The 55,182-nt window shown below is 64.3% G+C and carries 57 protein-coding genes and 1 other RNA gene (1 of these 58 cut by a window edge); 42 read left to right on the forward strand and 16 right to left on the reverse strand.

The window, feature by feature from the left end:
* Window positions 1-136 precede the first annotated feature (136 nt).
* From lptB to UB43_RS06270, 5 genes are read right to left on the reverse strand one after another with little or no spacing between them, the layout of a single operon-like run.
* Window positions 137-862, reverse strand: coding sequence for an LPS export ABC transporter ATP-binding protein (gene lptB / locus UB43_RS06250; protein WP_037009811.1), 726 nt, complete (start codon window positions 860-862; stop codon window positions 137-139).
* Entirely contained in the window at window positions 862-1,398 is a 537-nt protein-coding gene (gene lptA, locus UB43_RS06255) for a lipopolysaccharide transport periplasmic protein LptA (RefSeq protein ID WP_017518148.1), read from the reverse strand. Before lptA ends, lptB begins: the two co-directional genes overlap by 1 nt.
* Complete coding sequence (lptC, locus tag UB43_RS06260) at window positions 1,385-1,957, reverse strand: LPS export ABC transporter periplasmic protein LptC (RefSeq protein WP_045209586.1); 573 nt, start codon at window positions 1,955-1,957, stop codon at window positions 1,385-1,387. The genes lptA and lptC overlap by 14 nt, the downstream gene beginning before the upstream one ends.
* An 8-nt stretch (window positions 1,958-1,965) precedes the next feature.
* Window positions 1,966-2,490 (reverse strand): HAD family hydrolase, encoded by a 525-nt coding sequence (locus tag UB43_RS06265; RefSeq protein WP_045209587.1) that lies wholly within the window; start codon window positions 2,488-2,490, stop codon window positions 1,966-1,968.
* Window positions 2,491-3,465, reverse strand: a complete 975-nt coding sequence (locus UB43_RS06270; RefSeq protein WP_045209588.1) for a KpsF/GutQ family sugar-phosphate isomerase — start codon at window positions 3,463-3,465, stop codon at window positions 2,491-2,493. It lies immediately after the preceding gene.
* Between the two features lie 238 nt (window positions 3,466-3,703).
* On the opposite strand from UB43_RS06270, the gene UB43_RS06275 reads away from it, so the two are divergent.
* The 10 genes from UB43_RS06275 (at window position 3,704) to hisC (ending at window position 11,539) form a co-directional block, all read left to right on the forward strand.
* Window positions 3,704-4,513 (forward strand): ATP-binding cassette domain-containing protein, encoded by an 810-nt coding sequence (locus UB43_RS06275; protein ID WP_024766540.1) that lies wholly within the window; start codon window positions 3,704-3,706, stop codon window positions 4,511-4,513.
* Window positions 4,513-5,310: a lipid asymmetry maintenance ABC transporter permease subunit MlaE gene (mlaE, locus tag UB43_RS06280; RefSeq protein ID WP_045209589.1), complete on the forward strand. Its 798-nt coding sequence runs from the start codon at window positions 4,513-4,515 to the stop codon at window positions 5,308-5,310. The genes UB43_RS06275 and mlaE overlap by 1 nt, the downstream gene beginning before the upstream one ends.
* Window positions 5,310-5,783 (forward strand): outer membrane lipid asymmetry maintenance protein MlaD, encoded by a 474-nt coding sequence (gene mlaD, locus UB43_RS06285; RefSeq protein WP_045209590.1) that lies wholly within the window; start codon window positions 5,310-5,312, stop codon window positions 5,781-5,783. Before mlaE ends, mlaD begins: the two co-directional genes overlap by 1 nt.
* Before the next feature lie 11 nt (window positions 5,784-5,794).
* Complete coding sequence (locus UB43_RS06290) at window positions 5,795-6,442, forward strand: ABC transporter substrate-binding protein (RefSeq protein WP_045209591.1); 648 nt, start codon at window positions 5,795-5,797, stop codon at window positions 6,440-6,442.
* Complete coding sequence (locus UB43_RS06295; RefSeq protein WP_045209592.1) at window positions 6,439-6,747, forward strand: lipid asymmetry maintenance protein MlaB; 309 nt, start codon at window positions 6,439-6,441, stop codon at window positions 6,745-6,747. The genes UB43_RS06290 and UB43_RS06295 overlap by 4 nt, the downstream gene beginning before the upstream one ends.
* A gap of 110 nt (window positions 6,748-6,857) precedes the next feature.
* A complete protein-coding gene (locus tag UB43_RS06300) occupies window positions 6,858-7,097 on the forward strand; it encodes a BolA family protein (protein ID WP_017518139.1) in 240 nt (79 codons plus the stop codon).
* Window positions 7,098-7,116: 19 nt separating this feature from the next.
* Window positions 7,117-8,385, forward strand: a complete 1,269-nt coding sequence (murA, locus tag UB43_RS06305) for a UDP-N-acetylglucosamine 1-carboxyvinyltransferase (RefSeq protein WP_045209593.1) — start codon at window positions 7,117-7,119, stop codon at window positions 8,383-8,385.
* A gap of 14 nt (window positions 8,386-8,399) precedes the next feature.
* Entirely contained in the window at window positions 8,400-9,035 is a 636-nt protein-coding gene (gene hisG, locus UB43_RS06310) for an ATP phosphoribosyltransferase (RefSeq protein ID WP_045209594.1), read from the forward strand.
* Between the two features lie 122 nt (window positions 9,036-9,157).
* A complete protein-coding gene (hisD, locus tag UB43_RS06315; RefSeq protein WP_045209595.1) occupies window positions 9,158-10,480 on the forward strand; it encodes a histidinol dehydrogenase in 1,323 nt (440 codons plus the stop codon).
* Between the two features lie 3 nt (window positions 10,481-10,483).
* The gene (gene hisC, locus UB43_RS06320) at window positions 10,484-11,539 is read left to right on the forward strand and encodes a histidinol-phosphate transaminase (RefSeq protein WP_045209596.1); all 1,056 of its coding nucleotides are present in this window, start codon (window positions 10,484-10,486) and stop codon (window positions 11,537-11,539) included.
* Between the two features lie 55 nt (window positions 11,540-11,594).
* Here hisC and algW read toward each other — a convergent pair whose 3' ends face one another.
* Window positions 11,595-12,743 (reverse strand): Do family serine endopeptidase AlgW, encoded by a 1,149-nt coding sequence (gene algW, locus UB43_RS06325; protein WP_045209597.1) that lies wholly within the window; start codon window positions 12,741-12,743, stop codon window positions 11,595-11,597.
* Between the two features lie 113 nt (window positions 12,744-12,856).
* Between algW and UB43_RS06330 the strand changes: the two genes are divergently transcribed.
* Window positions 12,857-13,615 carry a Nif3-like dinuclear metal center hexameric protein gene (locus UB43_RS06330; protein WP_045209598.1) on the forward strand — a complete coding sequence of 253 codons (759 nt, stop codon included), beginning with the start codon at window positions 12,857-12,859 and terminating at the stop codon, window positions 13,613-13,615.
* 228 nt (window positions 13,616-13,843) lie between these two features.
* On the opposite strand, the gene mltB is transcribed toward UB43_RS06330, so the two are convergent.
* Complete coding sequence (gene mltB, locus UB43_RS06335; protein WP_045209599.1) at window positions 13,844-14,941, reverse strand: lytic murein transglycosylase B; 1,098 nt, start codon at window positions 14,939-14,941, stop codon at window positions 13,844-13,846.
* Between the two features lie 336 nt (window positions 14,942-15,277).
* Here mltB and cysD point away from each other — a divergent pair, with 336 nt between their 5' ends.
* Window positions 15,278-16,195, forward strand: a complete 918-nt coding sequence (gene cysD, locus UB43_RS06340; RefSeq protein ID WP_045209600.1) for a sulfate adenylyltransferase subunit CysD — start codon at window positions 15,278-15,280, stop codon at window positions 16,193-16,195.
* 12 nt (window positions 16,196-16,207) lie between these two features.
* Window positions 16,208-18,109 carry a sulfate adenylyltransferase subunit CysN gene (cysN, locus tag UB43_RS06345; RefSeq protein ID WP_045209601.1) on the forward strand — a complete coding sequence of 634 codons (1,902 nt, stop codon included), beginning with the start codon at window positions 16,208-16,210 and terminating at the stop codon, window positions 18,107-18,109.
* 198 nt (window positions 18,110-18,307) lie between these two features.
* Here the strand turns inward: cysN and UB43_RS06350 are convergent, their stop codons facing one another.
* Complete coding sequence (locus UB43_RS06350; RefSeq protein WP_045209602.1) at window positions 18,308-18,748, reverse strand: YhcB family protein; 441 nt, start codon at window positions 18,746-18,748, stop codon at window positions 18,308-18,310.
* A gap of 139 nt (window positions 18,749-18,887) precedes the next feature.
* Between UB43_RS06350 and UB43_RS06355 the strand changes: the two genes are divergently transcribed.
* The 3 genes from UB43_RS06355 (at window position 18,888) to zapE (ending at window position 22,104) form a co-directional block, all read left to right on the forward strand.
* On the forward strand, window positions 18,888-19,514 hold the full coding sequence (locus tag UB43_RS06355; RefSeq protein ID WP_045209603.1) for an alpha/beta hydrolase: 627 nt from the start codon (window positions 18,888-18,890) through the stop codon (window positions 19,512-19,514).
* Between the two features lie 60 nt (window positions 19,515-19,574).
* On the forward strand, window positions 19,575-20,915 hold the full coding sequence (locus UB43_RS06360) for a tryptophan--tRNA ligase (RefSeq protein WP_045209604.1): 1,341 nt from the start codon (window positions 19,575-19,577) through the stop codon (window positions 20,913-20,915).
* 94 nt (window positions 20,916-21,009) lie between these two features.
* Window positions 21,010-22,104, forward strand: a complete 1,095-nt coding sequence (gene zapE, locus UB43_RS06365) for a cell division protein ZapE (protein ID WP_045209605.1) — start codon at window positions 21,010-21,012, stop codon at window positions 22,102-22,104.
* 143 nt (window positions 22,105-22,247) lie between these two features.
* On the opposite strand, the gene UB43_RS06370 is transcribed toward zapE, so the two are convergent.
* Together UB43_RS06370 and UB43_RS06375 are read right to left on the reverse strand one after the other, a co-directional pair.
* Window positions 22,248-23,213, reverse strand: coding sequence for a hypothetical protein (locus tag UB43_RS06370; protein ID WP_045209606.1), 966 nt, complete (start codon window positions 23,211-23,213; stop codon window positions 22,248-22,250).
* A 104-nt stretch (window positions 23,214-23,317) separates the two neighbouring features.
* Complete coding sequence (locus UB43_RS06375) at window positions 23,318-24,217, reverse strand: GlxA family transcriptional regulator (RefSeq protein WP_177329784.1); 900 nt, start codon at window positions 24,215-24,217, stop codon at window positions 23,318-23,320.
* A gap of 253 nt (window positions 24,218-24,470) precedes the next feature.
* Here UB43_RS06375 and UB43_RS06380 point away from each other — a divergent pair, with 253 nt between their 5' ends.
* Entirely contained in the window at window positions 24,471-25,616 is a 1,146-nt protein-coding gene (locus UB43_RS06380) for an acyl-CoA dehydrogenase family protein (protein WP_177329777.1), read from the forward strand.
* 103 nt (window positions 25,617-25,719) lie between these two features.
* Here the strand turns inward: UB43_RS06380 and UB43_RS06385 are convergent, their stop codons facing one another.
* On the reverse strand, window positions 25,720-26,757 hold the full coding sequence (locus tag UB43_RS06385; protein WP_045209609.1) for an NADP(H)-dependent aldo-keto reductase: 1,038 nt from the start codon (window positions 26,755-26,757) through the stop codon (window positions 25,720-25,722).
* Between the two features lie 246 nt (window positions 26,758-27,003).
* On the opposite strand from UB43_RS06385, the gene rplM reads away from it, so the two are divergent.
* The 7 genes from rplM (at window position 27,004) to UB43_RS06420 (ending at window position 31,799) form a co-directional block, all read left to right on the forward strand.
* The gene (rplM, locus tag UB43_RS06390; RefSeq protein ID WP_015475857.1) at window positions 27,004-27,432 is read left to right on the forward strand and encodes a 50S ribosomal protein L13; all 429 of its coding nucleotides are present in this window, start codon (window positions 27,004-27,006) and stop codon (window positions 27,430-27,432) included.
* Between the two features lie 14 nt (window positions 27,433-27,446).
* The gene (rpsI, locus tag UB43_RS06395) at window positions 27,447-27,839 is read left to right on the forward strand and encodes a 30S ribosomal protein S9 (RefSeq protein WP_015475858.1); all 393 of its coding nucleotides are present in this window, start codon (window positions 27,447-27,449) and stop codon (window positions 27,837-27,839) included.
* A gap of 249 nt (window positions 27,840-28,088) precedes the next feature.
* Window positions 28,089-28,679, forward strand: coding sequence for a ubiquinol-cytochrome c reductase iron-sulfur subunit (gene petA, locus UB43_RS06400; protein WP_045209610.1), 591 nt, complete (start codon window positions 28,089-28,091; stop codon window positions 28,677-28,679).
* Window positions 28,679-29,890, forward strand: coding sequence for a cytochrome bc complex cytochrome b subunit (locus tag UB43_RS06405; RefSeq protein WP_045209611.1), 1,212 nt, complete (start codon window positions 28,679-28,681; stop codon window positions 29,888-29,890). The genes petA and UB43_RS06405 overlap by 1 nt, the downstream gene beginning before the upstream one ends.
* Complete coding sequence (locus UB43_RS06410; RefSeq protein ID WP_045209612.1) at window positions 29,890-30,672, forward strand: cytochrome c1; 783 nt, start codon at window positions 29,890-29,892, stop codon at window positions 30,670-30,672. Before UB43_RS06405 ends, UB43_RS06410 begins: the two co-directional genes overlap by 1 nt.
* A gap of 93 nt (window positions 30,673-30,765) precedes the next feature.
* Window positions 30,766-31,383 carry a glutathione S-transferase N-terminal domain-containing protein gene (locus UB43_RS06415; protein WP_045209613.1) on the forward strand — a complete coding sequence of 206 codons (618 nt, stop codon included), beginning with the start codon at window positions 30,766-30,768 and terminating at the stop codon, window positions 31,381-31,383.
* An 11-nt stretch (window positions 31,384-31,394) separates the two neighbouring features.
* Window positions 31,395-31,799 (forward strand): ClpXP protease specificity-enhancing factor, encoded by a 405-nt coding sequence (locus tag UB43_RS06420; protein ID WP_045209614.1) that lies wholly within the window; start codon window positions 31,395-31,397, stop codon window positions 31,797-31,799.
* Window positions 31,800-31,848: 49 nt separating this feature from the next.
* Here UB43_RS06420 and UB43_RS06425 read toward each other — a convergent pair whose 3' ends face one another.
* From UB43_RS06425 to UB43_RS06440, 4 genes are read right to left on the reverse strand one after another with little or no spacing between them, the layout of a single operon-like run.
* Complete coding sequence (locus UB43_RS06425; RefSeq protein ID WP_045209615.1) at window positions 31,849-32,427, reverse strand: BON domain-containing protein; 579 nt, start codon at window positions 32,425-32,427, stop codon at window positions 31,849-31,851.
* Complete coding sequence (locus UB43_RS06430) at window positions 32,424-33,017, reverse strand: phosphoheptose isomerase (RefSeq protein WP_017518113.1); 594 nt, start codon at window positions 33,015-33,017, stop codon at window positions 32,424-32,426. Before UB43_RS06430 ends, UB43_RS06425 begins: the two co-directional genes overlap by 4 nt.
* 28 nt (window positions 33,018-33,045) lie before the next feature.
* Complete coding sequence (locus tag UB43_RS06435; RefSeq protein WP_045209616.1) at window positions 33,046-33,423, reverse strand: YraN family protein; 378 nt, start codon at window positions 33,421-33,423, stop codon at window positions 33,046-33,048.
* The gene (locus tag UB43_RS06440) at window positions 33,420-35,234 is read right to left on the reverse strand and encodes a penicillin-binding protein activator (RefSeq protein ID WP_045209617.1); all 1,815 of its coding nucleotides are present in this window, start codon (window positions 35,232-35,234) and stop codon (window positions 33,420-33,422) included. The genes UB43_RS06435 and UB43_RS06440 overlap by 4 nt, the downstream gene beginning before the upstream one ends.
* Before the next feature lie 127 nt (window positions 35,235-35,361).
* Between UB43_RS06440 and rsmI the strand changes: the two genes are divergently transcribed.
* The 18 genes from rsmI to lpxC all read left to right on the forward strand — a co-directional run bounded on the left by rsmI (window position 35,362) and on the right by lpxC (window position 54,672).
* Window positions 35,362-36,210: a 16S rRNA (cytidine(1402)-2'-O)-methyltransferase gene (gene rsmI, locus UB43_RS06445; protein WP_177329778.1), complete on the forward strand. Its 849-nt coding sequence runs from the start codon at window positions 35,362-35,364 to the stop codon at window positions 36,208-36,210.
* 40 nt (window positions 36,211-36,250) lie between these two features.
* Window positions 36,251-36,607: RNase P RNA component class A (gene rnpB, locus UB43_RS28810), an RNA gene on the forward strand.
* 307 nt (window positions 36,608-36,914) lie between these two features.
* Window positions 36,915-37,370: a division/cell wall cluster transcriptional repressor MraZ gene (mraZ, locus tag UB43_RS06450; protein ID WP_024764056.1), complete on the forward strand. Its 456-nt coding sequence runs from the start codon at window positions 36,915-36,917 to the stop codon at window positions 37,368-37,370.
* 8 nt (window positions 37,371-37,378) lie between these two features.
* A complete protein-coding gene (gene rsmH, locus UB43_RS06455) occupies window positions 37,379-38,320 on the forward strand; it encodes a 16S rRNA (cytosine(1402)-N(4))-methyltransferase RsmH (protein WP_156160362.1) in 942 nt (313 codons plus the stop codon).
* Window positions 38,317-38,610 carry a cell division protein FtsL gene (gene ftsL, locus UB43_RS06460; RefSeq protein WP_045209619.1) on the forward strand — a complete coding sequence of 98 codons (294 nt, stop codon included), beginning with the start codon at window positions 38,317-38,319 and terminating at the stop codon, window positions 38,608-38,610. The genes rsmH and ftsL overlap by 4 nt, the downstream gene beginning before the upstream one ends.
* Window positions 38,607-40,355 carry a penicillin-binding protein 2 gene (locus UB43_RS06465; RefSeq protein WP_045209620.1) on the forward strand — a complete coding sequence of 583 codons (1,749 nt, stop codon included), beginning with the start codon at window positions 38,607-38,609 and terminating at the stop codon, window positions 40,353-40,355. Before ftsL ends, UB43_RS06465 begins: the two co-directional genes overlap by 4 nt.
* A complete protein-coding gene (locus UB43_RS06470; protein ID WP_045209621.1) occupies window positions 40,355-41,818 on the forward strand; it encodes a UDP-N-acetylmuramoyl-L-alanyl-D-glutamate--2,6-diaminopimelate ligase in 1,464 nt (487 codons plus the stop codon). The genes UB43_RS06465 and UB43_RS06470 overlap by 1 nt, the downstream gene beginning before the upstream one ends.
* Window positions 41,811-43,175 (forward strand): UDP-N-acetylmuramoyl-tripeptide--D-alanyl-D-alanine ligase, encoded by a 1,365-nt coding sequence (murF, locus tag UB43_RS06475; RefSeq protein WP_045209622.1) that lies wholly within the window; start codon window positions 41,811-41,813, stop codon window positions 43,173-43,175. Before UB43_RS06470 ends, murF begins: the two co-directional genes overlap by 8 nt.
* Window positions 43,176-44,258 (forward strand): phospho-N-acetylmuramoyl-pentapeptide-transferase, encoded by a 1,083-nt coding sequence (mraY, locus tag UB43_RS06480; protein ID WP_045209623.1) that lies wholly within the window; start codon window positions 43,176-43,178, stop codon window positions 44,256-44,258.
* Window positions 44,259-44,271: 13 nt separating this feature from the next.
* Window positions 44,272-45,618, forward strand: coding sequence for a UDP-N-acetylmuramoyl-L-alanine--D-glutamate ligase (gene murD / locus UB43_RS06485; protein WP_045209624.1), 1,347 nt, complete (start codon window positions 44,272-44,274; stop codon window positions 45,616-45,618).
* A complete protein-coding gene (gene ftsW, locus UB43_RS06490; protein WP_045209625.1) occupies window positions 45,618-46,817 on the forward strand; it encodes a putative lipid II flippase FtsW in 1,200 nt (399 codons plus the stop codon). Before murD ends, ftsW begins: the two co-directional genes overlap by 1 nt.
* Window positions 46,807-47,880: an undecaprenyldiphospho-muramoylpentapeptide beta-N-acetylglucosaminyltransferase gene (murG, locus tag UB43_RS06495; RefSeq protein WP_045209626.1), complete on the forward strand. Its 1,074-nt coding sequence runs from the start codon at window positions 46,807-46,809 to the stop codon at window positions 47,878-47,880. Before ftsW ends, murG begins: the two co-directional genes overlap by 11 nt.
* Entirely contained in the window at window positions 47,873-49,330 is a 1,458-nt protein-coding gene (gene murC / locus UB43_RS06500) for a UDP-N-acetylmuramate--L-alanine ligase (protein ID WP_045209627.1), read from the forward strand. The genes murG and murC overlap by 8 nt, the downstream gene beginning before the upstream one ends.
* Window positions 49,327-50,274, forward strand: a complete 948-nt coding sequence (locus tag UB43_RS06505) for a D-alanine--D-alanine ligase (protein WP_045209628.1) — start codon at window positions 49,327-49,329, stop codon at window positions 50,272-50,274. Before murC ends, UB43_RS06505 begins: the two co-directional genes overlap by 4 nt.
* A gap of 3 nt (window positions 50,275-50,277) precedes the next feature.
* Window positions 50,278-51,141 (forward strand): cell division protein FtsQ/DivIB, encoded by an 864-nt coding sequence (locus tag UB43_RS06510; RefSeq protein ID WP_045209629.1) that lies wholly within the window; start codon window positions 50,278-50,280, stop codon window positions 51,139-51,141.
* 21 nt (window positions 51,142-51,162) lie between these two features.
* Window positions 51,163-52,410, forward strand: coding sequence for a cell division protein FtsA (ftsA, locus tag UB43_RS06515; protein WP_045209630.1), 1,248 nt, complete (start codon window positions 51,163-51,165; stop codon window positions 52,408-52,410).
* A gap of 53 nt (window positions 52,411-52,463) precedes the next feature.
* Window positions 52,464-53,648 carry a cell division protein FtsZ gene (gene ftsZ, locus UB43_RS06520; protein ID WP_045209631.1) on the forward strand — a complete coding sequence of 395 codons (1,185 nt, stop codon included), beginning with the start codon at window positions 52,464-52,466 and terminating at the stop codon, window positions 53,646-53,648.
* A 112-nt stretch (window positions 53,649-53,760) separates the two neighbouring features.
* A complete protein-coding gene (gene lpxC, locus UB43_RS06525; RefSeq protein ID WP_045209632.1) occupies window positions 53,761-54,672 on the forward strand; it encodes a UDP-3-O-acyl-N-acetylglucosamine deacetylase in 912 nt (303 codons plus the stop codon).
* A gap of 69 nt (window positions 54,673-54,741) precedes the next feature.
* Here lpxC and UB43_RS06530 read toward each other — a convergent pair whose 3' ends face one another.
* Window positions 54,742-55,182 carry the 3' portion of a DUF721 domain-containing protein gene (locus UB43_RS06530; protein ID WP_045209633.1) on the reverse strand. Its footprint extends 27 nt past the window's final position, so only the last 441 of its 468 coding nucleotides appear in the window; its start codon lies beyond the right edge, outside the window — the gene reads right to left on this strand; it ends in the stop codon at window positions 54,742-54,744.

The following is a 55,182-nucleotide window of genomic DNA, read 5'->3' on the forward strand; positions in this document are numbered from 1 at the left end:
GTCGACCTTTCGTTACAACCCGGTTGCGCCGGCGCAGGACAGGCAGCCGGGTACGTCGCGGAGCGGCCGACGAGCCGCGCCACGCTTGGGGCAGAGGTGGAGCTGCCGCGCCCTGGCAAGGGCGCGGTACAGGGCCTTAGAGGCGGAACTCGTGGCCCAGGTAGACTTCCTTCACCAGGTCGTTGGCGAGGATGCTCTCGGCGCTGCCTTCGGCGATCAGCTGACCGTCGTTGACGATGTACGCCGTTTCGCAGATGTCCAGGGTTTCGCGGACGTTGTGGTCGGTGATCAGGACACCGATGCCCTTGGCCTTGAGGTGATGGATGATCTGCTTGATGTCGCCCACGGAGATGGGGTCGACGCCGGCGAAGGGTTCGTCCAGCAGAATGAACTTCGGCGAACTGGCCAGCGCGCGGGCGATTTCCACGCGGCGACGCTCACCACCGGACAGGCTCATGCCGAGGTTGTCGCGGATGTGGTGGATGTGGAACTCCTCGAGCAGGCCTTCCAGGGCTTCCTGGCGGCCGGCGCGATCGAGGTCGCTGCGGGTCTCGAGGATCGCTCCGATGTTGTCCGCCACCGACAGCTTGCGGAAGATCGAGGCTTCCTGCGGCAGGTAGCCGATGCCGGCGCGGGCGCGGCCGTGCATGGGCAGGTGGGTGACATCCTGCTCGTCGATGCGCACGACGCCCTGATCGGCACGGACCAGGCCGACGATCATGTAGAAGCAGGTGGTCTTGCCCGCTCCGTTGGGGCCGAGCAGGCCGACGATCTGCCCGCTCTCGATGCTCATGCTGACGTCGCGGACGACTTGCCGGCTCTTGTAGCTCTTGGCGAGGTGCTGGGCGGTTAGCGTAGCCATTACTGCGCTTGATCCTGCTTTTTCTTGGGCTGGATGACCATGTCGATACGCGGGCGCGGCGTGGTCACCTGGGAGCCGGTGGCGCGGCCTGCGTTGACGATCTGGCGCTGGGTGTCATAGACGATCTTCTCGCCTTCGAAGGTGTTGCCTTCCTGGATCACCTTGGCCTGGTCGATCAGGACGACGCGGTTCTGCGAGACGAAGTACTGGATGGTCAGGCCGTAGGCCTGGGTGATCTGCTTGTCCGGCGCCGGCTTCTGTTCGAAGTACGCGGGTTTGCCGACCGAGGTGACGACCTCGATCTCGCCGTCCTTGTTCTGCTTGAGCGTAACGGTGTTGCCAGTCAGCTTCATGCTGCCCTGGGTTACCACCACGTCGCCGCGATACACGGCCACGCCCTGCTTGTCATCCAGTTCGGCGCTGTCGGCCTGGACGCGGATCGGCTGTTCCCGGTCGGTGGGAAGAGCCCAGGCGGCAGAGCTGCCGATAGCGGCGGCGAGGCTGAAAAGAAGGGGGAGGGTGTTAACGAGCCTCATGCTGACCTCTTACGTTGGACAGCAGGAGCATCCGGCTGTCTTTCAGATACGCTTTCATGCCAACTGCCGTGGTCACACCATTGGGTTCGGTGATCTTCACGGGCTGGTCAGTCTGCGCATAGTCCTTGTCTGGGAACACCGTCATGCGCGAGGTGTTGAGCAGGAGCGTGCGCTGCTGCGCGTCGGTGCGCGCGACGCGCACGTCGTCGATCAGCTCGACCTGCTTGCCTTCGGGGGCCACTTCGGCGCGAACGCTCTGGACATGCCACGGCTGAGGCTCATTCTCCCGGTGGAAGTAGAGGTCGGGCGTGGTGACCAGGGTCACGTCGCTTGCTTTCAGGTGTTCGAGTTTGTCGGCGGTCATCTCGTAGGCGAGGGAGCCGTCGACGCGGTACTGAACGCTCTTGGCATTCACCACATAGAAATCGATGGCGTCGCTGGTCTGCGACTTGAGTTGCCGCTCGTTGAAGTCCAGGCGCACGTTCCAGTAATAGCCGAGGGCGATCAGCCCGATGGCGATCAGGGCGAACAGCAGCTTCTGTTGGAATGTCTTGGGCATGTTCGGCTCTAGAGATACGCGTTCTGGGCAGCTTCGAGGTTGCCCTGGGCGCGCAGGATCAGTTCGCAGAACTCGCGGGCGGCGCCTTCGCCGCCACGGGCCTGGGTCACACCGTCGGCGTGCTGACGGACGAAAGCGTCGCCGCTGGCGACTGCCATGCCGAGGCCAGCACGGCGAATGGCCGGCAGGTCGGGCAGATCGTCGCCCAGATAGGCGACTTCTTCATAGCCTAGACCCAGTTCGGCGAGCAGTTCGTCGAGGGCGACCAGCTTGTCCTCGCGGCCCTGGAACAGGTGGTTGATGCCCAGGTTCTTCGCCCGGCGCTCGACCACCGGGCTCGAACGGCCGGTGATGATCGCGGTGCGCACGCCAGCGTTCATCAGCATCTTGATGCCCTGGCCGTCCAGGGTGTTGAAGGTCTTGAACTCGCCGCCGTCGGGGAGGAAGTAGAGCTTGCCGTCGGTGAGCACGCCATCGACGTCGAATACCGCCAGGCGGACCGCTTTCGCGCGTTGCAGCAGGTCGGAGGTCATTCAGATGACTCCAGCACGGGTCAGGTCGTGGACGTGCAGGACGCCGACCGGGTGGTCCTTGTCGTCGACCACCACCAGTACGTTGATCTTGTAGTCGTCCATGATCTTCAGCGCTTCGGCGGCGAGCATGTCCGGGCGGGCGGTCTTGCCGTGCACGGTCATCACCTGGTCGATGGTCACCTGGCGGAAGTCCAGCCCCTTGTCCAGGGTGCGGCGCAGGTCGCCGTCGGTGAAGACCCCGGCCAGGCGGCCGTCTTCGCCGAGGATGACGGTCATGCCCAGGCCCTTGCGGGTCATTTCCAGCAGGGCGCCGCTGAGCGAGGTGCCGGGGGAAACCTGCGGCAATGCTTCACCCACGTGCATGATGTTTTCCACTTTCAGCAACAATCGACGGCCCAGTGCGCCGCCCGGATGCGAGAAAGCGAAGTCTTCGGCGGTGAAGCCGCGGGCCTCCAGCAGGGCGATGGCAAGCGCGTCGCCGATCACCAGGGAGACCGTGGTGGAGGAGGTCGGTGCCAGGTTCAGCGAACAGGCTTCGTGCTCGACGCTGGCGTCCAGGTTGACTGCGGCGGCCTTGGCCAGCGGCGATTCGGCGTTGCCGGTCATGCTGATCAGGGTGATGCCCAGGCGCTTGATCAGCGGCAGCAGGGTAACGATTTCGGCGGTGGAGCCGGAGTTGGACAGGGCCAGGACGACGTCGTCCTTGGTGATCATGCCCATGTCGCCGTGGCTGGCCTCGGCCGGGTGCACGAAGAAGGACGGAGTGCCGGTGCTGGCCAGGGTGGCGGCGATCTTGCGGGCGATGTGCCCGGACTTGCCCATGCCGACCACGACCACGCGGCCCTTGCAGGCCAGCAGCAGCTCGCAGGCCTGGGAGAAATCGGCGCCAATGCGCGGCAGCAGAGCGTCCACCGAGTCACGCTCGAGGCGGATGGTGCGTTGTGCCGACTGGATGAAATCGTGTTTCTGGCTCATGTTCGAAAGGCGCGGGGCAAAATGAAGTGCGAGATTATAACGGGAAAGCGGCAAAGGCTTCATCACTGGCATCTCAATGTTGAGCGCATTTTGCTGAACTGTCCCTTAACAGTGGCTTAGCAGCGCTTGGGGCGTGGCTTCGCGGGGTGTTATAGTTCGCGGCCGTTCGGCCTGCCGCGCCGTGTTTCTGCCGTGTGACAGACGGGGCAACGGACAGCGCCGTGATGAAAGGAGTTCTATGAGCACCAATGACCAATACGCGGTCGAGCTGAAGGGCCTGAGCTTCAAGCGTGGCACGCGTAAGATTTTCGATAACGTGGACATCCGCATTCCACGCGGCAAGGTCACCGGGATCATGGGGCCGTCGGGGTGTGGCAAGACCACCCTGTTGCGACTGATCGCCGCCCAGCTGCGACCGGCGAGCGGTGAAGTGTGGGTCAATGGCCAGAACCTTCCCACGCTGGGCCGCAGCGATCTGTTCGACATGCGCAAGCAGTTCGGTGTGCTGTTCCAGAGCGGCGCGCTGTTCACCGACCTCGATGTCTTCGAGAACGTGGCCTTCCCGCTGCGCGTGCACACTGAGCTGCCCGAGGACATGATCCGCGACATCGTGCTGATGAAGCTGCAGGCCGTGGGCCTGCGCGGAGCGGTCGAGCTGATGCCGGATGAGCTGTCCGGCGGCATGAAGCGTCGCGTGGCGCTGGCCCGCGCCATCGCGCTGGACCCGCAGATACTGATGTACGACGAGCCTTTCGTGGGCCAGGATCCGATCGCCATGGGCGTGCTGGTGCGCCTGATCCGCCTGCTCAACGATGCCCTGGGGATCACCAGCATCGTGGTGTCCCACGACCTCGCGGAAACCGCGAGCATCGCCGACTACATCTATATCGTCGGCGACGGCCGCGTGCTCGGTCACGGAACGCCGGCCGACCTGCAGGGTCTCGATGATCCGCGGGTTCGCCAGTTCATGAAGGGCATCCCGGATGGTCCGGTGCCGTTCCACTATCCTGCTCGCGATTACCGCGCCGACCTGCTGGGAGAACGTTGATGCGCAAGACTTCACCGCTCGAGCGAGTTCGCCTGCTCGGGCGCGCGGGCCTCGATGTCCTCGAGTCTCTGGGGCGTTCGACCCTGTTCCTGGTGCACGCCATCTTCGGTCGCCGCGTGCACAGCGGCGCCTTCCAGTTGCTGATCAAGCAGCTGTATTCGGTGGGCGTGCTGTCGCTGGCGATCATCGTGGTCTCCGGCCTGTTCATCGGTATGGTGCTGGCCCTGCAGGGCTATAACATCCTGGCGAGCTACGGCTCCGAGCAGGCAGTCGGCCAGATGGTCGCGCTGACGCTGCTGCGTGAACTGGGGCCGGTAGTGACCGGTCTGTTGTTCGCCGGGCGTGCGGGCTCCGCGCTGACCGCCGAGATCGGCAACATGAAATCCACTGAGCAGCTGTCCAGCCTGGAGATGATCGGCGTCGACCCGCTCAAGTACATCATCGCCCCGCGCCTGTGGGCGGGCTTCATCTCGATGCCGCTGCTGGCAGCTATCTTCAGTGTCGTCGGCATCTGGGGCGGAGCCCTGGTCGCCGTGGACTGGCTGGGTGTGTATGACGGTTCGTACTGGTCGAACATGCAGAACAGCGTGCAGTTCACCAAGGACATTCTCAATGGCGTGATCAAGAGTGTGGTGTTCGCCTTCGTCGTGACCTGGATCGCCGTGTTCCAGGGTTATGACTGCGAACCCACCTCCGAGGGGATCAGCCGCGCCACCACCCGTACCGTTGTGTATGCCTCCCTGGCCGTGCTGGGGCTGGACTTCATCCTGACCGCCTTGATGTTTGGAGACTTCTGATGCAAACCCGCACCCTGGAAATCGGTGTAGGCCTGTTCATTCTGGCCGGCCTGCTGGCCCTGCTGCTGCTGGCCCTGCGTGTCAGCGGACTGACCATCGGCAATTCGGGCGATACCTACAAGCTGTATGCCTACTTCGACAACATTGCCGGCGTCACCGTGCGTGGCAAGGTCACCATGGCTGGCGTCACCATCGGCAAGGTCACGGCGGTGGACCTGGACCATGACAGCTATCGTGGTCGTGTGACCATGGAGATCAATCGCCAGGTCAACAACCTGCCGGACGACTCCACCGCTTCCATCCTGACCGCCGGCCTGCTGGGCGAGAAGTACATCGGCATCAGCGTTGGTGGCGATGAAGAGCTGCTGAAGGAAGGCGATACCATCAAGGACACCCAGTCGGCACTCGTGCTGGAAGACCTGATCGGCAAGTTCCTGCTGAATTCGGTCAACAAAGACGACTCGAAGAAATGAGGACTCACTCCATGTTGAAAACCTTGCGCCGTGGCTTCCTGGTTCTGCTCGCGATCCTGCCGCTGTTCGCCCAGGCCGAACAGACCGCCCAGCAGGTCGTGCAGCAGACCGTCGACAGTCTGCTGTCGGACCTTAAGACCAACAAGGCCAGCTACAAGGCCAATCCCCAGGCGTTCTACGACACCCTGAACCGCATCCTCGGCCCGGTCGTGGACTCCGAGGGCATTGCCAGGGGCGTGATGACCGTCAAGTACTCCCGCCAGGCGAGTCCGGAGCAGGTCAAGCGCTTCGAGGAAACCTTCAAGAACAGCCTGTTCCAGTTCTACGGCAATGCGCTGCTGGAGTACGACAACCAGGACATTCGCGTGCTGAACACCGGCAAGCAGGAGCAGGACCGCGCTTCGGTGAACATGGAAGTGGTCGGTGGCAGTGGTGCCGTCTATCCGGTGCAGTACACCATGGTCAAGCAGGGCAGCGACTGGCGCCTGCGTAACGTGATCATCAACGGCATCAACATCGGCAAGCTGTTCCGTGACCAGTTCGCCGATTCCATGCAGAAGAACCGCAACGACCTGGAAGCCACCATCGCCGGTTGGGGCCAGGTGGTCGCCAAGGCCAAGGACGCTGCCAAGGGCCAGCCGGAAGGCGGCGCAGAATGAGTCAGGGCAGTATCACGGAGCGTAGCGAGGGCGAACTGTCCCTCGCTGGCGTGCTGGACTACAGCACCGGCCCCGCGCTGCGTCAGCAGGGCGCCCGGCTGATTGCATCCAGCAAGGCCGGCGCGCTGCGCCTGGACTGCTCGGCAGTGGAGCGCTCCAGCAGCGTCGGATTGTCGCTGCTGCTGTCCTATACCCGTGATGCGCGCAAGGCCGGCAAGACGCTGCAGATCTCCGGCCTGCCCAAGGACATGCAGGAGATCGCCACGGTCGGCGAGCTCCTGGAGATCCTGCCGTTACAGCATTGAAACACTGAAAAGGCCCTCCGTCCGCGACTTCCCCTGCCGGGGTTCGCAGGCGGGGGGCTTTTTTGTATCATGGCCGACCCGCGCGCGTAGGGCGCCGAACGAGGTTGAGCATGCAGGCCGTAGAAGTCAAAAACTTCCTGGAATCGAAACTCCCAGGTACCCAGATCGAAGTGGAAGGCGAAGGCTGCAATTTCCAGCTGAACCTGATCAGCGACGAGCTCGCCGGCCTGAGCCCGGTCAAGCGCCAGCAACAGATCTATGCCCACCTGAACGAGTGGATCGCCTCCGGCGCCATCCATGCCGTCACCATGAAATTCTTCAGCCGCGCCGCCTGGGCCGAGCGTTCCTGAGCCCACGGGGAAAATAGCAATGGATAAACTGATCATTACCGGCGGTACTCGTCTCGATGGCGAGATCCGCATCTCGGGCGCGAAGAACTCTGCGCTGCCGATCCTCGCCGCGACCCTGCTGGCGGACACCCCGGTGACCGTCTGCAACCTTCCGCACCTGCACGACATCACCACCATGATCGAGCTGTTCGGTCGCATGGGCGTGCAGCCGATCATCGACGAGAAGCTCAACGTCGAAGTCGATGCCAGCACCATCAAGACCCTGGTGGCACCGTACGAGCTGGTGAAAACCATGCGTGCGTCGATCCTCGTGCTCGGCCCGATGGTTGCCCGCTTCGGTGAAGCCGAAGTCGCGCTGCCCGGCGGCTGCGCCATCGGCTCGCGTCCGGTGGACCTGCACATCCGCGGCCTCGAGGCCATGGGCGCAGAGATCACCGTCGAAGGCGGCTACATCAAGGCCAAGGCCCCGGCCGGCGGCCTGAAGGGCGCGCACTTCTTCTTCGATACCGTGTCCGTGACCGGTACCGAGAACATCATGATGGCCGCAGCCCTTGCCAATGGCCGCTCCGTGCTGGAAAACGCCGCACGCGAGCCCGAGGTCGTCGACCTGGCGAACTTCATCAACGCCATGGGCGGTGATGTGCAGGGCGCCGGCACCGATACCATCGTGATCAACGGTGTGAAAAGCCTGGGTGGCGGCGCCAAGTACAGCGTCATGCCCGACCGCATCGAGACCGGCACCTACCTGGTCGCCGCGGCGGCCACCGGCGGCCGTGTCAAACTCAAGGACACCGATCCGACCATCCTCGAGGCCGTGCTGGCCAAGCTGGTCGAAGCCGGCGCGCACATCACCACCGGCAGCAACTGGATCGAGCTGGACATGAAGGGCAACCGGCCCAAGGCGGTGAACATCCGCACTGCGCCGTACCCGGCATTCCCGACCGACATGCAGGCCCAGTTCATCTCCCTGAACGCCATCGGCGAAGGCACCGGCGCGGTCATCGAGACCGTGTTCGAGAACCGCTTCATGCACGTCTACGAGATGAACCGCATGGGCGCGCAGATCCTGGTCGAGGGCAACACTGCCATCGTCACCGGCGTTCCGCAGCTCAAGGGTGCGCCGGTCATGGCCACCGACCTGCGTGCTTCCGCCAGCCTGGTGATCGCAGCCCTGGTGGCCGACGGCGATACCATGATCGACCGCATCTACCACATCGACCGTGGTTACGAGTGCATCGAAGAGAAACTGCAACTGCTCGGGGCGAAGATTCGCCGCGTGCCGGGCTAGGGCTGAGCCAGACAATGCTGACGATTGCCCTGTCCAAGGGCCGTATCCTCGACGACACCCTGCCGCTGCTTGCAGCGGCGGGCATCGTGCCGACCGAGAATCCGGACAAGAGCCGCAAGCTGATCATCCCCACCACCCTCGATGACGTGCGCCTGCTGATCGTGCGCGCCACCGACGTGCCGACCTATGTCGAGCACGGCGCCGCCGACCTTGGCGTCGCGGGCAAGGACGTGCTCATGGAGTACGGTGGCCAGGGCCTCTACGAGCCGCTGGACCTGAAGATTGCCAACTGCAAGCTGATGACCGCCGGTGCGGTCGGCGCGCCGGAGCCCAAGGGCCGCCTGCGCGTGGCCACCAAGTTCGTCAACGTCGCCAAGCGCTACTACGCCGAACAGGGCCGCCAGGTCGACGTGATCAAGCTGTACGGCTCCATGGAGCTGGCGCCGCTGGTCGGCCTCGCCGACAAGATCATCGACGTGGTGGATACCGGCAACACCCTGCGTGCGAACGGCCTGGAGCCCCAGGAACTGATCGCGCACATCAGCTCGCGCCTGGTGGTGAACAAAGCTTCGATGAAGATGCAGCATGCTCGCATCCAGGCCCTGATCGACACCCTGCGCGAAGCCGTCGAAGCTCGACACCGTCACTGATACTCACCGCGACCCCGGTCGCGGCAGCCTATCCGTGTCATAGCCAAATTTTCTCGGGTGCCCGCACGGAAGGCTTGATAGTCTTGCGGCGCCCGAGATCATGCCAATTAAAGAGGCCAGCTATGACCGCACCCTTCGCTATCCGTCGACTCAACGCCGCCGATCCGGACTTCGCGCGTCATCTGGACCATCTGCTCTCCTGGGAAAGCGTGTCCGACGAGTCGGTGAACCAGCGCGTGCTGGACATCATCGCCGACGTGCGCAGCCGTGGTGACGCCGCCGTGGTGGAGTTCACCCAGCGCTTCGATGGCGTCGATGCCAAGACCATGGCCGACCTGATCCTGCCGCGCGAGCGCCTGGAACTGGCCCTGACCCGCATCACCCCGGCCCAGCGCGAAGCCCTGGAAACCGCCGCCGAGCGCGTGCGCAGCTACCACGAGAAGCAGAAGCAGGACTCCTGGCGCTACACCGAAGCCGACGGCACCGTACTCGGCCAGCAGGTCACCCCGCTGGATCGCGCCGGCCTGTACGTGCCGGGCGGCAAGGCATCCTACCCGTCTTCCGTGCTGATGAACGCCATTCCGGCCAAGGTTGCCGGCGTCACCGAAGTGGTGATGGTGGTGCCGACCCCGCGCGGCGAGATCAACGAGATCGTCCTGGCCGCCGCCTGCATCGCCGGCGTTGACCGCGTCTTCACCATCGGCGGCGCCCAGGCCGTGGCCGCGCTGGCCTATGGCACCGAGAGCGTGCCGCAGGTGGACAAGATCGTCGGCCCGGGCAACATCTACGTCGCCACCGCCAAGCGCCACGTGTTCGGCCAGGTCGGCATCGACATGATCGCCGGCCCGTCGGAAATCCTCGTGGTCTGCGATGGCGGCACCGATCCGGACTGGATCGCCATGGACCTGTTCTCCCAGGCCGAGCACGACGAGGACGCCCAGTCGATCCTGGTCAGCCCGGACGCCGCTTTCCTGGATCAAGTCGCCGCCAGCATCGAGAAGCTGCTGCCGACCATGGAGCGCGCCGAGATCATCCGCACTTCGCTGACCAACCGCGGCGCGCTGATCCTCGTCGCTGACCAGGAGCAGGCCTGCCAGGTCGCCAACCGCATCGCCCCGGAGCACCTGGAACTGTCCGTGGCCGATCCGGAAAGCTGGCTGCCGAAGATCCGTCACGCCGGCGCCATCTTCATGGGCCGCTACACCGCCGAGGCGCTGGGCGATTACTGCGCCGGCCCGAACCACGTGCTGCCGACCTCCGGCACCGCGCGCTTCTCCTCGCCGCTGGGCGTGTACGACTTCCAGAAGCGCTCCTCGATCATCTTCTGCTCCGCGCCGGGCGCTTCCGAGCTGGGCAAGACCGCATCGATCCTGGCCCGAGGCGAGTCGCTGACCGCCCACGCGCGCAGCGCCGAATTCCGCATCCTTGACGGCAAGAGTGAGTAACCCATGAGCAAGTTCTGGAGTCCCTTCGTCAAGGAGCTGGTGCCCTACGTTCCGGGCGAACAGCCGAAGCTGGCCAAGCTGGTCAAGCTGAACACCAACGAGAACCCCTATGGCCCGTCGCCGAAGGTGGTTGCCGCAATCCAGGCCGAGCTGAACGACACGCTGCGCCTGTATCCGGACCCGAATGCCGACCGCCTGAAGCAGACCATCGCCGAGTACCACGGGGTGAAGACCTCACAGGTCTTCGTCGGCAACGGTTCGGACGAGGTCCTGGCCCATGCCTTCCACGCGCTGTTCCAGCACGGCAAGCCGCTGCTGTTCCCCGACGTGACCTACAGCTTCTACCCGGTCTACTGCGGTCTCTACGGCATCGACTTCGAAGCGCTGCCGCTGGACGAGCAGTTCCAGATTCGTGTCGAGGATTACGCGCGCCCGAACGGCGGAATCATCTTCCCCAACCCCAACGCGCCCACCGGTTGCCTGCTGCCGCTCGAAGCCGTCGAGCGCCTGCTGCAGGCGAGCCCGGACAGCGTGGTGCTGGTGGACGAGGCCTACGTCGACTTCGGTGGCGAGACCGCGATTTCCCTGGTCAACCGCTACCCGAACCTGCTGGTGGCGCAAACCCTGTCCAAGTCGCGCTCCCTGGCGGGCCTGCGGGTCGGCTTCGCGGTTGGCCATGAAGACCTGATCGAGGCGCTGGAGCGGGTGAAGAACAGCTTCAACTCCTACCCGCTGGACCGCCTCGCGCTGGCCGGCGCGGTGGCGTCCTTCGCGGACCAGGCTTACTTCGAGCAGACCTGCAACGCGGTTATCCACAGCCGCGAGAAGCTAGTGGCCGAGCTCGAGACCCTGGGCTTCGACGTACTGCCGTCGGCGGCGAACTTCATCTTCGCCCGCCACCCGCAGCGTGACGGCGCCGAACTGGCCGCGGCCCTGCGCGAGGAGGGCGTGATCGTGCGTCACTTCAAGCAGCAGCGCATCAACCAGTTCCTGCGCATCAGCATTGGCACCGAGGAGCAGAACCAGGCTCTGATCGATGCCTTGCGGCTGAAGCTGTAAGGCAATCGCTGCCCATGAAAAACGGCGCCTTCGGGCGCCGTTTTTCATTGCGGTATCAGTTGCCGTTGGGCGCAGGCGGTGGGCGCAGGCCGACTTCGGCGTTGAGCGTTACCGGCTTGCCGTTGCGCAGTACTTCGATGGTGATCTTCTCGCCCGGCTTGGCGCGCGCCACCTGGTTCATCGAGCGGCGGCCATCGCTGGCGGCCTCGCCATCGATGTTCAGGATGATGTCGCCCGGCAGCAGCCCGGCCTTGGCGGCAGGGCCGTCGCGGTAGACGCCGGCGACGACGATGCCGGCCTTGTCCTTGAGGTCGAAGGACTCGGCCAGTTCCGGGGTCAGCGGCTGCACTTCGACGCCGAGCCAGCCGCGGATCACCTGGCCGTGCTCGATGATCGACTGCATGATCTCCAGGGCCAGCTTGGTCGGGATGGCGAAGCCGATGCCCTGGGAGCCGCCGGATTTGGAGAAGATCGCGGTGTTGATGCCGATCAGGTTGCCGTTGGCATCCACCAGCGCGCCGCCGGAGTTGCCGGGGTTGATCGCTGCGTCGGTCTGGATGAAGTCTTCGTAGGTGTTCAGGCCCAGCTGGTTGCGGCCGGTGGCGCTGATGATGCCCATGGTGACGGTCTGGCCGACGCCGAACGGGTTGCCGATGGCCAGGCAGACATCGCCGGTGCGGATGCCGTCGGAGCGGCCGAGCATGATCGAGGGCAGGTCCTTGAGGTCGATCTTCAGGACCGCAAGGTCGGTCTCCGGATCACTGCCCACCAGGCGGGCGATGGTCTCGCGGCCGTCACGCAGGGCCACGACGATCTGGTCGGCGCCGGAGGTCACGTGGTTGTTGGTCAGCAGGTAGCCTTCGGGGCTCATGATTACCGCCGAACCCAGGCTCGACTCCATGCGCTTCTGCTGCGGCAGGTTATCGCCGAAGAAGCGCCGGAACAGCGGGTCGTCGAGCATCGAGTTGTTCGGCTTGCTGACCATCTTGGTGGTGTACAGGTTGGCCACGGCCGGTGAAGAGCGGGTCACGGCGTCGGCGTAGCTGACCGGGCCCTGCTGCAGGCGGCTGAGCAGCGGGGCCTGTTGCAGGTGCACTTCCTGCTGCGGAAGGCCGACCCATTGCGGGTTATGCTGGATGATCAGCAGCGCCAACAAGACGCCAACCAGCACGGGCCAGCCGAGGAAACGCAGGGCCTTCAGCATCGAAGAAAATCCTTGGGGTTGCTTGGCCGGGGGATGGCCGATAGGGTGGCGGCCATTATACGGGCGGCGAGCCAAGAAAATAGACGCTCGCAGCCGATGTTGGAGGAATTTCGATGGCAATCGCACTGAGCACGCTGGTCGAGGAAGCCGACCGTTTTCTGGACGCGGCGAAGATCCAGGATTACTGCCCCAACGGCCTGCAGGTCGAGGGCCGCCCGCAGGTGCGGCGCATCGTTTCCGGTGTCACCGCCAGCCAGGCGCTGCTGGATGCCGCCGTGGAAGCGGATGCCGATGTCGTGCTGGTGCACCACGGCTATTTCTGGAAGGGCGAGGATGCCCGCGTGGTCGGCATGAAGCAGCGTCGACTGAAGACCCTGCTGAGCCATGACATCAGCCTGCTGGCCTATCACCTGCCGCTGGACCTGCATGCCGAGGTGGGCAACAACGTGCAGCTCGGTCGCCAACTCGGCTTCGAGATCGAAGGACCGCTGGAGCCTGGCAACCCGCGCTCCATCGTGCTGGTTGGCTCGCTGGCCGAACCCATGCTGCCGAGCGACCTGGCGCTCCACGTGCGCAATGTGCTGGGCCGCGAGCCGCTGCTGGTGGATGGTGGCCAGCCGATCCGTCGCATCGCCTGGTGCACCGGTGGCGCCCAGGGCTACATCGACCAGGCGATCGCCGCGGGCGTCGATGCTTATCTGACCGGCGAAGTCTCCGAGCAGACCGTGCACAGCGCGCGGGAGAACGGCATCAGCTTCATCGCCGCCGGCCACCACGCCACCGAGCGCTACGGCGTGCAGGCGTTGGGGGACTACCTGGCCAAGCGCTTCGCCATCGAGCACCTGTTCATCGATTGCCCGAACCCGGCCTGATGACGTTCAGGCCAAGCGCCAGGCCGTACAGGGATACCTGTAGGAGCGAGCTTGCTCGCGAACCCGCCCGGCGCTGAGGTGGCAGGAAACCTCGTTCGCGAGCAAGAACTAGGCGTCCCCCTCGTTCCTACAAAGAGCCCGCTGCTCGATCACCCTGGCCTGCATCCGAAAACAGAAATGAAAAAGGCCGGCTCTGTGAGCCGGCCTTTGTCGTGGCTGTAAACGTGATTATCGGTAGCCGTGGCGCTGGCGGTCGACCGCTTTGCCCAGCTCCCACACCGCCATGGCGTAGTGCGTGCTGTGGTTGTAGCGGGTGATCACGTAGAAGTTCGGCAGGCCGTACCAGTACTGGTAGGTGTTGCCCATGTCCAGGCGCAGCAGGCTGGCGGTCTGGTGATTGCCCAGCGAGCCCTGCGGGCGCAGGCCGGCGGCGGACAGTGCGCTGATCGAGTACTGGGTCTTGAAGCCGTCTTCCAGCGAGCGGGCCTGGCCGATGGCGGGGATCGCCACCGCATCGCCGGTGACCCAGCCGTGCTGCTTGAAGTAGTTGGCCACGCTGCCGATGGCGTCGCGCGGGTTCCACAGGTCGCGGTGGCCGTCGCCGTCGAAGTCCACCGCGTACTGGGTGAAGGAGGAGGGCATGAACTGCCCGTAGCCCATGGCGCCGGCGTAGGAGCCGCGCATCTCCAGCGGATTGTCACCTTCCTTGCGCGCCTGCAGCAGGAACTGCTCCAGTTCGCCGCTGAAGAACTCGGCGCGGCGCGGGTAGGAGAAAGAGAGGGTGGCCAGCGCATCGATGATCCGCGTCTTGCCCATCACGCGGCCCCAGCGGGTTTCCACGCCGATGATGCCGACGATGATTTCCGGCGGCACGCCATAGGTGCGCGAGGCGCGCTGCAGGTCGGCTTCGTACTGGTTCCAGAACTGCACGCCCTTCTGCACGTTGTCCGGGGTGATGAACTTCTTCCGGTAACGCAACCAGGCGCCGTTCGGGCCGCTGGGCGGGGTGTAGGTCGGCGCCTGACGGTCCATCAGGCGGATCACCCAGTCCAGCTCCTGTGTCTGGGCGAACAGGTCGTGCAGGTCCTGCCGGTTGAAGCCGTGCTTGCTCACCATCATGTCGATGAAGCGATTGGCGTTGGCATTGTTCGCGTAATCGCCGCGCAGCGGGGTGATCGGCTGCACCGAGCCGAACGCCGGGTGGGCGCTGGGCGAGATCAGGGTCGGTGTCTTCGGCTTCTGGGCCGGCTGTGGGGCGGGAGTCGGTTTGCTGCTGCACGCGGAGAGGAGGACAAGTAGAGGCAGGGTGAAAGCGATGCGGCGCATGGGAAATCTTCTGGGGCAGGAAAACGTGCCGCTATGCTAGCGCAGTGCCGGCTGGGCACAAGCCGGGAGAGCATCGTAGAAGCCGCTGACTCTGTTGCAGGAAAAATCCCGAGGTTGTTTCCGAGATGGCATTTGGGCCTTTGCTGCGCCTCGTTCGAGTGCCTCGGGAGCACACCTTCAGACGCCGGTTGAAAGCGGTTTTCACACTGAGCGCGTATGGCTATATCAGTATATTTTTTCGGTATAACCCGCCCGCCGGTTAGAGCCTTGCGCTGTGATAGAGTGCGCGCTCGTCTACGGCCCGCCGGCCGTCCATAAGCAATTCCGTGAGTAGCCATGGTCGACAAACTGACGCATCTGAAACAGCTGGAGGCCGAGAGCATCCACATCATCCGCGAGGTCGCCGCCGAGTTCGACAACCCGGTGATGCTGTACTCGATCGGCAAGGACAGCGCGGTGATGCTTCACCTCGCGCGCAAGGCCTTCTTCCCCGGCAAGCTGCCTTTCCCGGTGATGCATGTCGACACCCGCTGGAAATTCCAGGAGATGTACAGTTTCCGCACCAAGATGGTCGAGGAACTGGGCCTGGACCTGATCACCCACATCAACCCCGATGGCGTGGCTCAGGACATCAACCCGTTCACCCACGGCAGCGCCAAGCACACCGATATCATGAAGACCGAAGGCCTCAAGCAGGCCCTCGACAAGCACGGCTTCGATGCCGCCTTCGGTGGTGCCCGCCGCGACGAGGAGAAGTCCCGCGCCAAGGAGCGCGTCTACTCCTTCCGTGACAGCAAGCACCGCTGGGACCCGAAGAACCAGCGTCCGGAGCTGTGGAACGTCTACAACGGCAAGGTGAAGAAGGGCGAATCGATCCGCGTCTTCCCGCTGTCGAACTGGACCGAACTGGACATCTGGCAATACATCTACCTGGAACAGATCCCGATCGTGCCGCTGTACTTCGCCGCCGAGCGCGAAGTCATCGAGATGAACGGCTCGCTGATCATGATCGACGACGAGCGCATCCTCGAGCACCTCACGCCCGAGCAGAAGGCCAGCATCCAGAAGAAGATGGTGCGTTTCCGCACCCTGGGCTGCTACCCGCTGACTGGCGCGGTGGAGTCGACCGCCACTTCGCTGCCGGAAATCATCCAGGAAATGCTGCTGACGCGGACTTCCGAACGCCAGGGCCGGGTCATCGACCACGACGCCGCCGGTTCGATGGAAGAAAAGAAACGTCAGGGCTACTTCTAAGGTTCTCGCACCATGTCGCATCAATCCGATCTGATCAGCGAGGACATCCTCGCCTACCTGGCCCAGCACGAGCGCAAGGAACTCCTGCGCTTCCTCACCTGCGGCAACGTCGACGACGGCAAGAGCACCCTGATCGGGCGCCTGCTGCACGACTCCAAGATGATCTACGAGGACCACCTCGAGGCCATCACCAAGGATTCCAAGAAAGTCGGCACCACCGGCGACGAGGTTGACCTGGCGCTGCTCGTGGATGGCCTGCAGGCCGAGCGCGAGCAGGGCATCACCATCGACGTGGCGTACCGCTACTTCAGCACCGCCAAGCGCAAGTTCATCATCGCCGACACTCCCGGCCATGAGCAGTACACCCGCAACATGGCCACCGGCGCCTCCACCTGCGACCTGGCCATCATCCTGATCGACGCCCGCTACGGCGTGCAGACCCAGACCCGCCGGCACAGCTTCATCGCCTCGCTGCTGGGCATCAAGCACATCGTCGTCGCCATCAACAAGATGGACCTCAAGGGCTTCGATGAGGGCGTCTTCGAGCAGATCAAGGCCGACTACCTGCAGTTCGCCGACAAGATCAACCTCAAGACCAACTCCCTGCACTTCGTGCCGATGTCGGCGCTGAAGGGCGACAACGTGGTCAACAAGTCCGAGCGCTCGCCGTGGTACACCGGCCAGTCGCTGATGGAAATCCTCGAGACCGTGGAAGTCGCGGGCGACCGCAACCTCGACGACATGCGCTTCCCGGTGCAGTACGTCAACCGTCCGAACCTGAACTTCCGCGGCTTTGCCGGCACCCTGGCGAGCGGCATCGTGCGCAAGGGCGACGAAGTCATTGCCCTGCCGTCGGGCAAGGGCAGCAAGGTCAAGTCCATCGTCACCTACGAAGGTGAGCTGGAGCAGGCCGGCCCGGGCCAGGCCGTTACCCTGACCCTGGAAGACGAGATCGATGTCTCCCGCGGCGACATGCTGGTGCATGCCGACAATCGTCCGCAGGTCACCGACGGCTTCGACGCCATGCTGGTGTGGATGGCCGAAGAGCCGATGCTGCCGGGCAAGAAGTACGACATCAAGCGCGCCACCAGCTACGTGCCCGGTTCGATTCCGAGCATCACCCACAAGGTGGACGTGAATACCCTGGAAGAGACTGCCGCCAGCGAACTCAAGCTCAACGAGATCGCCCGCGTGAAGGTCAGCCTGGATGCTCCGATTGCGCTGGACGGCTACGAACAGAACCGCACCACCGGTGCCTTCATCGTCGTCGACCGCCTGACCAACGGCACCGTTGGCGCCGGCATGATCATCGCCGCGCCGCAAGCCAGCCACGGCGCTGTCGCCCACCATGGTGCGAACGCCCATGTAGCTCGCGAGGAGCGCGCGGCACGCTTCGGCCAGCAGCCCGCTACGGTCCTGTTCAGCGGCCTCTCCGGTGCTGGCAAGAGCACCCTGGCCTACGCCGTGGAGCGCAAGCTGTTCGACATGGGCCGTGCGGTCTATGTGCTGGACGGCCAGAACCTGCGCCATGACCTGAACAAGGGCCTGCCGCAGGATCGCGCCGGTCGTACCGAGAACTGGCTGCGCACCGCTCATGTGGCCAGGCAGTTCAACGAGGCCGGCCTGATCAGCCTGTGCGCCTTCGTCGCCCCGAGCGCCGAAGGTCGCGAGCGCGCCAAGTCGCTGATCGGCGCCGAGCGCCTGGTCACCGTCTACGTCCAGGCTTCTCCGCAGGTCTGCCGTGAACGTGATCCACAGGGCTTGTACGCCGCCGGCCAGGACAACATTCCGGGCGAATCCTTCCCGTTCGACGTGCCGCTGGATGCCGATCTGGTGGTCGACACCCAGAGCCAGTCGGTGGAAGAGGGCGTCAAGGCTGTCCTCGACCTGCTCCGCCAGCGCGGCGCGATCTGATCGCCGCCACGCTATGAAAAAGCCCCGCCTGCGCGGGGCTTTTTCTTTGGCTCTTCGTAGGGGCGAGCTTGCCGGCGAACATACCCGGTCGATTGAGAAGCCAGTGGTTCGCGAGCAAGCTCGCTCCTACAGGTCGTGCATTTGCGCAGGCATGAAAAAGCCCCGCCGAGGCGGGGCTTTTTCTTTGGGGCAGAGGCTTCAGTACTTGCTTTTCAGCCCGTACGTCTCGTCCAGGGTGCCCGGGCCGTCGCCGGTCTTGGGCGCGTAGTCGCGCGGTGCTTCGTTGTTCGCCGGCGGGGTCAGGCGCTCGCGGCGCTCGGGGTATTCGTCGGCGTGCAGGGCGGCCAGCAGGCGCTGTTTGGTCTGTTCGTCCAGGGCCAGACGCTCGGCGCCCTCGGACAGGTGCTCCTGCACATCCTGATAGCTCTGGGTGAGCTTTTTCATCAGGCTGGCGGAGGTGCTGAAGTGGGTCACCACTTCGCGCTGGTAGCTATCGAAACGATCCTGCATGTCGTCCACCTGACGCTGCAGCTTGTTGGGCGCGGCGTTGGGCAGCAGGCGGGCGATCAGAAAGCCGATGCCGACCCCGACGATCAGGGCGAGTAGCGGCAGCAACCAGGTGGTGAGGGACTGTTCCACGCGAATCCTTCCTCTATAGACGGCTTTGCTTTACGTTAGCGGCTTGCACCTGTGCTTGTATACCGTGGCGAATGCTTCGCCGCCTGCGCAGGTATTGAGCTAGACGAGACGACCCGCCACGGGGTCACGGAGCTGTTGTTTGACCACCCGCGAAATCCCCCTGTTCCTCGATGGCCCCGAAGGCCAACTGGAAGCCCTGCACCTCGCCACGCCCGACGCCAGGGGCGTCGCGCTGATCTGCCATCCGCACCCGCTGTTCGCCGGCACCATGCAGAACAAGGTGGTCGCCACCCTGCAGCGCGCCGCACGGGATGCAGGATACGCCACCTTGCGTTTCAATTTTCGCGGCGTGGGTCAGAGCGCCGGCAGTTATGCCGAAGGCCGCGGTGAGATCGACGACGTGCTGGCCGCCGCGCGCTGGCTGGCCGGGCAACATCCGGAGCTGCCGCTGACGCTGATGGGCTTCTCCTTCGGCTCCTGCGTGGCCGGCAACGCCGCCGAGCGCCTGGAAGAGCAGGGCGCTGAGCTCGCACAACTGCTCATGCTGGCGCCGCCGGTGGAGCGCTTCGACGTCGACCTGCCCGAGCGCTGCCCGCTGACGGTGATCCAGCCCGAAGCCGACGAAGTGGTCACGCCCGAGCGCGTGTATGCCTGGAGCGCCGAGCTGAGCAAGCCTCACGAACTGATCCGCATCCCCGAGTGCAGCCATTTCTTCCACGGCAAGCTGATCGAGCTCAAGGACCTGATACAGGCCCGGCTCGCCTAGCCCGCCAAGCCGCGTTACCATCCGGCCCGCCATTTCAATTGTGTTGATTCCTGGATTCCCATGACGACCCGTATCCTGACCGGCATCACCACCACCGGTACTCCGCACCTGGGCAACTACGCCGGCGCCATCCGCCCGGCCATCGTCGCCAGCCGCGATCCGCAGGCAGATTCCTTCTACTTCCTGGCCGATTACCACGCGCTGATCAAGTGCGATGACCCGGCGCGCATCCAGCGTTCGCGTCTGGAAATCGCCGCCACCTGGCTGGCCTGCGGCCTGGATGCTGACAAGGCGACCTTCTATCGCCAGTCCGATATTCCCGAAATCCCCGAGCTGACCTGGCTGCTCACTTGCGTCAGTGCCAAGGGCCTGCTCAACCGTGCCCACGCCTACAAGGCCTCGGTGGACAAGAACGTCGAGGCCGGCGAAGACCCGGACGCCGGCGTCACCATGGGCCTGTACAGCTACCCGGTGCTGATGGCCGCGGACATCCTGATGTTCAACGCCCACAAGGTGCCGGTCGGCCGCGACCAGATCCAGCACGTGGAGATGGCCCGCGACATCGGCCAGCGCTTCAACCACCTGTTCGGTAACGGCAAGGAGCTGTTCACCCTGCCGGAAGTGGTGATCGAGGAAGACGTGGCGACCCTGCCGGGCCTGGACGGTCGCAAGATGTCCAAGAGCTACGACAACACCATCCCGCTGTTCGGCAGCGCCAAGCAGCTCAAGGACGCCGTCGCGCGCATCGTCACCGACTCCCGCGCGCCGGGCGAGCCGAAGGACCCGGACAACTCCCACCTGTTCACCCTGTACCAGGCCTTCTCCACCCACGAGCAACAGGCTGCGTTCCGCGCCGAACTGCTCGGTGGCCTGGCCTGGGGCGAAGCCAAGCAGCGCCTGTTCGAGCTGCTCGACAACGAACTGGGCGAGGCCCGCGAGCGCTACCACGCGCTGATCACCCGCCCGGCCGACCTGGAGGACATCCTCCTGGCCGGTGCCGCCAAGGCCCGCCGCATCGCCACTCCGTTCCTCGGCGAGCTGCGCGAATCCGTCGGCCTGCGCTCGTTCCGCGAGCAGGTGCAAGTGGCCAGCGAAGGCAAGAAGAAGGCCGCCAAGGCCGCGCGTTTCGTCAGCTTCCGCGAGGACGACGGCTTCCGCTTCCGTCTGCTGGATGCCGCTGGCGAGCAACTGCTGCTGTCCATCGCCTTCGCCGATGGCAAGGCCGCCGGCCAGGTGACCAAGCGCCTGCAGTCCGAGGAACTGGACCTGCACGCCGAGCTGAACGCCTTCAGCGTGCGTCTGGACGGCGAAGCTGTGGCGTACAGCCCGGAGTTCGCCACCGACGCGGAGCGCGACGCCGCCATGCAGCGTCTGCGCGAGGCTCTCGCTCCGCAGGAGTGAGGGTTGGCAGGCCGGTCCGACTACCGGCCAATTGCCAAGCAACGGGGGCGCCGCTAAAGTGTGCGCCCCCGTTTTCGTTGCCTTGCTACCGATCATGACGCCTCTTCAGCGCTACCAGGAAGACCTCAAACGCCCCGATTTCTTCCACGACGCCGCGCAAGCGAACGCCGTGAAGCACCTGCAACGCCTCTACGACGACCTGGTCGCCGCCGATAAAGGCAAGACCGGCCTGTTCGGCAAGCTGCTGGGCAAGAAGTCCCAGGAACCGGTGAAGGGCCTGTACTTCTGGGGCGGCGTCGGCCGCGGCAAGACCTACCTGGTGGATACCTTCTTCGAAGCGCTGCCCTTCAAGCAGAAGATGCGCACGCACTTCCACCGCTTCATGAAGCGCGTCCACGAGGAAATGAAAACCCTCAAGGGCGAGAAGAACCCGCTGACCATCATCGGCAAGCGATTCGCCGACGAGGCCCGGGTGATCTGCTTCGATGAATTCTTCGTCTCCGACATCACCGACGCGATGATCCTCGCGACCCTGCTGGAAGAGCTGTTCAAGAACGGCGTCAGCCTGGTGGCGACCTCCAACATCGTGCCGGACGGCCTGTACAAGGACGGCCTGCAGCGCGCCCGTTTCCTGCCGGCCATCGCCCTGGTCAAGAAGTACACCGAAGTGGTCAACGTCGACAGCGGCGTGGACTACCGCCTGCGCGCCCTGGAACAGGCCGAGCTGTACCACTGGCCGCTGTCCGAGCAGGCCGAGCAGGCCATGACCCGCGACTTCAAGGCGCTGACCCCTGAGTGCGCCGCGGCCACCCGCGATGACGCATTGATGATCGAGAACCGCGAAATCCTCGCGCGCATCACCTGCGATGACGTGGCCTGGTTCGAGTTCCGCGAACTGTGTGACGGCCCGCGCAGCCAGAACGACTACATCGAACTGGCGAAGATCTTCCACGCGATCCTGATTTCCAACGTCGAGCAGATGGGCGTGGCCAAGGACGACATGGCGCGCCGCTTCATCAACCTGGTGGACGAGTTCTACGACCGCAACGTCAAGCTGATCCTCTCCGCCGAGGTAGAGCTCAAGGACCTGTACACCGGTGGCCGCCTGGAGTTCGAATTCCAGCGCACCCTGAGCCGCCTGCTGGAAATGCAGTCCCACGAATACCTGAGCCGCCCGCACCGTCCCTGACGGTTCGGCGAATAAAAAAGGCTGCCTTCGGGCAGCCTTTTTTGTTGTGGTTCTTCTGTAGGAGCGAGCTTGCTCGCGAACATTTCACCGGCAGCTCGGAGGCTGGGCGGTTAGCGAGCAAGCTCGCTCCTGCAAAGCAAGACTCAGCGCTGGGCCATCTCCTGCTGCACCTTCTTCAGCAGTTGCTGGGCATGGGCGACTTCCAGTGCCTCCATGGCGGTGATCGGCTTGATCGCCACGGCCTTCTTCAACTGCTCCAGCGCCTTTTGCTCCTCGTCCTCGCCGTACACATAGCCCAGCGCGTTGGCGTATTCGTAATGGCCGATGGGCAGGTCATCGGCGGCGCGGAAGGAACGGGCGAAGTACTGCTCCATCTTGTCCGCGCTGACCCCGTAGGTCATCTTGCCCACCAGCTTGCCGACCTTGCGGATCACGCCGGCCTCATAGCCGCCGTAGAGCGCCAGGGCGAACGGCTGGTTCGGCTGCCTGGCCAGCAGGGCGTCCAGCTCCTTGGGGATGTCGCTGGTGTAGCCGCGCTTGAGCACCACCGGCACCGGCAGGTCCTCGGCCAGGCGGGCCTTGGCGTAGGCGCGGCCGAACTGGGCGATGGGGTCGGCATTGAGCAGCGGGCCGGCTTCGTCGGTGTAGCTGATCACTTCTTCCAGCAGGCGCTGCTTCTCGTCCTGGCTCGGTGCGAGGAACATCGCGTAGAGCACCTGGGCGAACATGCCTGGCACCTGCCCGCCAACGCCCAGCGCCAGGCCGTCCTTCTTGGCCTGGGCGAAGTCGCCGCGGAACACCTTGCGCCACACGTCCTGCAGCTTCTCGGCGTAGACCTGCGCTTCTTCCGGCTTACCGCTGAAACCGGTGCCGGCTGCGACCGTCTTCTCAAGGGCTTCGGGATGCTTCGTGGCCATGGTCACCACCCAGTCCGCATCCGGGAAGGGATAGTTGCTGCCGAAGCCGCGGGTCAGGCGCGGCCAGGCCTCGCGTAGCTTGTCGCCGCTGTAGTCGAAGGCGCTCTGGTCGTAGGGGAAGGGTTTCCAGGTGTCGTCCGCCACAGCGTTGAGGCTGAAGACGGCCAGCAGGGCAAGCAGAAAGCGGCGCATGGCGATATCCCGTTGGGTTCTTGTTGTCGAAACGGCTCTTGGGAGCGTCAGTCGATCATAGGGCGCACTCGGGGCCCGTGAACCCATCCTAGGGATGGCCTGTTTCAGGCTTCCTTCTGTTCGTACTGGCGCCGGTAATGATTCGGCGACAGCCCGGTGTGCTGCCTGAACAGGCGAGCAAAAAAGCTGGCGTCGTCGTAGCCGACTTCGTAGCTGATGGTCTTGATGCTCTTGCGGCTGGTCGACAACAGGTTGCGCGCGGTCTCGATGCGCAGGCGCTGCAGGTAGTGCAGCGGCTTGTCGCCGGTGGCCGCCTGGAAGCGTCGCATGAAGTTGCGGATGCTCATGCCGTGCTCGCGGGCGACATCCTCGAAGCGGAACTTGTCGCAGAAATGCTCTTCCAGCCAGTGCTGGATCTGCAGGATCGCCGGGTCGTGGTGCAGCTTCTGCCCGCCGAAGCCCAGTCGGCCTGGCGTGTAGGTGCGTTGCACCTCGTAGAGGATGTCGCGGGCTACGCCCTGAGCCACGGCGGCGCCGCAAAAGTGTTCGATCAGGTAGATGTACAGGTCGCGCACCGAGGTCAGGCCGCTGGCGGTGTAGATGTTGTCGGCGTCGGCGATGTGCTTGTCCTGGTTGAGCAGCACCCTGGGGTAGCGCTCGGCGAATTCGCGGAAGAAGCGCCAGTAGGTGGTTGCTTCCTTGCCGTCCAGCAGGCCCGCCTCGGCCAGCCAGAACACCCCGGAGACTTCGCCGCACAGCACGCAGCCGGCCGCATGGCGCTCGCGCAGCCAGGATGTCACCTGCGGGTAGAGGGTCAGCAGTTCATCGAAGTCGCCCCAGAAGGCCGGGAGGATGACCAGCTCCGGTTCGTCCAGGGCGCCGTGTACCGGCAGGAGATCGCCGCTGAAACTCATCACCGGCTGGCCGTCGGGGCTGACGATGCGGGTCTCGAAGCTGGGCTGCAGGCCGAGGCCCTGCTGGCGGCCATGGCGCAGGGCGGCCATGTGGAAGAAGTCCTTGGCCTGCATCAGGGTGGAGCCGAACACGCCATGGGTGGCGAGGATGCTGACGCGGCGCAGCACGCGGGAAGCTGGGTTGGGCATCGGTTCTTGTACTTCTTATGGATGTCTTTGCATGACGCTAAAGCGGTCATGATGCGGCTGGATCGTCTTATTTTTTGGCGAAAGTGTCCAGTGCAGAGCGGTTCGTGCTTGGCCTACAGTCGGCCTTCCAATAATTCCTACAACCGATCCGCAGGTGCACCGCATGATTCCCAGAACCCTGTTCAGTTCCGATCACGAACTGTTCCGCGACAGCGTCCGCAAGTTTCTCGAACAGGAGGCGGTGCCCTTCCACGCCCAGTGGGAAAAGGACGGTCACATCGACCGCAAGCTGTGGAACAAGGCCGGTGAGGCCGGGATGCTCTGCTCGCACCTGCCTGAGGCCTACGGCGGTATGGCGGCGGACTTCCTCTACAGCGCCGTGGTGATCGAGGAGATCGGTCGCCTGGGCCTGACCGGCATCGGCTTCTCGCTGCATTCGGACATCGTCGCGCCCTACATCCTTCACTACGGCAGCGAAGAGCTGAAGCAGCGCTACCTGCCCAAGCTGATTTCCGGCGAGATGGTCTCGGCCATCGCGATGACCGAGCCGGGCGCCGGCTCCGACCTGCAGGGCGTGAAGACCACCGCCGTGCTGGAGGGTGACGAGTACGTGATCAACGGTTCGAAGACCTTCATCACCAACGGCTGGCTGGCCGACCTGGTGATCGTGGTCGCCAAGACCGACCCCAAGGCCGGCGCCAAGGGCACCAGCCTGTTCCTGGTGGAGGCCGGCACGCCGGGTTTCAGCAAGGGCAAGCGCCTGGAAAAGGTCGGCATGAAGGCCCAGGACACCTCCGAGCTGTTCTTCCAGGACGTACGCATCCCCAAGGAAAACCTGCTGGGCAAGGACGGGCAGGGCTTCATCTACCTGATGCAGGAACTGCCTCAGGAGCGCCTGACCGTGGCCCTCGGTGCGCTGGCCTCGGCCGAGGCGGCGCTGAAATGGACGCTGGACTACACCCGCGACCGCAAGGCCTTCGGAAAATCCGTCGCGGACTTCCAGAACACTCGCTTCAAGCTCGCGGAAATGGCCACCGAGATCCAGGTCGGCCGCGTCTTCGTCGACCGCTGCCTGGAGCAGCATCTGGAAGGCAAGCTGGACGTACCCACCGCGGCGATGGCCAAGTACTGGACCACGGACCTGCAGTGCAAGGTGCTCGATGAGTGCGTACAGCTGCACGGTGGTTACGGCTTCATGTGGGAGTACCCGATCGCCCGCGCCTGGGCTGATGCGCGCGTGCAGCGCATCTACGCCGGCACCAACGAGATCATGAAGGAGATCATCGCCCGCGCTTTGTGATGGGCCTGGCCCTCTAGGAGCGAGCTTGCTCGCGAACTGATTCCGCCGGGAAATTCAGCGCTGGACCGTTCGCGAGCAAGCTCGCTCCTACAAGAGCAAAGCGCTACGGTGCCGGGTTCGGCTGGTCCTTGTGGATTGCCTCGATGCCCGCCAGTACCTCGTCGGAGAGCTTCAGCTCGAAGCTGCCGAGGTTGGCTTCCAGTTGTTCGAGGTTGGTCGCGCCGATGATGTTGCTGGTCACGAACGGCCGGCTGGTGACGAAGGCCAGGGCCATCTGCGCCGGGTCCAGGCCATGCTCGCGGGCCAGGGTCACGTAGCGGTCGCAGGCGCTGGCGGTCTGCGGGTTGGTGTAGCGGGTGAAGCGGCTGAACAGGGTGATCCGTGCATTGGCCGGGCGCGCGCCATTGAAGTACTTGCCCGAGAGCATGCCGAAGGCCAGGGGCGAGTAGGCCAGCAGGCCGATCTGCTCGCGGACGGCGATTTCCGCCAGACCTACCTCGAAGCTGCGGTTGAGCAGGTTGTAGGGGTTCTGGATCGACACCGCGCGCGGCCAGCCGCGCTCCTGGGCGATCTGCAGGAAGCGCATGGTGCCCCAGGGCGTCTCGTTGGACAGGCCGACGTGGCGGATCTTACCGGCGCGAACCTGTTCGTCCAGGGCTTCCAGGGTGTCTTCCAGCGCTGTGAAGCTCTCTTCCTTGTGCTGGTAGCCCAGTTGGCCGAAGAAGTTGGTACTGCGTTCAGGCCAGTGCAGCTGGTACAGGTCGATCCAGTCGGTCTGCAGGCGCTTGAGGCTGCCATCCAGTGCCGCAACGATGTTCTTGCGATCGAGTTTCGGCTGGCCGTCGCGGATGTGGCTGATGGAGTTGCCGGGTCCGGCGATCTTGCTGGCCAGTACCCAGTCGGCGCGGTCGCCGCGCTGGGCGAACCAGTTGCCGATGATCTGCTCGGTGCGGCTGTAGGTTTCCGCGCGCGGCGGCACCGGGTACATCTCGGCGGTATCGATGAAATTCAGACCGGCGGCCTTGGCCCGCTCGATCTGGGCGAAGGCCTCGCTTTGCGTGTTCTGCTCGCCCCAGGTCATGGTCCCCAGGCAGAGGGCGCTGACTTTCAGTTCGGTGCGGCCGAGCGGGCGGTACTCCATGCGGGTCTCCTCATGAAAACAAGTGCGTCATACAGTTGAAAATTCTGCCGGAATCTGCATAATTCCGCAGCCTTTCATCGGTGGGGGATGCCAAAGCCTGCCGATTGATACATCTAGTCGTTACGGACGCACACCGACCCGAGCCCCAATTCGTGTCTGTCTTCGGCTGTCCTTGACTTGTCAAGGCAACCACTGTCCAGTAAGATTCGCCGTCTTATTTTCAGGCGGCCCCTGAGGCTATAACGAATGAAAACTTATACCGCGAAACCAGAAACTGTTAAGCGCGACTGGTTCGTCGTCGACGCTGCTGGCCTGACCCTGGGTCGTCTGGCTACCGAGATTGCTACCCGCCTGCGCGGCAAGCACAAGCCGGAATACACCCCGCACGTTGACACCGGCGACTACATCGTCGTCATCAACGCCGAGCAGGTTCGTGTCACTGGCGCCAAAGCTACCGACAAGATGTACTACCATCACTCGGGCTTCCCGGGCGGTATCAAGTCGATCAACTTCGAGAAGCTGATCGCCAAGGCTCCTGAGCGTGTTATCGAGACTGCCGTCAAAGGCATGCTGCCGAAAAACCCGCTGGGTCGCGACATGTACCGCAAGCTGAAAGTGTACAAGGGTGCCAACCACCCGCATACCGCTCAGCAGCCTCAAGAACTGAAGATTTAACGGGATAGCTCATTATGTCGGCGACTCAAAATTACGGCACTGGCCGTCGTAAGACCGCTACCGCTCGCGTCTTCCTGCGTCCGGGTACTGGCAAGATCTCCATCAACAACCGCTCCATCGAGCAGTTCTTCGGTCGTGAGACCGCTCGCATGGTTGTCCGTCAGCCGCTCGAGCTGACCGAGAACACCGAGAAGTTCGATATCTACGTAACCGTCGTTGGCGGTGGCGTAAGCGGTCAAGCTGGTGCGATCCGCCACGGTATCACCCGCGCTCTGATCGAGTACGACGAGACCCTGCGCAGCTCGCTGCGTAAAGCTGGCTACGTCACTCGCGATGCCCGCGAAGTTGAGCGTAAGAAAGTCGGTCTGCGCAAAGCGCGTAAGCGTCCGCAGTACTCCAAGCGTTAATACGACGCTTCGAAAAAAACGCCCAGATCCTTTGGACTGGGCGTTTTTTTATGTCTTCAATAAGTTCGTGCGGCAAGGTGTCGCATCCGCGCAAGCCGCGCGGTGCAAGGGTTTCAGGGGTTGCGTAACAGGCTATTACCTTGTCATCACAAGGGCTTTTCTTTACCATTTGGCGAATTTTTTGCGCGGCTCGAATTTTTACTTAAAAGCCTGATTTGAACAGGCTTGAAGCTGATGGGAGACGACTGAATGAGTAATGACGGCGTGAATGCAGGCCGGCGTCGCTTCCTTGTCGCGGCCACTTCGGTGGTTGGTGCGGCAGGAGCGGTCGGAGCTGCGGTCCCGTTCGTGGGGTCATGGTTCCCCAGTGCCAAGGCGAAGGCCGCTGGCGCGCCGGTTAAGTACAACGTGGCGAAGATCGAGCCGGGCCAGCAGGTCATCGCCGAATGGCGTGGCAAGCCGGTATTCCTGGTGCATCGCACCAAGGAAATGCTCGACGCGCTGCCGACCCTGGATGGGCAACTGGCTGACCCCGAGTCGAAGGCTTCGGACCAGCCTGCCTACGTCGATCCCAAGGTGCGCTCGATCAAGCCTGAACTGGCTGTGATCGTCGGTATCTGCACCCACCTGGGCTGCTCGCCGACCTTCCGCCCGGAAGTCGCTCCCGCGGACCTTGGTCCGGACTGGAAGGGTGGTTACTTCTGCCCGTGCCACGGCTCCCATTACGACCTCGCCGGCCGCGTTTACAAGGGACAGCCCGCGCCCCTGAACCTGCCGATTCCGCCCTATTCGCTTGATGGTGACGAGCTGACCATCGGTGTGGACCAGGAGAAAGCCTGATGAACAAGTTCATGGCTTGGGTCGATGCCCGCTTCCCCGCGACCAAGATGTGGGAAGACCATCTGAGCAAGTATTACGCCCCGAAGAACTTCAACTTCTGGTACTTCTTCGGCTCCCTCGCACTGCTCGTCCTGGTTAACCAGATCCTCACCGGTATCTGGCTGACCATGAGCTTCACCCCGTCGGCCGAAGAAGCTTTCGCGTCCGTCGAGTACATCATGCGAGATGTGGATTACGGCTGGATTATCCGCTACATGCACTCCACTGGTGCATCGGCGTTCTTCGTGGTCGTCTACCTGCACATGTTCCGTGGCCTGCTGTACGGTTCGTACCAGAAGCCGCGCGAGCTGGTGTGGATCTTCGGCATGCTGATCTACCTCGCCCTGATGGCCGAGGCCTTCATGGGCTACCTGCTGCCCTGGGGCCAGATGTCCTACTGGGGTGCCCAGGTGATCATCTCGCTGTTCGGCGCCATTCCGGTCGTCGGCGAAGACCTGGCCCAGTGGATCCGTGGTGACTTCCTGATCTCCGGCATCACCCTGAACCGCTTCTTCGCCCTGCACGTGATCGCGCTGCCGATCGTCCTGCTCGGCCTGGTCGTGCTGCACATCCTGGCGCTGCACGAAGTCGGCTCGAACAACCCCGATGGCGTGGATATCAAGAAGAAGAAGGACGAGAACGGCATCCCGCTGGATGGCATCCCGTTCCACCCGTACTACACCGTGAAAGACATCGTCGGTGTCGTGGTCTTCCTGTTCGTCTTCTGCACCGTGATCTTCTTCTTCCCGGAAATGGGCGGTTTCTTCCTCGAGAAGCCCAACTTCGAGATGGCGAACCAGTTCAAGACCCCCGAGCACATCGCTCCGGTGTGGTACTTCACTCCGTTCTACGCCATCCTGCGCGCCGTTCCGGACAAGCTGATGGGTGTCATCGCCATGGGCGCCGCCATCGCCGTGCTGTTCGTGCTGCCGTGGCTGGACCGTAGCCCGGTTCGCTCGATCCGCTACAAGGGCTGGCTGAGCAAGATCTGGCTGGTGATCTTCGCGGTTTCCTTCGTGATCCTCGGCTACTACGGTTCGCAAGCGCCGTCGCCGCTGGGCACCACGCTGTCCCGCCTGTGCACCATTCTGTATTTCGCCTTCTTCATCCTGATGCCGTTCTACACCCGGATGGAGAAAACCAAACCGGTTCCGGAAAGGGTGACTGGCTGATGAAAAAGCAATTCGCTGCATTTGTTCTGGCTCTGCTGCCTGTCTTCGGCTTCGCCGCCGAAGGTCATGGCCCGGCCCTGGATCGAGTCGATATCGACCTGACCGACAAGGCCGCCATGCAGGATGGCGCGCGTACCTTCGCCAACTACTGCATGGGCTGCCACAGCGCCAAGTTCCAGCGTTATGAGCGTGTTGGCCGTGATCTGGGTATCCCGGAAGAGCTGATGATGAGCCACCTGGTGTTCACCGGTGCGAAGATCGGCGACCACATGGACATCGGCATGAAGCCGGCTGACGCCAAGGCATGGTTTGGTGCTGCGCCGCCGGACCTGACCCTGGTAGCCCGCGTTCGTGGCGCCGACTGGCTGTACACCTACCTGCGTTCGTTCTACGAAGATCCCAAGCGTCCGTGGGGCGTGAACAACAAGATCTTCCCGAACGTCGGCATGCCGAACGTGCTGGTGAGCCTGCAGGGCCGCCAGGTCGTCGGTTGCAAGCAGGTTCAGGTCGTCGAGGATGGCAAGAAGCAGTACGATCCTCTGACCGGTACCCCGCTGACCCACGAGGCCTGCGACCAGCTGACCATCGTGCCGAAGTCCGGCCAGCTGACCGAAGCTCAGTTCGACGAGAAGGTGAAGAATCTGGTGACCTTCCTGGCTTATTCGGCTGACCCGAACAAGCTGGACTCTCACCGCATCGGCACCTACGTCCTGCTGTTCCTGGCCTTCTTCTTCGTATTCGCCTACCTGCTCAAGCGCGAATACTGGAAGGACGTGCACTAAGCACCACCCGTCGTAGTAACAAGCGCGCGCCCTACGGGGCGCGCGTGCGTTTTTCTACCTCCCACAAGAAGATCCTGCGAGGAGGCGCGCGGCATGGCCGCAATCAACAAGCTCACCTGCTTCTCCGACCCTTCCTGCCACTACAGCCACCGCGTGCGCCTGGTGCTGGCCGAGAAGAGCGTCGTCGCCGACATCATCGACGTACCCGCTGGCAACATCCCGGCCAAACTCGCCGAAGTGAACCCCTATGGCAGCCTGCCGACTCTGGTGGATCGCGATCTCGCGCTCTACGAGTCGACGGTGGTCATGGAGTATCTCGATGAACGTTATCCACACCCGCCGCTGCTTCCGGTCTACCCGGTGGCACGCGCCAACAGCCGCCTGCTGATGCACCGCATCCAGCGCGATTGGTGCAGCCTGGTTGACCGCATCCTCGATACCCGCCGCAAGGATGCCGAACGAGCCTTGGCGCGCAAGGAGTTGCGTGAGAGCCTGACAGGAGTGTCGCCGCTGTTCGCCGACAAGGCGTTCTTCCTCAGTGACGAGCTGAGCCTGGTGGATTGCTGCCTGCTGCCGATCCTCTGGCGCCTGCCGCTCCTGGGCATTGAACTGCCGCGGCCGGCGAAGCCTCTGTTGGATTACATGGAGCGGCAGTTTGCGCGAGAAACTTTCCGTGCGAGCCTGTCCTCTATCGAACGTGATATGCGCTAAGGAGCCTGATGATGAACTCCAGTCGTCCCTACCTCGTGCGAGCCCTCTATGAGTGGATCGTCGACAACGGCTGCACGCCGCATATCCTGGTGAATTCCGAGTATCCGGGCGTGCGGGTTCCGCCGGGTTATGCCAGCGACGGCCAGATCGTGCTCAACGTCTCGCCGACCGCAGTGCGCCACCTGCAGATGGACAACGAGGCGGTCAGCTTCGAAGGTCGCTTCGGTGGCGTCGCCCAGAGCCTCTATGTCCCGTCCCAGGCCGTGATGGCCATCTATGCGCGGGAGAACGGCCAGGGCATGGTCTTCGATCTGGAGCCGCCGGTGCCCACCGATGACGAGGAATTGCCCGATGACGGCCCCTCGGACGAGCCGCCGCGCCCCAGTGGTCGGCCGAGTCTCAAGGTGGTGAAGTAATAAAAAAGGCGACCCAAGGGTCGCCTTTTTCATGCCTGCGATCGAGTGATCAGTCGATGTACTCGAACAGGCGGACGATCTTCTGTACGCCGTCCACCCCCTGCACCACCTGCGTGGCCAGGTCGCCTTCCTTGCGGGTGACCAGGCCCAGCATGTAGACGATGCCGTTCTCGGTCAGGACCTTGATGCGAGTGGAGGGCACGTTCGCGTCAGCGAGCATCTGGCTCTTGATCTTGGTGGTCAGCCAGGTGTCGTTGCTGCGGGCAGCCAGGGAGGAGGGCTGCAGGATCTGCAGCTCGTTGTGCACGGTCTTGACCTTCTGCACTTCCTTGGCGGCCTGCTCGGCCTTGTTCTTCAGGTCGGCGCGTGGGGTCTGGCCGGCCAGCAGCACCACGCCGTTGTAGCTGATCACCACGACGTGGGAATTGCGGTCGAGGTCCGCATCGGCCTTGGCGACGTTCACTGCCACCTTGGTTTCGATCAGCGAGTCGTCGATCTTGCTGCCAAGGGTGCGGGTACCCTTGTCATCGTCGATCGGCTTGTCGCGGGTGGCGCTCACGAAGCTCGTGCAGCCACCCAGTGCCATGGTCACGGCCAGTGCGGCTGCGATCAGAGGGGTACGGGTCATTCTTCACTCCCGAACAGTTGACGGTCGATTAGGTCGCACAGGCAATGGATGACCAGCAGGTGGACTTCCTGGATGCGTGCGGTGACCTTGGCCGGAACGCGGATCTCCACGTCTTCGGGCAGCAGCAACGATGCCATGTTGCCGCCGTCGCGGCCGGTCAGAGCTACGACAACCATTTCGCGATCATGTGCGGCCTGGATCGCCTGAATGACGTTCGCCGAGTTGCCGCTGGTGGAAATCGCCAGCAGCACGTCGCCCGGTTGCCCGAGGGCGCGGATCTGCTTGGAGAAGACCTCGTTGTAGCTGTAGTCGTTGGCGATTGAGGTGATGGTGGAGCTGTCGGTGGTCAGGGCGACCGCCGGCAGGCTCGGGCGCTCGCGCTCGAAGCGGTTCAGCAGTTCGGAGGAGAAGTGCTGAGCATCGCCGGCGGAACCGCCGTTGCCGCAGGAGAGAATCTTGCCCTCGTTCAGCAGGGCATTGACCATGACCATGCTGGCCTGCTCGATATGCGGGATGAGCACCTCGGTGGCCTGTTGCTTGGTCTCGATGCTGGCATGGAAGAGCTGGCGGATACGGGATTGCATGTCCATCAGGTGTGACCTTTCGTCGGGCGTCTGATCAGGTGTCAAAAGCGTTGGGAATCCAGTTCAAGTGCCCTGCGGAGCCTGGGGTGCGCGCGTCGATGGCGACGATGTCGAACCGGCAGGGGTGGCTGCTCCAGCGGGCGTTCTGTTGCAGGAAGAGTTCAGCGGAAATGGCCAGGCGTTGACGCTTGCGCATGTCCACGCTCTCCAGCGCCCCACCCCAGGCAGAATGCCGGCGGGAGCGAACTTCGACGAATACTACTGTATCGCCGTCCAGCATGACCAGATCGAGCTCACCTCGGCGGCACGTCCAGTTCTGCGCCAGGAGGCGCAATCCATGCTGTTCCAGATGAGCCAGGGCGGTGGCTTCGGCCTGCCGCCCGGCTTTCTGGGTAGGGCTATTGCCGATCAAATACCGCTGTTCTCCAGCGGCTGGACCTGACCATTCTTGAACTCGGCCCAGGGCAGGCGGCGCTCTACGCGCTGGCTGGCGCTGACGCTCAGGGTGCCGGTCAGGCCATCCACCTGCATGCTCGGCACCGCCTTGAGCTCCGGCAGGCGCGGGGCCAGCTGGTAGGCGTCGGCGCCCATGGCGTACAGGCGGCCGAGGCTGCCGTTGGCGGCCGGCCACTGCGCAGCGACCTGCTGGCGCAGGGTGTTGTTCGGGTTCAGCAGCCAGGGTGTCTCGCAGAACCGGATGCCGTTCAGGTCCTGGTCCTGGGCCGGGTTGTTCACGCCGGTGTACAGGTTGGAGGTGGCGTAGACCGGCAGGTCGCCGGCGTACTGGAAGGCCAGGGTCGGCTTGATCTGGCGGGCCTGTTGCGGAGTGGCGGCGAGGAAGATGAAGTCGATGTCCTGGCGGCGCGATGGCTGGGTGTCGACGCTGCTGTCGAGCACACCTTGCAGGCGCTTGGCGCGGCCTTCGCTCTGGCGCAGTTGCAGCAGGTCGGCGATCTGGCGGGCCAGCTCTACCGGCTGGTCGACGTGCTCGGCAGCGATCAGCGTGCCGCCGGCGGCTTGCCAGTTGCGGCTGAAGGAGGCGAGTACGCGGTCGCCCCACTCACCGCGCGGCACCAGGGCCACGGCGCGGCGCATGCCATCGTTCCAGGCGCGGTTGGCGACTTCGCGCGCCTCGTCCTCGGCGGACAGGCCGAACTGGAACAGCTGGGCCGGACCTTCCTGGTTGCCGTCGGCGTAGTTCAGGGCCAGGGTGGTGATGGGCAGTTGCGGTTGGCTGCTCATCTGCTTGACCAGGTTCTTCTCCAGCGGGCCAACGACCAGCTGCACGCCGTCGGCCTGGGCCTGGCGGTAGAACTCATCCAGCGAGCGCACCTGGGTGCTGTCGTAGAGCTTGATGTCCGGCTGCTGGCCGCCATTGTGCTGGGCCTGGTAGTGGGCGGCGAGGAAACCGTCCTGCAGGGCGCGGGCAACGGAGGCCAGCTGGCCTTGCTGGGGCAGCAGCAGGCCGATCTTGTTCAGCGGCTGGGCAGCCAGGGATTTCAGCTTGGTCAGCGCGTCGGGCAATTGCTTGGCGGCCGGGTGGTCGGGGTTCTGCGCGACCCAGTTGTCGATGTTCGACTGCTGCTCCTTCAAGGTCGAGGAAGACTTGGTGATGCGCGCGAGCTCCAGCCAGCCGTTCAGGTCGCCTTCGTTGCTGCTGGCCTGCATCTGATCCAGGGGCAGGCTGGACACCAGTTTCCAGATTTCCTCGTGGTTGGCCTTGCTCGCCTCTGCATTGAGCAGCGGGTCGATGAACACGCGCTCGCGGGCGGCGCTCAGGGTCTGGCCGTCGGCGGCCAGGGCGAGGGACTTGACCATGCCGGCGCGCGCCTGCAGGTCCACGGGCATTTCGCCCAGACGCTGGAAGCTGGGGTGGTCGAAGGCCTTCAGGGCGGCCTTGGTCTTGTTGCGGGCCAGTTCGAGCTGGGCGCGCAGGGTGCTGGCGAAGACCTGCTGGGCGGGCTTCAGGCTCTCCAGCGGAATCTGGTCGAGGATCTGCGTGGAGCGGCCGAGATCTTTCTGCTTGTAGGCCAGATCGGCGGCGGAAAGGCGCAGGACTGCGGCTTCATCCGGCTTGGCGGTGGAGGCCTGCTGCAGCAGCTGTTCGATGCTGGCGTCCGGGGTGCGCGGCAGTTCGCCGAGATTGGACGACGGGGAGGACGCACAGGCGGCGAGCATGCCGGCCAGGAACAGAGCGGATAGCGGACGCAGGCGAGCGATCATATCGGGCTTCTCGTGACGCATTCAAAGAGCTGCCGATTGTACCCAAGCGACGAGGGTCACGCGATGGCGGCTGCCGGAATCGGGATACAATGCGTCTTTTCCGACACTTCCGGTGAGGTTCTCCCGCGTGACCCTAGGCACTCTCTATGTGGTGGCCACTCCCATTGGCAACCTGGACGACATCAGCGCCCGGGCGCTGAAGGTGCTGGCCGACGTGGCCCTGATCGCGGCCGAAGACACCCGCCACTCCGTGCGCCTGCTGCAGCACTTCGGCATCCAGACGCCGCTGGCAGCCTGCCATGAGCACAACGAGCGAGAGCAGGGCGGGCGCTTCCTCACCAAGCTTCAGGCTGGCGAGGACGTCGCGCTGATCTCCGATGCGGGCACGCCGCTGATTTCCGATCCGGGCTACCACCTGGTGCGCCAGGCGCGCGCGGCAGGCATTGCCGTGGTGCCGGTGCCCGGGGCCTGCGCGCTGATCGCCGCTCTTTCCGCTGCCGGCCTGCCGTCGGATCGTTTCGTCTTCGAAGGCTTCCTGCCCGCCAAGGTCGCCGGTCGCCGTGGGCGCCTGGAGGCGCTGGTGGACGAGCCGCGCACCCTGATCTTCTACGAGGCTCCGCACCGCGTGCTGGAGTGCATCGAGGACATGGCAGGGATCTTTGGCGACGAACGGCCGGCGCTGCTGGCCCGTGAGCTGACCAAGACCTTCGAGACCCTGAAGGGGTTGCCGCTGGGCGAGTTGCGCCAATTCGTGGCAGCCGACAGTAACCAGCAGCGGGGCGAATGCGTGCTGCTGGTGGCCGGCAAACCCGCGCCGGAGGGCGATGAGGCGGTGGATGCGCAGACCCTGCGGGTGCTCGATCTGCTGCTGGCGGAACTGCCGGTCAGGCGTGCCGCAGCGCTTGCCGCGGAGATCACCGGGGCGCGCAAGAACCAGCTTTATCAGCTCGCGCTGGAACGCCAGGGCAAGGCTTGAGCTTGTCCTGAGCGTCGTCAGCCGCTAACCTTGCGGACTGAGAGTCGATTGGACAGTCGCTGTTCCGTGGTGTTCCACCACGGGGTGGAGGAAAGTCCGGGCTCCATAGGGCAGAGTGCCAGGTAACGCCTGGGAGGCGCGAGCCTACGGAAAGTGCCACAGAAAATAACCGCCTAAGCGCGCAAGCGCCGGTAAGGGTGAAAAGGTGCGGTAAGAGCGCACCGCACGGCTGGCAACAGTTCGTGGCTAGGTAAACCCCACTCGGAGCAAGATCAAATAGGAACCCATTGGCGCGGCCCGCGTTGGGTTCGGGTAGATCGCTTGAGGCATGCAGTGATGTATGTCCCAGAGGAATGGCTGTCCTCGACAGAACCCGGCTTACAGATCGACTCTCACCACTTTTCCTCCACTTCCTCCCACATGACCATTTGTCGCTGACCGGAAGAAGTGCAGAACTTAAGAAATCACTTTAAGTATGAAAGCCCAGTGTTTTGAAAACACTGGGCTTTTCTCTTTTCTAGCGCGTCAAATTCCCTCCCCGAACCTCGCAAAAGCACGCTAAATCTCGGTCCTGTAAGGATTTTTCCCCTCCGGCTTACCTTGACGGTGGGGAGCGCGGATTTCTATAGTGTGCGGAAGTGGTATGAAGTGGGTAAAAGTGGGATCAACAGGCATGGATAGCCAACCACAGGGGAAGCGCTGACGTGTTTCGCGGAGCTAACGCCATCAGTCTCGACGCCAAAGGGCGCCTCGCGATGCCGAGTCGGTATCGTGACGAGCTCGTTTCGCGTTGCAATGGCCAGCTCATCGTCACCATCGATGCCGTCGACACCTGCCTCACCGTCTACCCCCTCCCTGAATGGGAACTCATCGAAGCCAAACTGCGCGAGCTGCCCTCGCTGCGTGAAGAAACGCGGCGCCTGCAGCGTTTGCTGATTGGTAATGCCGTTGACCTGGAGCTCGATAGCGCCGGGCGTTTTCTCGTTCCGCCGCGCCTGCGCGAGTACGCCGGCCTGGACAAGAAGGCGATGCTGGTCGGCCAGCTGAACAAGTTCCAGCTGTGGGACGAAGACAAGTGGAATGCGGTTGCCGAGGCCGATCTCGCAGCCATCAAAGAACCCGGCGGCCTGCCGGATGAATTGCGCGACCTTATTCTGTGAGCCTGCCTGTGACCAGTACCTTCCAACACATCACCGTTCTGCTCGAGGAGGCCGTCGAAGCACTGGCCCCCCTGGAGGGCGGCCGCTATGTGGACGGAACCTTCGGAAGGGGAGGGCACAGCCGGGCCTTGCTCGGCAAGCTCGGTCCGGGCGGTCAGCTGCTCGGGTTCGACAAGGATCCCCAGGCGATTGCGACGGGAAAAACACTGGCGGCCGAAGACGGCCGCTTCGTCATTGTGCAAAGGTCCTTCGCCGAGATGGGCGAAGAGTTCTCCGCGCGTGGCCTGCAGGGCAGCGTGAACGGCGTTCTGCTGGACCTGGGCGTGTCCTCGCCGCAGCTGGATGATCCCGAGCGAGGCTTCAGCTTCCTCAATGACGGCCCGCTGGATATGCGCATGAACCCGGACCAGGGCGTCAGCGCTGCGCAGTGGATCGCCACTGCCGCGGAAGACGAGATCGCCCGCGTGTTCAAGGATTACGGCGAAGAGCGTTTCGCCAAGCGCATGGCTCGCGCCATCGTGCAGCGCCGCGCGGAAGCGCCGTTCGAGCGTACCGCCGATCTGGCCGCCGTGATCACCGAGGCCAATCCGGCCTGGGAAAAGGGCAAAAACCCGGCTACCCGCGCCTTCCAGGGCCTGCGCATCTTCATCAACAACGAACTGGGCGACCTGGAACGTGGCCTCGAAGCCGCGCTGGAAGGCCTGGCCGTGGGTGGTCGCCTGGTGGTGATCAGCTTCCATTCGCTGGAAGACCGCATCGTCAAACAGTTCATGCGCAAGCAAGTGAAGGGCGAGGCAGACAACCTGCCGCGCAACCTGCCGATTCAGGTCAAGCCTTTTGACCCGCGCATGAAGCTGATCGGCAAGCCGGTCTATGCCTCCGAGGCCGAGCTCAAGGCCAACCCGCGCTCGCGCAGCGCGGTCATGCGCATCGCGGAGAAGCTCAGATGAGCCGTCTGTTCTCCAAGCGCCTGCCGACCGGCAGCTTCTTCATGTTGCTGCTGTTCATCGGCGTGCTGCTGTCGGCCATCTCCGTTTCCTACAGCGCGTACTGGAATCGCCAGTTGCTCAACTCGCTGTACACCGAGCTCAACATTCGCGACAAGGCACAGGCCGAGTACGGCCGCCTGATCCTCGAACAGAGCACCTGGACGGCCCACAGCCGCATCGAAGGCCTGGCGACCGACCAGCTGAAGATGCGCGTGCCCGATCCGACCGAAATCATCATGGTGGCGCCATGAGAGACCTGGCCGGCGCTCGCTATCCCTGGCGCTTCCGCGTCGTCATCGCCCTGCTGCTGGCGATGGTGGCGGCGATCGTCTGGCGGATCGTCGACCTGCACGTCATCGACCACGACTTCCTCAAGGGGCAGGGCGATGCACGCAGCGTGCGGCACATCACCATTCCCGCGCACCGAGGCCTGATCACTGATCGCAATGGCGAGCCGCTGGCCGTCAGTACGCCGGTCGCCACCCTCTGGGCCAACCCCAAGGAGCTGGTGCTCGAACGCGAAAAGTGGGGCTTCCTCGCCGACGCTCTCGGCCAGCCGAAGGCGGCGCTGTCCGAGCGACTGGATGCGAATGCCGACAAGGAGTTCATCTATCTGGTCCGTGGCCTGACCCCGGAGCAGGGCGAGGCCGTGATGGCCCAGGTGAAGACCCATCGCATTCCCGGTGTCTATTCGGTCGAGGAATTCCGCCGCTTCTACCCGTCCGGCGAAGTCGCCGCGCAGGTGGTGGGCTTCACCGACGTCGACGACCGCGGCCGTGAAGGCGTGGAACTGGCCTTCGACAGCTGGCTGGCCGGCGTGCCGGGCAAGCGCCAGGTACTCAAGGACCGCCGTGGCCACCTGATCCGTGACGTGCAGGTCACTCGCAACGCCAAGGCCGGCAAGACCCTGGCCCTGTCCATCGACCTGCGCCTGCAGTACCTCGCCAACCGCGAGCTGCGCAACGCGTTGGTGGAGAACGGCGCCAAGGCCGGCAGTCTGGTGATCCTCGACGTGAAGTCCGGCGAAGTGCTGGCCATGGCCAACCAGCCGACCTACAACCCCAACAACCGTCGCAACCTGCAGCCGGCGATGATGCGCAACCGCGCCATGATCGACGTGTTCGAGCCGGGTTCGACCATGAAGCCGTTCTCCATGAGTGCGGCACTTGAGACTGGCCGCTGGAAGCCCACCGACAAGGTCGAGGTCTACCCCGGTACGCTGCAGATCGGCCGCTACACCATTCGTGACGTGTCTCGTACCGAAGGTCCGGTACTGGACCTGACCGGCATCCTGATCCGCTCCAGTAACGTGGGCATGAGCAAGGTCGCCTTCGATATCGGCGGCGAAGCCATCTACAGCCTGATGCAGAAGGTCGGCCTCGGCCAGGACACCGGTCTGGGCTTCCCCGGCGAGCGCGTCGGCAACCTGCCGAACTACCGGGAATGGCGCAAGGCAGAAACCGCGACCCTGTCCTACGGCTATGGCCTGTCCGTCACCGCGATCCAGCTCGCCCATGCCTATGCGGCGCTGGCCAACAATGGCCGCAGCGTGCCGCTGACCATGGTCCGTGCCGACCGTCCGGCCGAAGCCACCCAGGTCATCCCCGAGCCGGTCGCCAAGACCATGCAGGGCATGCTGCAACAAGTGATCGAGGCGCCGAACGGCGTGTTCCGCGCCCAGGTGCCGGGTTACCACGTGGCTGGCAAGTCCGGTACCGCGCGCAAGACCGCGACCGGCGCCAAGGGCTATGCCGAGAACTCCTACCGCTCCCTGTTCGCCGGCTTCGCGCCAATGAACAACCCGCGCTACGTCGCCGTGGTGGTCATCGATGAACCCAGCAAGGCCGGCTACTTCGGTGGCCTGGTTTCCGCGCCGGTGTTCAGCAAGGTGATGTCCGGGACGCTGCGCCTGATGAACGTGCCGCCGGACAACCTGCCGGTGACCCCGCAGCAACAAGCTGATGCTGCGCCCGCTGCCAAAGGAGGGCGTGGCTGATGCCGATGAGCCTGAATCAACTGCTGCCGCAAGCCGAAAGCGGCGAACTGATCCGTGAGCTGACCCTGGACAGCCGCACCGTCAAGCCGGGCGACCTGTTCCTGGCCGTGCCGGGTGGTCGCCAGGATGGTCGCGGGCACATTGCCGCCGCACTCGCCCAGGGCGCTGCCGCTGTCGCCTATGAAGCAGAAGGTGCTGTCGACCTGCCGCCCAGCGATGTGCCGATGATCGCCATCAAGGGGCTCGCAAAGCAGCTGTCTGCCATCGCCGGGCGCTTCTACGGCGAACCCAGCCGTGGCGTAGAACTGGTCGGTGTGACCGGTACCAACGGCAAGACCAGTGTCAGCCAACTGGTGGCCCAGGCGCTGGACCTGCTCGGCGAGCGCTGCGGCATCGTCGGCACCCTCGGCACCGGTTTCTACGGCGCGCTGGAAAGCGGTCGCCACACCACGCCTGACCCGCTCGCCGTGCAGGCGACCCTGGCACGCCTGAAACAGGCTGGCGCCAAGGCCGTGGCGATGGAAGTGTCGTCACACGGCCTGGAGCAGGGCCGCGTCGCGGCGCTGGGCTTCGACGTGGCGGTGTTCACCAACCTGTCCCGCGACCATCTGGACTACCACGGCTCGATGGAAGCCTACGGCGCCGCCAAGGCGAAGCTGTTCGCCTGGCAGGGTCTGCGTTGCCGGGTGATCAACCTGGACGACGACTTCGGTCGCCAGCTGGCCGCCGAGTCCCACGAATCTCGTCTGATGGGTTACAGCCTGAGCGACCCGTCGGCCTACATCTATTGCCGCGAAGCCACCTTCAGCGATGCCGGGGTGCAAGCGCAGATCGTCACCCCGCAGGGCGAAGGCCTGCTGCGCAGCTCGCTGCTGGGCAAGTTCAACCTGAGCAACCTGCTGGCCGTGGTCGGCGCGCTGCTGGGGCTGGACTACCCGCTGGGCGACGTGCTCAAGGTGCTGCCGCAGCTGGAAGGGCCCATCGGCCGCATGCAACGCCTGGGCGGCGGTGAAAAACCGCTGGTGGTCGTGGACTACGCCCACACCCCGGACGCGTTGGAAAAAGTCCTGCTGGCTCTGCGCCCTCACGTACATGGTCAACTGCTGTGCCTGTTCGGCTGCGGCGGCGATCGTGACAGCGGCAAGCGCCCGATCATGGCGCAGATCGCCGAGCAGCATGCCGACCGTGTGCTGGTCACCGACGACAATCCGCGCACCGAGAAGAGCGAGGCAATCATCGCCGACATCCGTGCCGGTTTCGCCAAGCCCGACGCCGTCGAGTTCGTTCCGGGCCGTGGCGAGGCCATCGCCCGCCTGATCGCCGCTGCCGGTGTCGATGACGTGGTGTTGCTGGCAGGCAAGGGACATGAGGATTACCAGGAGATCGACGGTGTTCGCCACCCGTTCTCCGATCTGGAACAAGCCGCCAAGGCGCTGGCTGCCTGGGAGGTGAAGCGTGCTTAAGCCCCTTTCGCTCAACGAAGTCGCCGCTGCGCTGCAAGGCCGCGTGGTCGGCGCCGACGCCCGCTTCGACGCCGTGAGCACCGACAGCCGCGCCATCGTGCCCGGCCAGCTGTTCATCGCCCTGACCGGCCCGCGTTTCGATGGCCACGACTACCTGGCCGACGTCGCTGCCAAGGGCGCGGTTGCCGCCTTGGTCGAGCGCGAAGTCGCCGGTGCGCCGCTGCCGCAACTGGTCGTGGCGGATACCCGCATCGCGCTGGGCCAGCTCGGTGCGCTGAACCGCGCTGCCTTCGCCGGCCGCGTGGCCGCCGTGACCGGCTCCAGCGGCAAGACCACCGTGAAGGAGATGCTTGCCAGCATCCTGCGGACCCAGGGCGAAGTCCTGGCGACCCGCGGCAACCTGAACAATGACCTCGGCGCGCCGCTGACCCTGTTGCAGCTGGCCCCTGAGCACAAGAGCGCAGTCATCGAGCTGGGCGCCAACCGTGTCGGCGAGATCGCCTACACGGTTGCGCTGACCCGCCCGCAAGTCGCCATCATCACCAACGCCGGTACCGCCCACGTGGGTGAGTTCGGCGGGCAGGACAAGATCGTCCTGGCCAAGGGCGAGATTCTCGAGGGGTTGGCTGCCGACGGCGTGGCCATCCTCAACCGCGATGACAAGGCCTTCGATACCTGGCAGGCCCGCGCGGCCGGTCGGCGCATTTCCAGTTTCGGCCTGCACGACGCTCGCGCCGATTTCCGCGCCAGCGACGTCAAGCGTGATGCCCGTGGTTGTCCGGGGTTCACCCTGCAGGGCCCGGCCGGCGAGGCGGCTGTTCAGCTGAATCTGCTGGGTGAGCACAACGTCACGAACGCACTGGCTGCCGCTGCTGCCGCCAACGCACTGGGCGTGCCGCTGGTCGGGATCGTTTCCGGCCTGCAGAACCTGCAGCCGGTCAAGGGGCGCGCCGTAGCCCAGCTGGCGACGAATGGCATGCGTGTGATCGATGACAGCTACAACGCCAACCCGGCTTCAATCTGCGCGGCGATTGATATACTCGCCGGCTTTTCCGGCCGGACCGTCCTGGTCCTCGGGGACATGGGCGAGCTGGGTGCCTGGGCGGAATCTTCCCACCGCGAAGTGGGAACCTACGCCATTGGCAAAGTCGCCGCCCTGTATGCAGTCGGACCGTTGATGAGCCACGCCGTGCAGGCGTTCGGTTCCGCGGGCCGGCACTTCGCCGATCAGGCCAGCCTGATCCATGCCCTGGCCGAAGAAGCTTCGACAACCACCATTCTGATCAAGGGTTCCCGCAGCGCGGCGATGGACAAGGTCGTCGCGGCGCTCTGTGGTTCCTCCGAGGAGAGTCACTAAATGCTGCTGCTGCTCGCCGAGTACCTGCAACAGTTCTACAAGGGCTTCGGCGTCTTCCAGTACCTGACCCTGCGCGGCATCCTGAGCGTGTTGACCGCGCTCGTCCTGTCGCTCTGGCTGGGCCCGTGGATGATCCGCACCCTGCAGATCCGCCAGATCGGCCAGGCCGTGCGCAACGACGGCCCGCAATCGCACCTGTCCAAGAAAGGCACGCCGACCATGGGCGGCGCGCTGATCCTCACGGCCATCGCCATCAGCACGCTGCTGTGGTCCGACTGGTCGAACCGCTACGTCTGGGTCGTGCTGGCTGTGACCCTGCTGTTCGGCGCCATCGGCTGGGTGGATGACTACCGCAAGGTGATCGAGAAGAACTCCCGCGGCCTGCCCAGCCGCTGGAAGTATTTCTGGCAGTCGGTATTCGGCCTGGGCGCGGCGATCTTCCTCTTCATGACTGCCGAGACACCGGTCGAGACCACCCTGATCGTGCCGATGCTGAAGAATGTCGAGATCCCGCTGGGCATAGGCTTCGTGGTGCTGACCTACTTCGTGATCGTCGGCTCCAGCAACGCGGTGAACCTGACCGACGGTCTCGATGGCCTGGCGATCATGCCCACCGTGATGGTCGGCGGCGCGCTGGGGATCTTCTGCTACCTGTCGGGCAACATCAAATTCGCCGAATACCTGTTCATCCCGAGCGTGCCGGGCGCGGGCGAGCTGATCATCTTCTGCGGCGCCATCGTCGGTGCGGGACTGGGCTTCCTCTGGTTCAACACCTACCCGGCGCAAGTCTTCATGGGTGACGTCGGCGCACTGGCGCTCGGCGCTGCGCTGGGCACCATCGCGGTGATCGTCCGCCAGGAAATCGTGCTGTTCATCATGGGCGGCGTGTTCGTCATGGAAACCCTGTCGGTGGTGATCCAGGTCGCCTCCTTCAAGCTGACCGGCAAGCGCGTGTTCCGCATGGCGCCGATCCACCACCACTTCGAACTCAAAGGCTGGCCTGAACCGCGCGTGATCGTGCGCTTCTGGATCATCACGGTGATTCTCGTGCTGATCGGCCTGGCCACGTTGAAACTGCGTTGAGGACTGATCGAGCATGAGCCTGATCGCTTCCGACCAATTCCGCATCGTTGTCGGCCTCGGCAAGAGCGGCATGTCCCTGGTGCGCTACCTGGCGCGCCAGGGCGTGCCGTTTGCCGTGGCCGATACGCGCGCGAATCCGCCGGAGCTGGCGACCCTGCGCGAGCAGTACCCGCAGGTCGAGGTGCGCTGCGGCGACCTCGACGCCGATTTCCTCTGCCGCGCCCAGGAGCTCTACGTGAGCCCCGGCCTGTCGCTGCGCGTGCCCGCGCTGGTGGAAGCTGCCGCCCGTGGCGTACGCATGTCCGGTGACGTCGACCTGTTCGCCCGTCACGCGAAGGCGCCGATCGTCGCCATCACCGGTTCCAACGCCAAGAGCACCGTCACCACCCTGGTGGGCGACATGGCCAAGGCTGCCGGCAAGCGCGTCGCCGTCGGCGGCAACCTCGGCACTCCGGCGCTGGACCTGCTGGCCGATGACGTCGAGTTGTACGTGGTGGAGCTGTCCAGCTTCCAGCTGGAAACCTGCGAACGCCTCAACGCCGAGGTCGCCACCTGCCTGAATGTCAGCGAAGACCACATGGACCGCTACGACGGCATGGCCGACTACCACCTGGCCAAGCACCGCATTTTCCGCGGCGCCAAGCAGGTCGTGGTGAACCGTGCCGATGCGCTGAGCCGCCCGCTGATCGCCGACAACGTACCGTGCTGGACTTTCGGCACCAACAAGCCGGACTTCAAGGCCTTTGGCCTGATCGAGGAAGACGGTGAGAAATGGCTGGCCTTCCAGTTCGACAAGTTGATGCCGGCCCGTGAGCTGAAAATCCGTGGCGCGCACAACCAGTCCAATGCCCTGGCCGCGCTGGCCCTGGGGCACGCGGTCGGCCTGTCGTTCGAACCGATGCTGCAGACCCTGCGAGAATTTGCCGGCCTTGCCCACCGCTGCCAGTGGGTGCGCGAGCGCAATGGCGTGAACTACTACGACGATTCCAAGGCCACCAACGTCGGCGCCGCCCTGGCTGCCATCGAAGGCCTGGGTGCCGATATCGACGGCAAGCTGGTGCTGATCGCCGGTGGCGACGGCAAGGGCGCCGACTTCCATGACCTGCGCAACCCGGTCGCGCAGCATTGCCGCGCCGTGGTGTTGCTGGGGCGGGACGCCGAGCTGGTGAGCGCCGCCCTTGGCAACGTCGTGCCCAAGGTCCGCGTGAATACCCTGGAAGACGCCGTCGAGCACGCTGCCGACCTGGCCCTGCCGGGTGACGCCGTGCTGCTGTCGCCGGCCTGCGCGAGCCTGGACATGTTCAAGAACTACGAAGAGCGCGGACGCCTGTTCGCCAAGGCCGTGGAGGAGCTCGCCTGATGTTCTCCTTCCTGCGCCCCTATCCGTCCCCGCTGATCAGCCGTAATGGCATCGACATCGACTTCCCGCTGCTCGCGGGTTGTCTGGCGCTGCTCGGCCTCGGTCTGGTGATGGTCACTTCGGCATCCTCCGAAGTCGCCGCGGCGCAGTCCGGCAACCCGCTGTACTTCTCGGTTCGTCACCTGATCTACCTGGCCATCGGCTTCGTCGCTTGCGGCGTGACCATGATGGTGCCGATGGAAACCTGGCAGCGCTGGGGCTGGAAGCTGCTGGCCGTGGCCTTCCTGCTGCTGGTGATGGTGATCACTCCCGGCATCGGCCGCGAGGTGAACGGCTCCATGCGCTGGATCGGCTTCGGCCTGTTCAACATCCAGCCCTCGGAGATCGCCAAGGTCTTCGTGGTGATCTTCATGGCCGGCTACCTCGTGCGCCGCCAGGAAGAAGTGCGCGAGAGCTGGCTGGGCTTCTTCAAGCCTTTCGTGGTGCTGCTGCCGATGGCCGGCCTGCTGCTGCGCGAGCCCGACTTCGGCGCCACCGTGGTGATGATGGGCGCGGCCGCCGCGATGCTGTTCCTTGGCGGTGTGGGCCTGTTCCGCTTCGGCCTGATGGTCGCGCTGGCAGTCGGTGCCGTGGTGCTGCTGATCCAGACCCAGCCCTACCGGATGGCGCGCCTGACCAACTTCACCGACCCCTGGGCCGACCAGTTCGGCGCGGGCTACCAGCTCAGCCAGGCGCTGATCGCCTTCGGCCGTGGCGGCTGGACCGGCATGGGCCTGGGCAACAGCATCCAGAAGCAGTTCTACCTCCCCGAGGCGCACACCGACTTCGTGTTCGCGGTCCTCGCGGAAGAGCTGGGCATCGTCGGCGCCATGGCCACCGTGGCCCTGTTCGTCTTCGTCAGCCTGCGCGCGCTGTACATCGGCATCTGGGCCGAGCAGTCGAAACAGTACTTCTCCGCCTACGTCGCCTACGGGCTGGCTTTCCTGTGGATCGGCCAGTTCCTGATCAACGTGGGTGTGAATGTCGGCCTGCTGCCGACCAAGGGCCTGACCCTGCCGTTCCTCAGCTACGGCGGTTCGTCCCTGGTGATCTGCTGCGCCCAGCTGGGAATGCTACTGCGCATCGAATGGGAACGCCGCACCGTGATGGGCAGCGAGGAATATGAATTCAGCGAAGAGGACTTTGCCGATGAAAGGTAACGTCCTGATCATGGCGGGCGGCACTGGCGGACACGTGTTCCCGGCTCTGGCCTGCGCCCGTGAGTTCCAGGCGCGCGGCTACAGCGTGCACTGGCTGGGCACTCCGCGTGGTATCGAGAACGACCTGGTACCCAAGGCCGGCCTGCCGCTGCACCTGATCAACGTCAGCGGCCTGCGCGGCAAGGGCCTCAAGTCCCTGCTGCGCGCGCCGTTCGATCTGCTCAAGTCGCTGTTCCAGGCGATCGGCGTGGTTCGTCAGCTCAAGCCGGTCTGCGTGCTCGGCCTGGGCGGCTACGTGACCGGCCCGGGCGGCCTGGCCGCCAAGCTGTCCGGCGTGCCGCTGGTGATCCACGAGCAGAATGCCGTCGCCGGCACCGCCAACCGCAGCCTCGCGCCGCTGGCCAAGCGTGTCTGCGAAGCCTTCCCGGATACCTTCGACAGCAGCGCCAAGCGCCTGACCACCGGCAACCCGGTGCGCGTCGAGCTGTTCCTGGAGGAGGGTGCCCGCGCGCCGCTGGCCGGCCGCCGCGTCAACCTGCTGGTACTGGGCGGCAGCCTGGGCGCGGAGCCGCTGAACAAGCTGTTGCCCGAAGCGCTGGCGCAGGTGCCGGCCGAGATTCGCCCGGCCATTCGCCATCAGGCCGGTCGTCAGCATGACGAAATTACCGCGGAGCGTTACCGCGCCGCGGGTGTCGAAGCGGACGTAGCTCCGTTCATCGCCGACATGGCCGCGGCCTACGCCTGGGCCGATCTGGTGATCTGCCGCGCCGGTGCGCTGACCGTCAGCGAGCTGACCGCCGCCGGCCTGCCGTCCTTCCTGGTGCCGCTGCCCCACGCGATCGACGACCACCAGACCAAGAACGCCAAATTCCTGGTACGCGAGGGCGCGGCCCTCCTGCTGCCACAGAAATCTACCAGCGCCGCCGAACTGGCCGCGCAGCTGTCCGAGGTATTGATGCATCCCGATTCCCTGACCCGCATGGCCGCTCGCGCCCGCAGCCTGGCCAAGCCCGAGGCTACCCGCACGGTAGTCGATGCCTGCCTGGAGGTGGCCCGTGGTTAAAGAACCCACCGGCGTCACCCGCACCATGCGGCGCATCCGTCGCATCCACTTCGTCGGCATCGGCGGCGTGGGCATGTGCGGTATCGCGGAGGTGCTGCTCAACCTCGGCTACGAAGTCTCCGGTTCGGACCTCAAGGCGTCGCCGGTCACCGAGCGCCTGGAAAAGTTCGGCGCGGAAATCTTCATTGGCCACCGCGCGGAAAACTCCGACGGCGCCGACGTGCTGGTGGTATCCAGCGCGGTGAACAAGTCGAACCCGGAAGTTGCCGCCGCGCTGGATCGCCGTGTGCCAGTCGTGCCGCGCGCCGAGATGCTCGCCGAGCTGATGCGCTACCGCCACGGCATCGCCGTCGCCGGCACCCACGGCAAGACCACGACCACCAGCCTGATCGCCTCGGTATTCGCTGCCGGCGGCCTGGATCCGACCTTCGTCATCGGCGGTCGCCTGAACGCTGCCGGCACCAACGCGCAGCTGGGCACCAGCCGCTACCTGGTGGCCGAGGCCGACGAGAGCGACGCCAGCTTCCTGCACCTGCAGCCGATGGTCTCGGTGGTCACCAATATCGACGCCGACCACATGAGCACCTACGGCGGTGACTTCAACAAACTCAAGCGCACCTTCGTCGACTTCCTGCACAACCTGCCGTTCTACGGCCTGGCCGTGGTCTGCGTGGACGACCCGGTGGTGCGCGAGATCCTGCCGCAGGTGGCGCGTCCGACCGTGACCTACGGCCTGAGCGAGGACGCCGACGTCCGCGCGATCAACATCCGCCAGGAAGGCATGCGCACCTACTTCACCGTGCTGCGCCCCGAGCGCGAGCCGCTGGACGTCTCGGTGAACATGCCCGGCCTGCACAACGTGCTGAACTCCCTGGCGACCATCGTCATCGCCACCGACGAAGGCATCTCCGACGAAGCCATTGTCCAGGGCCTGTCCGGCTTCCAGGGCGTGGGCCGGCGCTTCCAGGTCTACGGCGACCTGCAGGTGGAAGGCGGCAGCGTGATGCTGGTCGACGACTACGGCCACCACCCGCGCGAAGTCGCAGCGGTGATCAAGGCCGTGCGCGGCGGCTGGCCTGAGCGCCGCCTGGTAATGGTCTACCAGCCGCACCGCTTCAGCCGCACCCGTGACCTCTACGACGACTTCGTGCAGGTGCTGGGCGAGGCCAATGTGCTGATGCTGATGGAGGTCTACCCGGCCGGCGAAGAGCCGATCCCCGGCGCCGACAGCCGTCACCTGTGCCACAGCATCCGCCAGCGCGGCCAGCTCGATCCGATCTACCTGGAACGCGGCGGCGACCTCGCCTCGCTGCTCAAGCCGCTGCTGCGTCCGGGCGACATCCTGCTCTGCCAGGGCGCCGGCGATATCGGCGGGCTGGCTCCGGCACTGATCAAGAATCCGATGTTCAGCGCCGCCGCTGTTGCTGGGGCTGAGGGGAAGAAGCAATGAGTGACGCCCTCAAATCCGCCCTCGAGCCCCGCGCCTTCGGTCGCGTCGCCGTGCTGTACGGCGGCAGGAGCGCCGAGCGCGAGGTGTCGCTGAAGTCCGGCGCCATGGTCCTGCAGGCCCTGCAGGGCGCAGGCGTGGATGCCTTCGGCATCGACGTGGGCGACGATCTGCTGGAGCGTCTGACCCGCGAGAAGATCGACCGCGCCTTCATCATTCTCCACGGTCGTGGCGGTGAAGACGGCACCATGCAGGGCCTGCTGGAAATCGCCGGCATCCCCTACACCGGCAGCGGTGTGCTGGCGTCCGCGCTGGCCATGGACAAGTTGCGCACCAAGCGCGTGTGGCTGAGCCTCGGCCTGCCGACGCCCGACCACGCCGTGCTCGCCAGTGAAGAAGACTGCCGCGCCGCTGCGGCAAAGCTGGGCTTCCCGCTGATCGTGAAGCCGGCCAGTGAAGGTTCCAGCATCGGCATGGCCAAGGTGAACAGCCTGGAAGAGCTGATCGCCGCCTGGGCTGCTGCCGCGAAATTCGATCCGCAGGTGCTCGTCGAACAGTGGATCAGCGGCCCCGAATACACCGTCGCGATCCTCCGTGGCCAGGTGCTGCCGCCCATTCGCCTGGGCACTCCGCACACCTTCTACGACTACGACGCGAAGTATCTGGCCAACGATACCCAGTACCAGATTCCCTGCGGCCTGGATGCCGACAAGGAACAGGAACTCAAGGACCTGACCGCGCGCGCCTGCGATGCCCTCGGCATCCAGGGCTGGGGTCGGACCGATGTGATGCAGGACGCCCAAGGGCGCTTCTGGCTGTTGGAAGTGAACACCGCACCGGGCATGACCGACCACAGCCTGGTGCCCATGGCCGCGCGCGCGGCCGGCCTGGATTTCCAGCAACTGGTGCTGGCGATCCTCGCCGACAGCGTCGAGGCAAGGGGGTAAGTCATGAACGGCGCGCAGCTTCGTCACCAGAATCCCGGAATCGGCCGTGCACCCGCACGCAAGCCGGTGCCGCGCGGCGCCAGCCGTCTGGTGGCCAAGGAGCCGCTCAGCGCCCGCATGCCCAAGCCCAGCTTCGGCTTCCTGAAAGTGTTGCTGTGGCCTCTGGTGCTGGGCGTGCTCGGCGGCGGTGCCTACTACGGCGCGCAGTACGTGCTGCCTTATGCAGACCGTCCGATCGCCAAGGTCAGTGTGGAAGGCGACCTGAGCTACATCAGCCAGGCGGCGGTGCAGCAGCGGATCAGCCCCTACGTCTCGGCCAGTTTCTTCACCATCGACCTGGCCGGCATGCGCCAGGAGCTGGAACAGATGCCCTGGATCGCCCATGCCGAGGTGCGTCGAGTATGGCCCGACCAGGTGGTTGTCCGCCTGGACGAGCAATTGCCCATCGCCCGTTGGGGTGACGAAGCCTTGCTGAACAACCAGGGTCAGGCTTTTGCACCGCGGGAAGTGGCCAACTACGAGCACCTGCCGCGCCTGTCCGGCCCGCAGCGTGCTCAGCAGCAAGTGATGCAGCAGTACCAGATTCTCAGCCAGATGCTCCGCCCGCTGGGCTTCACCATCGCCAGCCTGGACATGAGTTCGCGCGGCGCCTGGACCCTGGGCACTGCGCAGGGCGTGGAGATCATGCTGGGCCGCGATCACGCGGTAGAACAGATTCGCCGGTTCGTGACCATCTACGACAAGGCGCTGAAAGACCAGATTACGAAAATTGCCCGCATCGACATGCGCTACCCCAACGGCCTGGCCGTAGGCTGGCGCGATCCGATGCCGGAAGCGGCGGTGGCTCAGACCACCGCCGCGCAGTGAGTTGAGGAGACTTCTATAAACATGGCAAGCGTGCAGAGCGGCAAAATGGTCGTCGGCCTGGACATCGGCACCTCCAAGGTGGTGGCGCTGGTGGGCGAGGTGGCGGCCGATGGCAAGCTGGAAATCGTCGGCATCGGGACGCATCCGTCGCGCGGCCTGAAGAAGGGCGTGGTGGTGAACATCGAGTCCACCGTGCAATCGATCCAGCGCGCCATCGATGAAGCCCAGCAGATGGCTGGCTGCCGTATCCACTCGGCCTTCGTCGGCATCGCCGGCAACCATATCCGCAGCCTGAACTCCCACGGCATCGTGGCGATCCGCGACCGCGAAGTGAGCGGAGCGGACATCGAGCGTGTACTGGACGCGGCCCAGGCCGTGGCCATCCCGGCGGACCAGCGTGTGCTGCACACCCTGGCCCAGGACTACGTGATCGATAACCAGGAAGGCGTGCGCGAGCCGCTGGGCATGTCCGGCGTACGCCTGGAAGCGAAGGTGCACGTGGTGACCTGCGCAGTGAACGCTGCGCAGAACATCGAGAAGTGCGTGCGCCGCTGCGGCCTGGAAGTGGACGACATCATCCTCGAGCAGTTGGCCTCGGCCTACTCCGTGCTCACCGAGGACGAAAAGGAGCTGGGCGTGTGCCTGGTGGACATCGGCGGCGGTACCACCGATATCGCCATCTTCACCGAAGGCGCCATCCGCCATACGGCTGTAATCCCGATCGCCGGCGATCAGGTCACGAACGACATCGCCATGGCGCTGCGTACCCCGACCCAGTACGCCGAAGAGATCAAGATTCGATATGCTTGTGCCTTGGCCAAACTGGCCGGTCCGGGCGAAACCATCAAGGTGCCCAGCGTAGGGGATCGGCCGCCGCGGGAACTGTCGCGCCAAGCGCTTGCCGAAGTGGTCGAGCCTCGTTACGACGAGCTCTTCACCCTGGTTCAGGCCGAGCTGCGTCGCAGTGGCTACGAGGACCTGATTCCAGCCGGGATCGTCCTGACCGGTGGCACCTCCAAGATGGAAGGCGCCGTCGAGCTGGCCGAAGAGATCTTTCACATGCCGGTGCGCCTGGGCGTACCCCACAGCGTCAAAGGACTGGCCGACGTCGTGCGCAATCCAATCTATTCCACCGGTGTGGGGCTGCTCCTGTACGGACTGCAAAAGCAATCCGACGGCATCTCCATGTCTGGCAGCAGCTTCAGCAGCGACGAACCCAAGACACCGGTACTGGAAAAGCTCAAACGCTGGGTCCAGGGCAATTTCTGATTTACCACCGCGGTAAACGTAGGCAACACAACTAGAAAGGAAGGAGAGGGGAAATGTTTGAACTGGTAGATAACGTCCCGCAAACAGCAGTCATCAAGGTGATCGGCGTAGGTGGTGGCGGCGGCAATGCCGTGAACCACATGGCCAAGAACAACGTTGATGGCGTCGAATTCATTTGCGCCAACACCGATGCGCAGGCGCTGAAGAACATCGCCGCGCGCACCGTACTGCAACTCGGCCCGGGTGTGACCAAGGGCCTGGGCGCTGGCGCCAACCCTGAAGTAGGCCGCCAGGCCGCCATCGAGGACCGCGAGCGTATCGCCGAAGTCCTGGAAGGCGCCGACATGGTCTTCATCACCACCGGCATGGGTGGCGGTACCGGTACCGGTGCTGCACCGATCATCGCCGAAGTGGCCAAGGAGATGGGCATCCTCACCGTTGCGGTGGTGACCCGTCCGTTCCCGTTCGAGGGTCGCAAGCGCATGCAGATCGCCGATGAAGGCATCCGCTCGCTGGCTGAAAGCGTCGACTCGCTGATCACCATCCCGAACGAAAAACTGCTGACCATCCTGGGCAAGGACGCGAGCCTGCTGGCCGCCTTCGCCAAGGCTGACGATGTACTGGCCGGTGCCGTTCGCGGTATCTCCGACATCATCAAGCGCCCGGGCATGATCAACGTCGACTTCGCCGACGTGAAAACCGTCATGAGCGAAATGGGCATGGCCATGATGGGTACCGGCTGCGCCAGCGGCCCGAACCGCGCTCGCGAGGCTACCGAAGCCGCGATCCGCAACCCGCTGCTGGAAGACGTCAACCTGCAGGGCGCCCGTGGCATCCTGGTGAACATCACCGCCGGTCCGGACCTGTCCCTGGGCGAGTACTCCGACGTGGGTAACATCATCGAGCAGTTCGCTTCCGAGCACGCCACCGTGAAAGTGGGCACCGTGATCGACCCGGACATGCGCGACGAGCTGCACGTCACCGTCGTTGCCACCGGTCTGGGCGCTCGCCTGGAGAAGCCGGTCAAGGTCGTCGACAACACCGTTCAGACCCAGGCCGTCAGCACCCAGGCTCCGGTTCAGCGCGAGCAGCAGTCGGTGAACTACCGTGACCTGGACCGTCCGACCGTCATGCGCAACCAGAGCCACGGCGGCGCAGCCACCGCGGCCAAGCTGAATCCGCAGGACGATCTGGACTATCTGGACATCCCGGCCTTCCTGCGTCGTCAGGCCGATTGAGTCGATTTATCAGGAGTATCAATGTGATTGGTGTTCAGCAAAGGGCGGTTCTGCTATCATCGCCGCCCATTGTTGACAACAGTTCGCAACTTGCGCGAAAGCGGCCAAAGCCATGATCAGACAACGCACCTTGAAGAACATCATCCGGGCGACCGGTGTCGGCCTGCACTCCGGGGAAAAGGTTTACCTGACCCTGAAGCCGGCTCCCGTCGATACTGGCATCGTGTTCTGCCGGACCGATCTCGACCCTGTGGTGGAAATTCCCGCCCGGGCCTCGAACGTCGGCGAAACCACCATGTCGACCACCCTGATCAAGGGTGACATCAAGGTGGATACCGTGGAGCACCTGCTCTCGGCCATGGCCGGCCTGGGTATCGACAACGCCTATGTCGAGCTGTCCGCGTCGGAAGTACCGATCATGGACGGCAGCGCAGGTCCCTTCGTATTCCTGATCCAGTCCGCTGGCCTGCAAGAGCAGGAAGCGGCCAAGAAGTTCATCCGCATCAAGCGCGAAATAACGGTGGAAGAGGGCGACAAGCGCGCCACCTTCGTTCCGTTCGACGGCTTCAAGGTGAGCTTCGAGATCGATTTCGATCACCCGGTCTTCCGTGGTCGCACCCAGAAAGCCGTGGTGGATTTCTCCAGTACTTCCTTCGTGAAGGAAGTCAGCCGCGCCCGTACCTTCGGGTTCATGCGCGACATCGAGATGCTGCGTTCCCAGAACCTGGCTCTGGGTGGCAGCGTGGAGAACGCCATCGTGGTCGACGAGTATCGAGTGCTCAACGAAGACGGTCTTCGTTACGAGGACGAGTTCGTCAAGCACAAGATCCTGGACGCCATTGGTGACCTGTACCTGCTGGGTAACAGCCTCATCGGCGAGTTCATCGGCTACAAGTCCGGTCACGCCCTGAACAACCGTCTCCTGCGCACCCTCATCGCAGACAAGGACGCTTGGGAAGTGGTGACCTTCGAGGACGCCAAGACTGCGCCGATCTCCTATATGCGACCCGCTGCGGCCGTATAAGGAAACCTCCTCCTTTCAGCTACAACTTCAAAGGCCACCCTCGGGTGGCCTTTTTTTATGCCTGCGCTTTTATTCCTGGTCCGCTTCCGGCGGTTTGCGGCTGCGGCTGGCGAGGCGCTCGAGGGCGGCCTTGAGTTGCGGATTGCTGATGCCTTCGGCGGCCTCGTGCAGGGTAGCGGAGGCGGACTCGGTGATGCGGTTGGTATTCACCCGGGTTGGTGCCTGGATCACCGGCTGCACCTTGAACAGGATGCGCGCCAGGCCCCTGAACTCCTCGAACGAGGCCAGTTGTCGCAGCAGGCGATTCTGCTGGTAGCGCAGGCGCGTGGCCCAGTGGCCATCGGTGACCACCAGCAGCAGGCTACCTTCACGCCAGGAGGCGACGCGGCAGTAAGGGCGCGCGGCGGGCTGCAGTTGCGAGTCGAGCAGTTCCTGAAGACGCGAGAGGCGCTGCGCCTGGGCGAACAGCGACTGCAGCGGCTTGGCTTCGCGCAGCAGCTTGGTCATCGC

The sequence above is a fragment of the Pseudomonas sp. 21 genome, from assembly GCF_000955805.1.
In the GTDB taxonomy this organism is placed as follows: domain Bacteria; phylum Pseudomonadota; class Gammaproteobacteria; order Pseudomonadales; family Pseudomonadaceae; genus Pseudomonas.

What these genes read in the sequence shown, in the direction of transcription:
- mlaE (WP_045209589.1), top strand. Translation starts at nt 4,513, where the DNA reads ATGCGCAAGACTTCACCGCTCGAGCGAGTTCGCCTGCTCGGGCGCGCG.
- UB43_RS06360 (WP_045209604.1), top strand. Translation starts at nt 19,575, where the DNA reads ATGACGACCCGTATCCTGACCGGCATCACCACCACCGGTACTCCGCAC.
- UB43_RS06415 (WP_045209613.1), top strand. Translation starts at nt 30,766, where the DNA reads ATGGCCGCAATCAACAAGCTCACCTGCTTCTCCGACCCTTCCTGCCAC.
- rplM (WP_015475857.1), top strand. Translation starts at nt 27,004, where the DNA reads ATGAAAACTTATACCGCGAAACCAGAAACTGTTAAGCGCGACTGGTTC.
- UB43_RS06470 (WP_045209621.1), top strand. Translation starts at nt 40,355, where the DNA reads ATGCCGATGAGCCTGAATCAACTGCTGCCGCAAGCCGAAAGCGGCGAA.
- hisD (WP_045209595.1), top strand. Translation starts at nt 9,158, where the DNA reads ATGACCGCACCCTTCGCTATCCGTCGACTCAACGCCGCCGATCCGGAC.
- murD (WP_045209624.1), top strand. Translation starts at nt 44,272, where the DNA reads ATGAGCCTGATCGCTTCCGACCAATTCCGCATCGTTGTCGGCCTCGGC.
- lpxC (WP_045209632.1), top strand. Translation starts at nt 53,761, where the DNA reads ATGATCAGACAACGCACCTTGAAGAACATCATCCGGGCGACCGGTGTC.
- rpsI (WP_015475858.1), top strand. Translation starts at nt 27,447, where the DNA reads ATGTCGGCGACTCAAAATTACGGCACTGGCCGTCGTAAGACCGCTACC.
- murG (WP_045209626.1), top strand. Translation starts at nt 46,807, where the DNA reads ATGAAAGGTAACGTCCTGATCATGGCGGGCGGCACTGGCGGACACGTG.
- zapE (WP_045209605.1), top strand. Translation starts at nt 21,010, where the DNA reads ATGACGCCTCTTCAGCGCTACCAGGAAGACCTCAAACGCCCCGATTTC.
- ftsW (WP_045209625.1), top strand. Translation starts at nt 45,618, where the DNA reads ATGTTCTCCTTCCTGCGCCCCTATCCGTCCCCGCTGATCAGCCGTAAT.
- UB43_RS06290 (WP_045209591.1), top strand. Translation starts at nt 5,795, where the DNA reads ATGTTGAAAACCTTGCGCCGTGGCTTCCTGGTTCTGCTCGCGATCCTG.
- mlaD (WP_045209590.1), top strand. Translation starts at nt 5,310, where the DNA reads ATGCAAACCCGCACCCTGGAAATCGGTGTAGGCCTGTTCATTCTGGCC.
- lptA (WP_017518148.1), bottom strand. Translation starts at nt 1,398, where the DNA reads ATGAGGCTCGTTAACACCCTCCCCCTTCTTTTCAGCCTCGCCGCCGCT.
- UB43_RS06510 (WP_045209629.1), top strand. Translation starts at nt 50,278, where the DNA reads ATGAACGGCGCGCAGCTTCGTCACCAGAATCCCGGAATCGGCCGTGCA.
- UB43_RS06420 (WP_045209614.1), top strand. Translation starts at nt 31,395, where the DNA reads ATGAACTCCAGTCGTCCCTACCTCGTGCGAGCCCTCTATGAGTGGATC.
- lptC (WP_045209586.1), bottom strand. Translation starts at nt 1,957, where the DNA reads ATGCCCAAGACATTCCAACAGAAGCTGCTGTTCGCCCTGATCGCCATC.
- UB43_RS06505 (WP_045209628.1), top strand. Translation starts at nt 49,327, where the DNA reads ATGAGTGACGCCCTCAAATCCGCCCTCGAGCCCCGCGCCTTCGGTCGC.
- UB43_RS06300 (WP_017518139.1), top strand. Translation starts at nt 6,858, where the DNA reads ATGCAGGCCGTAGAAGTCAAAAACTTCCTGGAATCGAAACTCCCAGGT.
- ftsL (WP_045209619.1), top strand. Translation starts at nt 38,317, where the DNA reads ATGAGCCGTCTGTTCTCCAAGCGCCTGCCGACCGGCAGCTTCTTCATG.
- murA (WP_045209593.1), top strand. Translation starts at nt 7,117, where the DNA reads ATGGATAAACTGATCATTACCGGCGGTACTCGTCTCGATGGCGAGATC.
- ftsZ (WP_045209631.1), top strand. Translation starts at nt 52,464, where the DNA reads ATGTTTGAACTGGTAGATAACGTCCCGCAAACAGCAGTCATCAAGGTG.
- algW (WP_045209597.1), bottom strand. Translation starts at nt 12,743, where the DNA reads ATGCTGAAGGCCCTGCGTTTCCTCGGCTGGCCCGTGCTGGTTGGCGTC.
- cysD (WP_045209600.1), top strand. Translation starts at nt 15,278, where the DNA reads ATGGTCGACAAACTGACGCATCTGAAACAGCTGGAGGCCGAGAGCATC.
- UB43_RS06465 (WP_045209620.1), top strand. Translation starts at nt 38,607, where the DNA reads ATGAGAGACCTGGCCGGCGCTCGCTATCCCTGGCGCTTCCGCGTCGTC.
- cysN (WP_045209601.1), top strand. Translation starts at nt 16,208, where the DNA reads ATGTCGCATCAATCCGATCTGATCAGCGAGGACATCCTCGCCTACCTG.
- UB43_RS06375 (WP_177329784.1), bottom strand. Translation starts at nt 24,217, where the DNA reads ATGGCCGCCCTGCGCCATGGCCGCCAGCAGGGCCTCGGCCTGCAGCCC.
- UB43_RS06370 (WP_045209606.1), bottom strand. Translation starts at nt 23,213, where the DNA reads ATGCGCCGCTTTCTGCTTGCCCTGCTGGCCGTCTTCAGCCTCAACGCT.
- UB43_RS06330 (WP_045209598.1), top strand. Translation starts at nt 12,857, where the DNA reads ATGGCAATCGCACTGAGCACGCTGGTCGAGGAAGCCGACCGTTTTCTG.
- lptB (WP_037009811.1), bottom strand. Translation starts at nt 862, where the DNA reads ATGGCTACGCTAACCGCCCAGCACCTCGCCAAGAGCTACAAGAGCCGG.
- UB43_RS06385 (WP_045209609.1), bottom strand. Translation starts at nt 26,757, where the DNA reads ATGGAGTACCGCCCGCTCGGCCGCACCGAACTGAAAGTCAGCGCCCTC.
- petA (WP_045209610.1), top strand. Translation starts at nt 28,089, where the DNA reads ATGAGTAATGACGGCGTGAATGCAGGCCGGCGTCGCTTCCTTGTCGCG.
- hisG (WP_045209594.1), top strand. Translation starts at nt 8,400, where the DNA reads ATGCTGACGATTGCCCTGTCCAAGGGCCGTATCCTCGACGACACCCTG.
- UB43_RS06265 (WP_045209587.1), bottom strand. Translation starts at nt 2,490, where the DNA reads ATGACCTCCGACCTGCTGCAACGCGCGAAAGCGGTCCGCCTGGCGGTA.
- UB43_RS06430 (WP_017518113.1), bottom strand. Translation starts at nt 33,017, where the DNA reads ATGGACATGCAATCCCGTATCCGCCAGCTCTTCCATGCCAGCATCGAG.
- UB43_RS06295 (WP_045209592.1), top strand. Translation starts at nt 6,439, where the DNA reads ATGAGTCAGGGCAGTATCACGGAGCGTAGCGAGGGCGAACTGTCCCTC.
- UB43_RS06410 (WP_045209612.1), top strand. Translation starts at nt 29,890, where the DNA reads ATGAAAAAGCAATTCGCTGCATTTGTTCTGGCTCTGCTGCCTGTCTTC.
- mraY (WP_045209623.1), top strand. Translation starts at nt 43,176, where the DNA reads ATGCTGCTGCTGCTCGCCGAGTACCTGCAACAGTTCTACAAGGGCTTC.
- mltB (WP_045209599.1), bottom strand. Translation starts at nt 14,941, where the DNA reads ATGCGCCGCATCGCTTTCACCCTGCCTCTACTTGTCCTCCTCTCCGCG.
- UB43_RS06275 (WP_024766540.1), top strand. Translation starts at nt 3,704, where the DNA reads ATGAGCACCAATGACCAATACGCGGTCGAGCTGAAGGGCCTGAGCTTC.
- hisC (WP_045209596.1), top strand. Translation starts at nt 10,484, where the DNA reads ATGAGCAAGTTCTGGAGTCCCTTCGTCAAGGAGCTGGTGCCCTACGTT.
- UB43_RS06425 (WP_045209615.1), bottom strand. Translation starts at nt 32,427, where the DNA reads ATGACCCGTACCCCTCTGATCGCAGCCGCACTGGCCGTGACCATGGCA.
- UB43_RS06440 (WP_045209617.1), bottom strand. Translation starts at nt 35,234, where the DNA reads ATGATCGCTCGCCTGCGTCCGCTATCCGCTCTGTTCCTGGCCGGCATG.
- UB43_RS06270 (WP_045209588.1), bottom strand. Translation starts at nt 3,465, where the DNA reads ATGAGCCAGAAACACGATTTCATCCAGTCGGCACAACGCACCATCCGC.
- ftsA (WP_045209630.1), top strand. Translation starts at nt 51,163, where the DNA reads ATGGCAAGCGTGCAGAGCGGCAAAATGGTCGTCGGCCTGGACATCGGC.
- UB43_RS06405 (WP_045209611.1), top strand. Translation starts at nt 28,679, where the DNA reads ATGAACAAGTTCATGGCTTGGGTCGATGCCCGCTTCCCCGCGACCAAG.